Annotated in this window: 49 protein-coding genes and 1 tRNA gene; 39 read left to right on the top strand and 11 right to left on the bottom strand. The window is 71.1% G+C overall.

What is annotated here, in order from left to right:
* The first annotated feature begins 78 nt into the window (after window positions 1–78).
* Window positions 79–155: transfer RNA gene (locus VM95_RS25760), tRNA-Thr, on the top strand.
* A gap of 86 nt (window positions 156–241) precedes the next feature.
* On the opposite strand, the gene VM95_RS25755 is transcribed toward VM95_RS25760, so the two are convergent.
* The 3 genes from VM95_RS25755 to VM95_RS25745 form a co-directional block, all read right to left on the bottom strand.
* On the bottom strand, window positions 242–1,360 hold the full coding sequence (locus VM95_RS25755) for a tyrosine-type recombinase/integrase (RefSeq protein ID WP_052707571.1): 1,119 nt from the start codon (window positions 1,358–1,360) through the stop codon (window positions 242–244).
* Window positions 1,361–1,680: 320 nt separating this feature from the next.
* Window positions 1,681–2,202: a site-specific integrase gene (locus VM95_RS25750; protein ID WP_045700759.1), complete on the bottom strand. Its 522-nt coding sequence runs from the start codon at window positions 2,200–2,202 to the stop codon at window positions 1,681–1,683.
* A 140-nt stretch (window positions 2,203–2,342) separates the two neighbouring features.
* Window positions 2,343–2,960, bottom strand: coding sequence for a helix-turn-helix domain-containing protein (locus VM95_RS25745; protein WP_045700756.1), 618 nt, complete (start codon window positions 2,958–2,960; stop codon window positions 2,343–2,345).
* Window positions 2,961–3,239: 279 nt separating this feature from the next.
* Between VM95_RS25745 and VM95_RS25740 the strand changes: the two genes are divergently transcribed.
* The 3 genes from VM95_RS25740 to VM95_RS25730 all read left to right on the top strand — a co-directional run bounded on the left by VM95_RS25740 (window position 3,240) and on the right by VM95_RS25730 (window position 4,003).
* Window positions 3,240–3,410, top strand: a complete 171-nt coding sequence (locus tag VM95_RS25740; protein ID WP_244178943.1) for a helix-turn-helix transcriptional regulator — start codon at window positions 3,240–3,242, stop codon at window positions 3,408–3,410.
* On the top strand, window positions 3,407–3,637 hold the full coding sequence (locus VM95_RS25735) for a hypothetical protein (protein WP_045700754.1): 231 nt from the start codon (window positions 3,407–3,409) through the stop codon (window positions 3,635–3,637). Before VM95_RS25740 ends, VM95_RS25735 begins: the two co-directional genes overlap by 4 nt.
* A gap of 144 nt (window positions 3,638–3,781) precedes the next feature.
* Entirely contained in the window at window positions 3,782–4,003 is a 222-nt protein-coding gene (locus VM95_RS25730; RefSeq protein WP_045700752.1) for a hypothetical protein, read from the top strand.
* Between the two features lie 57 nt (window positions 4,004–4,060).
* On the opposite strand, the gene VM95_RS25725 is transcribed toward VM95_RS25730, so the two are convergent.
* The 4 genes from VM95_RS25725 to VM95_RS25710 all read right to left on the bottom strand — a co-directional run bounded on the left by VM95_RS25725 (window position 4,061) and on the right by VM95_RS25710 (window position 7,261).
* Complete coding sequence (locus VM95_RS25725; RefSeq protein WP_045700751.1) at window positions 4,061–4,321, bottom strand: hypothetical protein; 261 nt, start codon at window positions 4,319–4,321, stop codon at window positions 4,061–4,063.
* Between the two features lie 82 nt (window positions 4,322–4,403).
* On the bottom strand, window positions 4,404–4,937 hold the full coding sequence (locus VM95_RS25720) for a hypothetical protein (RefSeq protein WP_244178942.1): 534 nt from the start codon (window positions 4,935–4,937) through the stop codon (window positions 4,404–4,406).
* A gap of 195 nt (window positions 4,938–5,132) precedes the next feature.
* Window positions 5,133–6,167, bottom strand: a complete 1,035-nt coding sequence (locus tag VM95_RS25715) for a C40 family peptidase (RefSeq protein ID WP_045700746.1) — start codon at window positions 6,165–6,167, stop codon at window positions 5,133–5,135.
* A 650-nt stretch (window positions 6,168–6,817) separates the two neighbouring features.
* A complete protein-coding gene (locus VM95_RS25710) occupies window positions 6,818–7,261 on the bottom strand; it encodes a helix-turn-helix domain-containing protein (protein WP_045700744.1) in 444 nt (147 codons plus the stop codon).
* A gap of 308 nt (window positions 7,262–7,569) precedes the next feature.
* Here VM95_RS25710 and VM95_RS25705 point away from each other — a divergent pair, with 308 nt between their 5' ends.
* The 10 genes from VM95_RS25705 to VM95_RS25660 are packed head-to-tail and all read left to right on the top strand — an operon-like array spanning window position 7,570 to window position 18,187.
* Window positions 7,570–7,887: a hypothetical protein gene (locus VM95_RS25705; RefSeq protein ID WP_045700742.1), complete on the top strand. Its 318-nt coding sequence runs from the start codon at window positions 7,570–7,572 to the stop codon at window positions 7,885–7,887.
* A gap of 8 nt (window positions 7,888–7,895) precedes the next feature.
* Window positions 7,896–8,645: a DUF8175 domain-containg protein gene (locus VM95_RS25700; protein ID WP_045700740.1), complete on the top strand. Its 750-nt coding sequence runs from the start codon at window positions 7,896–7,898 to the stop codon at window positions 8,643–8,645.
* A 34-nt stretch (window positions 8,646–8,679) separates the two neighbouring features.
* Complete coding sequence (locus VM95_RS25695) at window positions 8,680–10,428, top strand: hypothetical protein (protein WP_045700738.1); 1,749 nt, start codon at window positions 8,680–8,682, stop codon at window positions 10,426–10,428.
* Complete coding sequence (locus tag VM95_RS25690) at window positions 10,425–11,963, top strand: SCO6880 family protein (protein ID WP_045700736.1); 1,539 nt, start codon at window positions 10,425–10,427, stop codon at window positions 11,961–11,963. The genes VM95_RS25695 and VM95_RS25690 overlap by 4 nt, the downstream gene beginning before the upstream one ends.
* Entirely contained in the window at window positions 11,963–13,456 is a 1,494-nt protein-coding gene (locus VM95_RS25685; protein ID WP_045700734.1) for a VirB4 family type IV secretion system protein, read from the top strand. The genes VM95_RS25690 and VM95_RS25685 overlap by 1 nt, the downstream gene beginning before the upstream one ends.
* Window position 13,457: 1 nt before the next feature.
* Window positions 13,458–15,269: a type IV secretory system conjugative DNA transfer family protein gene (locus tag VM95_RS25680; protein WP_045700731.1), complete on the top strand. Its 1,812-nt coding sequence runs from the start codon at window positions 13,458–13,460 to the stop codon at window positions 15,267–15,269.
* Window positions 15,266–16,051, top strand: a complete 786-nt coding sequence (locus VM95_RS25675) for a DnaB-like helicase N-terminal domain-containing protein (RefSeq protein ID WP_045700729.1) — start codon at window positions 15,266–15,268, stop codon at window positions 16,049–16,051. The genes VM95_RS25680 and VM95_RS25675 overlap by 4 nt, the downstream gene beginning before the upstream one ends.
* The gene (locus tag VM95_RS39100; RefSeq protein ID WP_052707570.1) at window positions 16,048–16,881 is read left to right on the top strand and encodes a hypothetical protein; all 834 of its coding nucleotides are present in this window, start codon (window positions 16,048–16,050) and stop codon (window positions 16,879–16,881) included. The genes VM95_RS25675 and VM95_RS39100 overlap by 4 nt, the downstream gene beginning before the upstream one ends.
* Window positions 16,878–17,924 carry a DnaB-like helicase N-terminal domain-containing protein gene (locus VM95_RS25665; RefSeq protein ID WP_045700727.1) on the top strand — a complete coding sequence of 349 codons (1,047 nt, stop codon included), beginning with the start codon at window positions 16,878–16,880 and terminating at the stop codon, window positions 17,922–17,924. Before VM95_RS39100 ends, VM95_RS25665 begins: the two co-directional genes overlap by 4 nt.
* A gap of 11 nt (window positions 17,925–17,935) precedes the next feature.
* Entirely contained in the window at window positions 17,936–18,187 is a 252-nt protein-coding gene (locus tag VM95_RS25660; RefSeq protein ID WP_167352959.1) for a hypothetical protein, read from the top strand.
* Between the two features lie 147 nt (window positions 18,188–18,334).
* Here the strand turns inward: VM95_RS25660 and VM95_RS25655 are convergent, their stop codons facing one another.
* Entirely contained in the window at window positions 18,335–18,565 is a 231-nt protein-coding gene (locus tag VM95_RS25655; protein ID WP_045700723.1) for a DUF397 domain-containing protein, read from the bottom strand.
* Complete coding sequence (locus VM95_RS40660; RefSeq protein WP_045700721.1) at window positions 18,562–19,422, bottom strand: helix-turn-helix domain-containing protein; 861 nt, start codon at window positions 19,420–19,422, stop codon at window positions 18,562–18,564. Before VM95_RS40660 ends, VM95_RS25655 begins: the two co-directional genes overlap by 4 nt.
* Before the next feature lie 220 nt (window positions 19,423–19,642).
* Here VM95_RS40660 and VM95_RS42770 point away from each other — a divergent pair, with 220 nt between their 5' ends.
* The 9 genes from VM95_RS42770 to VM95_RS25610 all read left to right on the top strand — a co-directional run bounded on the left by VM95_RS42770 (window position 19,643) and on the right by VM95_RS25610 (window position 26,780).
* On the top strand, window positions 19,643–20,098 hold the full coding sequence (locus tag VM95_RS42770) for an ATP-binding protein (protein WP_052707569.1): 456 nt from the start codon (window positions 19,643–19,645) through the stop codon (window positions 20,096–20,098).
* A 183-nt stretch (window positions 20,099–20,281) separates the two neighbouring features.
* The gene (locus VM95_RS25640; RefSeq protein WP_045700718.1) at window positions 20,282–20,716 is read left to right on the top strand and encodes an NUDIX hydrolase; all 435 of its coding nucleotides are present in this window, start codon (window positions 20,282–20,284) and stop codon (window positions 20,714–20,716) included.
* Window positions 20,717–20,748: 32 nt separating this feature from the next.
* The gene (locus VM95_RS25635) at window positions 20,749–22,635 is read left to right on the top strand and encodes a radical SAM/SPASM domain-containing protein (protein WP_063773566.1); all 1,887 of its coding nucleotides are present in this window, start codon (window positions 20,749–20,751) and stop codon (window positions 22,633–22,635) included.
* A complete protein-coding gene (locus VM95_RS25630; protein WP_157882207.1) occupies window positions 22,632–23,264 on the top strand; it encodes a hypothetical protein in 633 nt (210 codons plus the stop codon). The genes VM95_RS25635 and VM95_RS25630 overlap by 4 nt, the downstream gene beginning before the upstream one ends.
* A complete protein-coding gene (locus tag VM95_RS25625; RefSeq protein ID WP_244178941.1) occupies window positions 23,261–23,995 on the top strand; it encodes a hypothetical protein in 735 nt (244 codons plus the stop codon). Before VM95_RS25630 ends, VM95_RS25625 begins: the two co-directional genes overlap by 4 nt.
* Before the next feature lie 5 nt (window positions 23,996–24,000).
* Entirely contained in the window at window positions 24,001–24,633 is a 633-nt protein-coding gene (locus VM95_RS25620) for a nucleoside/nucleotide kinase family protein (protein WP_045700714.1), read from the top strand.
* A 12-nt stretch (window positions 24,634–24,645) separates the two neighbouring features.
* The gene (locus tag VM95_RS25615) at window positions 24,646–25,512 is read left to right on the top strand and encodes a protein kinase domain-containing protein (protein ID WP_045700712.1); all 867 of its coding nucleotides are present in this window, start codon (window positions 24,646–24,648) and stop codon (window positions 25,510–25,512) included.
* Between the two features lie 107 nt (window positions 25,513–25,619).
* Window positions 25,620–25,757, top strand: coding sequence for a hypothetical protein (locus tag VM95_RS43375; protein ID WP_167352958.1), 138 nt, complete (start codon window positions 25,620–25,622; stop codon window positions 25,755–25,757).
* 114 nt (window positions 25,758–25,871) lie between these two features.
* Window positions 25,872–26,780, top strand: coding sequence for an aKG-HExxH-type peptide beta-hydroxylase (locus VM95_RS25610; RefSeq protein WP_157882206.1), 909 nt, complete (start codon window positions 25,872–25,874; stop codon window positions 26,778–26,780).
* 69 nt (window positions 26,781–26,849) lie between these two features.
* Here VM95_RS25610 and VM95_RS25605 read toward each other — a convergent pair whose 3' ends face one another.
* Both VM95_RS25605 and VM95_RS25600 read right to left on the bottom strand, forming a co-directional pair.
* Window positions 26,850–27,689, bottom strand: coding sequence for an NAD(P)-dependent oxidoreductase (locus tag VM95_RS25605; RefSeq protein ID WP_045700707.1), 840 nt, complete (start codon window positions 27,687–27,689; stop codon window positions 26,850–26,852).
* The gene (locus VM95_RS25600) at window positions 27,686–29,050 is read right to left on the bottom strand and encodes an NsdA family TPR-like regulatory protein (RefSeq protein WP_045700705.1); all 1,365 of its coding nucleotides are present in this window, start codon (window positions 29,048–29,050) and stop codon (window positions 27,686–27,688) included. Before VM95_RS25600 ends, VM95_RS25605 begins: the two co-directional genes overlap by 4 nt.
* Before the next feature lie 385 nt (window positions 29,051–29,435).
* Between VM95_RS25600 and VM95_RS25595 the strand changes: the two genes are divergently transcribed.
* The 16 genes from VM95_RS25595 to VM95_RS25525 all read left to right on the top strand — a co-directional run bounded on the left by VM95_RS25595 (window position 29,436) and on the right by VM95_RS25525 (window position 48,740).
* Window positions 29,436–29,825: a roadblock/LC7 domain-containing protein gene (locus VM95_RS25595; protein WP_045700703.1), complete on the top strand. Its 390-nt coding sequence runs from the start codon at window positions 29,436–29,438 to the stop codon at window positions 29,823–29,825.
* Window positions 29,822–31,303, top strand: coding sequence for a Mur ligase domain-containing protein (locus VM95_RS25590; RefSeq protein ID WP_045700700.1), 1,482 nt, complete (start codon window positions 29,822–29,824; stop codon window positions 31,301–31,303). The genes VM95_RS25595 and VM95_RS25590 overlap by 4 nt, the downstream gene beginning before the upstream one ends.
* 48 nt (window positions 31,304–31,351) lie before the next feature.
* Window positions 31,352–31,873, top strand: a complete 522-nt coding sequence (locus VM95_RS39095; protein ID WP_052707568.1) for a helix-turn-helix transcriptional regulator — start codon at window positions 31,352–31,354, stop codon at window positions 31,871–31,873.
* 111 nt (window positions 31,874–31,984) lie between these two features.
* Window positions 31,985–33,874, top strand: coding sequence for a glycoside hydrolase family 15 protein (locus VM95_RS25580; protein WP_063773565.1), 1,890 nt, complete (start codon window positions 31,985–31,987; stop codon window positions 33,872–33,874).
* 11 nt (window positions 33,875–33,885) lie between these two features.
* The gene (locus VM95_RS25575; protein WP_167352957.1) at window positions 33,886–35,973 is read left to right on the top strand and encodes a tetratricopeptide repeat protein; all 2,088 of its coding nucleotides are present in this window, start codon (window positions 33,886–33,888) and stop codon (window positions 35,971–35,973) included.
* 234 nt (window positions 35,974–36,207) lie between these two features.
* Window positions 36,208–36,375, top strand: a complete 168-nt coding sequence (locus VM95_RS40655) for an FxLD family lanthipeptide (RefSeq protein ID WP_078860513.1) — start codon at window positions 36,208–36,210, stop codon at window positions 36,373–36,375.
* Window positions 36,376–36,510: 135 nt separating this feature from the next.
* Entirely contained in the window at window positions 36,511–39,558 is a 3,048-nt protein-coding gene (locus VM95_RS25570; RefSeq protein WP_341846030.1) for a lantibiotic dehydratase, read from the top strand.
* The gene (locus VM95_RS25565) at window positions 39,555–40,811 is read left to right on the top strand and encodes a lanthionine synthetase C family protein (RefSeq protein ID WP_045700695.1); all 1,257 of its coding nucleotides are present in this window, start codon (window positions 39,555–39,557) and stop codon (window positions 40,809–40,811) included. Before VM95_RS25570 ends, VM95_RS25565 begins: the two co-directional genes overlap by 4 nt.
* Window positions 40,812–40,825: 14 nt before the next feature.
* Window positions 40,826–42,907 carry a methyltransferase, FxLD system gene (gene fxlM / locus VM95_RS25560; RefSeq protein WP_045700693.1) on the top strand — a complete coding sequence of 694 codons (2,082 nt, stop codon included), beginning with the start codon at window positions 40,826–40,828 and terminating at the stop codon, window positions 42,905–42,907.
* 4 nt (window positions 42,908–42,911) lie between these two features.
* Complete coding sequence (locus VM95_RS25555; protein ID WP_063773564.1) at window positions 42,912–44,057, top strand: hypothetical protein; 1,146 nt, start codon at window positions 42,912–42,914, stop codon at window positions 44,055–44,057.
* 397 nt (window positions 44,058–44,454) lie between these two features.
* The gene (locus VM95_RS25550) at window positions 44,455–45,702 is read left to right on the top strand and encodes a ParB/RepB/Spo0J family partition protein (protein WP_045700691.1); all 1,248 of its coding nucleotides are present in this window, start codon (window positions 44,455–44,457) and stop codon (window positions 45,700–45,702) included.
* Complete coding sequence (locus VM95_RS39090; protein ID WP_157882205.1) at window positions 45,671–46,312, top strand: hypothetical protein; 642 nt, start codon at window positions 45,671–45,673, stop codon at window positions 46,310–46,312. Before VM95_RS25550 ends, VM95_RS39090 begins: the two co-directional genes overlap by 32 nt.
* Window positions 46,313–46,413: 101 nt before the next feature.
* Window positions 46,414–46,962, top strand: a complete 549-nt coding sequence (locus VM95_RS25540; protein ID WP_045700690.1) for a hypothetical protein — start codon at window positions 46,414–46,416, stop codon at window positions 46,960–46,962.
* Window positions 46,959–47,639: a hypothetical protein gene (locus VM95_RS25535; protein WP_045700688.1), complete on the top strand. Its 681-nt coding sequence runs from the start codon at window positions 46,959–46,961 to the stop codon at window positions 47,637–47,639. Before VM95_RS25540 ends, VM95_RS25535 begins: the two co-directional genes overlap by 4 nt.
* Window positions 47,640–47,832: 193 nt before the next feature.
* Window positions 47,833–48,036 carry an antitoxin VbhA family protein gene (locus tag VM95_RS25530; RefSeq protein ID WP_045700686.1) on the top strand — a complete coding sequence of 68 codons (204 nt, stop codon included), beginning with the start codon at window positions 47,833–47,835 and terminating at the stop codon, window positions 48,034–48,036.
* Entirely contained in the window at window positions 48,036–48,740 is a 705-nt protein-coding gene (locus tag VM95_RS25525; protein ID WP_063773563.1) for a Fic/DOC family protein, read from the top strand. Before VM95_RS25530 ends, VM95_RS25525 begins: the two co-directional genes overlap by 1 nt.
* The last annotated feature ends 251 nt before the right edge of the window (window positions 48,741–48,991 follow it).

Genomic DNA, 48,991 nt, shown 5'->3' with positions numbered 1-48,991 from the left:
GGATATCCCCCCACCCCGACACCCCGGCCCGGTAGACTGCCCCCGGTGCCGCCGTGATCCATCGCGGACGGCCACCGTGCCTCCTTAGCTCAGCTGGCCAGAGCACCGCTCTTGTAAAGCGGGGGTCGTCGGTTCGAACCCGACAGGGGGCTCCACAACTCGCATACATGGCAGGGAAGTTGAGGGCCGACCCCGGAAGGGTGTCGGCCCTCAACGGTTCCCGGCACACATTCAGCACACATCAGGCTGCGGCGGCCAGATCACCGGCCTCCAGGGCCGCCAGCTGCTCGGCCAGCTCCCGGGCCTTGCGCGCCGCCTTCTCGGCCTTCTTTCTGGCCTTCTCCAGCGCCTTGGTGCGCTGGGCGTCGAGCCGGTCGGAGACCTCGTCCAAGCGGTCTGGCCAGAGGTGACCGTACGTGTCCAAGGTCAGCGTCGCGGTCTTGTGTCCGAGCATCGTCTGGACCACCTTGACGTCGGCTCCACTGGCAATCGCCAGCGAGGCCGCAGTGTGCCGGAGTTTGTGCAGGGTAATTCCCAGCTCGCCAAGTCCAGCCGTTATGAGCGCGCCCTTAAAGTGCCTCCGCATGAAGTTTCGGATCATCAGGACGCCACCGCGCGGTGCGACGAAGAGGTATTCCTCCGGCTTTCTCCCGGCAATAAGCTTGGCCAGCTCGGAAATGAGAAACGCCGGGATTGGAACGGACCTTCGTTCGTGGTTCTTGGGGCTGTCCTCCAGGTACAGCTTCCCCTTATCCGATCCCCATGTTTGCGCAATCCTGACGCGCCTGGATTTCAGGTCGACATGCTTGATCTGAACCGCCGTCGCCTCACCCCAGCGAACTCCGGTGTAGGCCAAGAAGAGAATCAGGGCCCGGTATTCTCCGCAGGCTTCTGCAAGGGCTTCCACTTGCACGTCTGTTAGGTAGACGTGTTCGGCGGGCGTGTATCGGGGGAGCGGCACCCCGATGGCGGGGTTGTGCGCGATCTTCTTCGTCCGGACCGCATAGCCGAGGACGCCCTTGAGGACGACCCAGATTTTCCGGATGGTCGCCGCGCTCAGCGGGGAGCCGGAGGCGACCGAGTCCGACATGATGGTGCCCAGCCAGGTCACGATGTCTTCGTGCTGTACATCGGCGACTGCGGTGGTGCCCCAGCGGGGAATCACGTGGAGGTCGAGGACGCCCCGGTAGCGGCTGCGGGTCGACCGGCGGACGTCGACCTTGGAGGCGAACCAGCTCTCCGCGATCTCGGCCACCTTGGTGCGGCCGGCCTTCGGGTCCCGGTACGTTCCGAGGCCGAGGGTGCTCTCGATTTCGGTTCGCTTGGATTCGGCGTCGATCTTCCTGAGGAAGGTCAACATCCGAGGCTTCCCGCTCGGGTCGTACCAGCGAACTCGGAATCGCCCGGGAGGCTTACGCCCAGTCGGCTTTGCCTTCGCGACAGCCTCTTTGTAAGCGGCGTGGTTAATGCGGTCTTCTATCCATACGCGGGACATGAATCACCTGGATCTGCTTTGCAACGTTCATGGTCATATCCATTCCTTCTTTCTGCCCGTTTGGATACGCGACTTCTGCCGCATTTCGGGTGGCATGGTTTATCGATGGTCTGCACACTGCGCAGGAGGGGACGCCGGCGCGGTGTGACAGGGGGAGGGCCAGAGGTCGGGTGCTGTGCCGGAGATCAGGCCGGCCGAGGGAGCGGCCGGATGCCGAGCGCTGGGTTGCTGGGCACGTGGCCGTGGCGGACGGCGTGTTCAAGGGCCCGCTTGAGCGCGGCGAGGACGCTGTTGATCGTGGCGGCGCTGAGTTGGTCCTCTGCGCGCAGGGCCGACATCAGGCGCTCGACGTCCGCCCGCGTGATCGTGATGGCGAGCCTGCGTCCAAGGCGCGGCAGCACGTGCCTGTCGAGCGGTCGGCGGTTCGGGAACTTCGGCGCCCCAGGTCGGGAAGACCGCACGGGGAGGGAGGACCAGCGGTCGACGAGATCGCCAAGCGTCAGTGGAGCCCGGCCGCGGGCGATGTCGACGCGCACGGCTGCCGCGAGGTGTGCGGTCGGCAAGCTCAGGCTGTGGAACGTGCCCGCCTCGTCGCGCCAGCGCACGCGGTAGCGGGCGGGAGGGGTGCGGCCGGCCGTACGAGCGCGTGCGGCGGCCAGCAGGTAGTCCGCGTGCCTACCGCGGTCCTCGATCCGAGCGTGGAGCATGGTGTGCTGCCAATCGTTGATGAGTGCATGCCATAAGACTTCCTCTTCTCTGCCCGTACGGGTGCGGGACCGGTCGGTCGCGCAATCGGGTTCGCTGAACTGGCGCTGCGGCCGTGCCGAACGCCTGGTGATGCAGGGCCCTACTTCGAGCCGGAGTCGTCCGGGTTGAGCAGGGCAGCGAGTTCCTCCGGGCTTGCGCCCGACCGAACCGCAGCGTTGATCTTCGCCATGGTCGCCGCCATCTCCGAGTTGAAGGCTGCGGTCATCGCGGCGGCCCGGTCCTGGAGAACCGAGCTGGTGAAGTCGGCGAGGGCCTGTTGGCTGTCGCCAGCCGGCCTCCGTTGGATGGCTGTCGAGTAGAACTGCCTGGAGTCGCTTTGGGGCAGCGCCTTCTGTCCGCAGAACCACTCCATCAGCAACTCGCCATCGCTGACTGCCACTTCTGGAGTCAGCAGAACCGTCGTGCCGGGTTCGGCCTCTTCCGGAAGGCCCAGCAGATGCATCGGCGAGATGTCCAACGCCACTGCGAGGGCCACGACTTCGTCGATCGACAGCTCGCGCCGCCGAACGCCGTTCGCGTCACGCCGACCCGTCTCGATGTTGGCCAGGACGGGGGCCGTCAACTTCGTCGCGCCAGCATCGTGGCAGGCGGCTGCTAGTTGCTTCATGGTCCATCCGCGTCGATTCCGGGCCTCCTTCACCCGAAGCGCCACTGCGTCGCTCACCGACAGGGTCGGCGGGGCCGAGTCGCTCGACATCTGGCCTCCTTGCTTGTCGTATCGGCGACTCTACTCATCACCTCTCGATTGCGCAATCGACAACTTCGCAACGCCCTGCGGCTGTCGATTCGACAATCACCCCTCGGCAAGCGCAGGGCTCCTGGGTTTGATTGTCGAAACGACAACTTTGAATGTCGTATTGACAACTAGGCAGGCACTGCCTGATGCTCATCTCGGTTGTCCAAACGACAAGCAGAGTTGTCGAAATGACACATGGACGAGATGTGAGTGCTCATGAGTACGGACAGGTTGTGGACCTTGAAGGAGCTCGCGGAGTTCCTGGGCGTGCCGACGCAGACGATCTACCAGATGAACTGGAAGGGCACCGGGCCGCGGAGCTACAAGGTCGGGCGATGCAGGCGGTACGACCCGCACGACGTGCGGCAGTGGCTGGAAGGCCGCTCCTCCGACACGGGGAGCAAGCGATGAAGCGACAGCGCTGCACGACTCGCCGCCCGTGGTGGTCCGTGGACGACGCGGCGATCTACCTCGGCATCACGAGCACGGACCTGCGGGACCTGGCTGCTGTCGGCACCGGCCCCAGGTACACCGAGAGCACTGACGGCCTGCGGCGCTACCGGCCGTCCGACGTCAGGCTCTGGGCCTCGGCGGGCCTGGTGCGCGACAGCTGCGGATGGAACAGGGAAGTGCGATGACGCGACAGCGGCGGGTCAGTGTCCCCTCTCGCCGGCCGACCGGTCCGGAGGGATGCCCGCCCCCGCCTCATCCACCGTGACCAGATGTCGCTCCTCCCGACACCACGGAACCGAAACCGCCTCCACCGCCACAGGAGTTCACCAATGAACAACATCACCCACGACCGCTACGCCAAGCAGCCTCCCACCACCTGGATAGGCCGGCACTGGATGGCGACCACCAAGGACGGTTCCGGCCAGTACCTGCGCGGACTGATCATCGACGTGCGCCCGGGAGGCGTTCACGTCCAGTGGCCGCGTTCGGACGGCCGCTCCGAACGAGTCGAGTGGACCACCACCGACAAGGGAACGCTCGCCAGGGAATGAGCAGAGAGAAGGCCGGGGGCCTCACCGCGATCGGTGAGGCCCCCGGCCTTCTCTGCGCTAACGCGGACCGTTGGCGTAGGCATCGCCTGGGTAGAGCTCGGGCTCAGTCGGATCGATGCCCCACTGGGAGCACCGATCGACCGGCAGGATCATGAACGCGAGGCTCGGATCGCCGTGGAAGGCGAACCAACTGTGTCCCCACCGGACCGCGGCGCGTCGTGTCCGCTCTCGACGTACGATGCCGCGCTCAACGTCGTGCACCAGCCAGTCGCGGTGGCCGGCCGCCGCGCGGAGTAGCCGACGAAGCCGGATCAGCATGGGGTCCTCCCGGACGCGATCAGTTGCACGTCGGATCTTAGTTCCGCATCAAGCAACGATGCCCTGTGTGCTTTGGTGATGGTCAGGGCGCAGGGGCGAGCGAGGTCAACTGCACGCCGAGCTGGTGTTCTGGCTCGGCCTGCGGGACGCCATCAGCACCCAGGAACAGGTAGAAGTACTGCGTCGTCAACCGCCCCGACGTTGAGGTCCCGCCGGAGGTGGAGCCGCTCAGGGCCCCGGCAGCGTAGAAGTGCGGCAGCCACTTGGGGCCCACGATCGCTTCCACCCAGGCCCTCGCCTCCTGCGGGTCAACTGCCTGGCGAGTGCCGAGCTGCTTGTGCCGCGCGGCGACCGACAGTGTCAGCACAGCTCCCTCCCGTCCAGGGCGCTCCAGCAGTACGGCCTGGTCGATGATGTCCCCGACGATGCTGAGGACAGCATTCCGGTCGGTCACGGAGCGCACTGGTCCGAAACGGTGCGGCACCGTCCTTCCCTCTGCCCGCAACTGCTCCAGCACGGTTGTGGGCAGAACGGAGGCCAGGCCGCTATCGGCTGGCTCCGTAGAGAACAGGTCCTGGCGAAAGCGCCGCAGCTGTTCCTCCTGCTTTCGCAGCACAGTACGAATATCCACACACATGCCACCTACGGTACAAGCCGCCCTAAAACACATCGAACAACCCAAATGTCCCTCGACCGGTTTAGAGGGATCCGGAGCGTGCCTCCGGCCTGTGGGTCTTCTCCCGGGTCCTGCGCGCCGCGCAAGGCAGACGCACGACTGATGAGAAGGCGCGGAGCGCCAGGAGAAACCACATCAGGACGGCATGATTCGGCGGAAGGCAACCGCCTGCTTGTCCCAGTAGCCGCCGGTGAAGTTCGTGATCTGGATGTTCTTGCCCGTCCGCGGCGCGTCCAGGACGAGGTTCGACCCGAGGTACATCCCGACGTGACCGGGCGAGGTCGGCGTGCCGTCCGTCCCGGCGAGGAAGATCAGGTCGCCCGGCTTGAGCTGTGATGCGCCGTAGACCGGCGTGCCGTCGAAGACCTGCTCGAAGGTGGTCCTGTGGATGGTGATGCCGGCGGCCTCGTAGGCGCGCAGCATCAGGCCGGAGCAGTCGTAGCTCGGATCGCCGGTTCCGCCCCACTGATAGGGCATGCCCAGCTTCGAGATGCCGAACTTGATCGCGGTGACGACCTGGACGGGTGTTCCGGCGGGGAGGGAGAAGCCGGCCGGGAGACTGGTGGCCTCCGTCGTGGTCTGACCGTCGCCGTTGCCCTGGGAGCAGCCCGTGGCGTTCCCGCTGTAGGTGGCTACCAGCTGCCGGGCGGTGCCCTCCCACTTCGCATAGGCGTCGGGGAACGCGCTCGCTTGAACCCGCTGGGCGGCCACGGTGACCGGCAGGGTCTCCCAGCCCGGAACCTTCACCAGCGCGGCGTAGAACTTGGTCGAGGCGTAGACGGGGTCCAGGATCTGGGTAGGCGAGCCCCACCCCTGCGACGGGCGTTGCTGGAACAGCCCGAGCGAGTCCAGGTCACCGGAGTTGAGGTTCCGCAACGTCGACTCTTGCAGGGCGGTCGCGATTGCGACCACCGCTGCCTGCGGCTGGAGCTGGAGCTGGACTGAGACCTGGTAGATGATCTGGCCGTTGTTGATCTGCTCCGTGGTCAGTTGCTGTCCGTCCGCGGTGATCTGCCCGGGTGCCACCGGTTTGAAGCAGCCCAACCCGCTGTTCGCGGCGGCGGCGGTCGGGGTGGCGGCGGCGGCTCCTCCGCCGGCGAGCGCGATGCCAAGGACCACTCCGAAGGGCGCCAGGACGCCTGCCAGAGCCAGATGGGCTGCCTTCTTCACGTGCCACCTCTGCGGCCGTGCGCTGCTCCGCAGCGTCGGCCGATTCACATCAGCTAATCGGATTTGCTCGAACCATAGGCTGATGCAATGCAGCTAGGTCAACCAAAGTGAACGTGATCAATGCCACGTCTTAGCCAAAGTGAATATTTCACGGTGCACCTCGCCCTTGAGGGCTGGCGGGAGGGGTGGGGCTCGGGCTGCCGTGAGGGTGGCTGTGGTGCGTGCTGGAAGCGACTCAGGCGCCGGGGCGGCCGAAGAGGTGCTGGAGGGCGGCGGGCCTCAGATCCGGGAAGGCCAGGCGAAGGGCTGCCTCGGCGCACTCCTCTGCCCCGGCTGCGTGGAGCCGGATGTCCGCCATCGCGAGCGGGCGCAGCCTCGGCGGCGCTCCGGCTGATGTCGGCGGAGCGGCTGCCGCCGGCGACGGCCGGGACGGCCGCGACGCGGCGCCATGGTCCTGCTGTCGATTGCCGCAGAGCTGCGACGCGCACATGAAGATGCCTCCCTCCTCGGGAGGCAGTCCTTGGAGCGGGCGACGGCAGTCGGCCGGTCACTCCTCCCGGCTCGCAGAACTGTATGCGACTGGACACCGGGAGTGTGCTCGCTGTGTGAAGTTGTGATGATCAGGTGATCGGGGTCGCGTGTGGGGCTCGTCACTCGGGCGCGGCGCCAGAGTCGGGCAAACCCTCCATTGTCCGGGCGGATTGGATCATGGTGGCGATGGCCGCCATGCTGCGCTCCGAGAGGCCGTCCATGTCGAGCACCATCTGCCGGATCGACGGGCTGCGCAGCGCGCTCGCGAGACGAAGCTGTTCGTCGGTCCGCTTCGCCGTCTCCTCCTCGTAGAAGTAGAGCGGTGAGACGCCGAAGAAGTCGGCAATTGCCGTGAGGCGGCTGTGTGTTGGGTCGGTCCGCTTGCCCTTGCGCAGCTGCCACAGATAGGTCGCTCCGAGGACCTGGTGGCCCGCCGTCTCGTTGATCGCTTGGGCGACTTCGGGGTTGGTGTAGGGGCCTCGGTCGGCGGGGTGGACCGTCGCGAACAAGTGCTCCAGGCGGCTCGCAATCGAGCCGGCCCCGGCGGATTCTTCGACTGCCATGACGCGCGTAGCACTCCTTGCTGCTGACTGGTCTCATCGTTGCGCACAGTGACGCCGATTAGCCACCGTAAACAGAGAGTGGTCGGGTGAGGCTAGTCACATTCACTTTGGTTGACGCGCCGGGCTTGCGGGCGTTTATCGTTTGCTCACGGCCGAAATTAGCCAGAGTGAATAGCACTGACCTCACGTGCTGAACCCAGGTGAAGGCCGCTTCATCCGCCTCCCCATGCCCGACAGCAGGGGCGGCCCCTTCTGGCCAGGACAGATCCTGCGGGATCGCTGGCACATCTGCCTTCCGGGAGCCCGGTATGTCCCTCACCCTGCAAGCCGTTCACCACCTTGCAGACGTCCACTACCTCGCGGATATCCAGAATCCCGCGCCGGCCGACCCGACCAACGGCAGCAAGGGCGCGAACCTGTTGCTCAGCTACGCGAAGTGGGGCGCGCTGATCGCGTGCGCCGTCGCCGCCGTGGTCTCCGGGGGCCTGATGGGCATAGGTCACCTCTCCAACCGGCCCGATTCCGCAGAGAAGGGGAAGCGCTCCCTGGTCTGGTCCCTGGGCGGAGTCATCGTGACCGCTTGCGCGATCCCGGTGGTTAACACCGTGTTCGGCGCTGCGGCCTAGGACGCACCATGAACCAGTTCCTCGACCACCGCCCCCGCCGCCGGATTCTGCCGCTGCTCCTCCTCGGTGTCGCTGGCCTGCTCGCCTGCGTTGCCATCGGGGTCGCCATCGAGTCCGGCAGTGAGCCCCGAGGGCCCAAGGTGTTCACGCCGCCGGCCGCCATCCCCGGACCTGGTTCGGTCACCGGCGTGGACTCCACGGGGTCGCCCGCTCCCGGGCTGACCGGCCCGCTCCAGCTCGTGCGCGGAGAGCGCCTCGTCAACGGGGTGCAGTTGGGCTTCCCTCATTCCACGGTAGGTGCTGTTTCGGCGGCGGTCGAGTACTGGCGTCAGCTCGGCTCCACCCTTGAACCCGACCGCGCCGCAGCCGTCGCCCGCCTCGTCGCCGTCGATTCCTGGTCCTCCGCCGCGGACGACCTCGCCAAGGGCCCGGTCGCCACCCGCAAGGGGCTCGGTCTGCCGCAGAGCGGCCAGTTGCAGCCCGGAGTCTCCGTCGTCCTGTCGCCCATCGAGTACCAGGTGCGTTCGGTCGGCCCCGACAACGTCCAGGTCCTGCTGCTGTCCACCTACACCACCAGCGTGCCCGGCACCGGGATGCACACGCGCATGGGCGTCTACCCGCTCGACCTCACCTGGTCGGCGAACGACTGGCGCATACCCGCCCCCTCGGGCAACTCCACCACCGACTACACCAGCCTCGTCGCCGAGCCGGGCAGCCCCCAAGCCTCGGCGAAGGGCTGGCAGGAATTGAAGCGATAACCATGGTCACCAGCACCACCACCTGGGGGCTCGCATGGCCTGCGGCCTGACCAGTCCCCTCGACTGCATCCCTGGGCCTAGCGACACCATTCTCGGCGGGCTCGCTGGCGACGCCGCCGGCAAGGTGGCGAGCAGCGCATGGGATTCGATCTGCAAGTCCTTCGCTGACTCCGCGACCGATCTGCTCAAGACCTTCGCGACCGCCTTCGTCAAGATTCCGGGTCCAGACCTCGCCAGCAACGGAGTCAGGAGCGTCTACGCGATATCTCTCGGCGTCGCTGCCCTCGTCGCCTGCCTGCTGGTCGTCTTCCAGGTCATCCGTACGGTGGTCACCCATGACGGCCGCCCGCTGGCCACGGCCGCTGTGGGCGTCGGTAAGGCGGCGCTGGCGTTTCTTCTCACGCTGATCGTCGCTTCCACCGCGTTGGCGGCGAGCGACGAACTGACGAAGTACATCGTCGACAACTCACTCGGCGGAGAACAGGCCCTCACCGACAAGATCGGCAAGCTCGTCTCCTACACGCCGGGGACGGGGGCCTCGCTCCTGCTGATCATCTCCATCATCGGCATCCTGCTGACGCTCGTGCTCTGGTTCGAGATGCTGCTGCGCAACGCCGCGATCGTCGCGTTGATCGCCACCTCGCCGATCTCGGCGGTCGGCCAGGTGTCCGACTCCACCAAGAGCTGGTGGTCCAAGCTCGTCTCCTCCACCATCCAGCTGATCATCCTCAAGCCGGTCATCGCGCTGGTCTTCGCCTTGGGCTTCAACGTCGCGGGCGACTCGAAGGACCTCCAGACGACCCTGTCGGGGATGCTCCTCCTGCTGCTCGCCGCCCTGGCATGGCCGGCCATCGCACGCTTCTTCAGCTTCGCCTCGGTTCAGGTCGGCGGCGGTGCCGGACTCGCCGCTCTGCTCGGCTTCGCCGGTGGCCGACTGAGCAGTAGCAGTGCGGGCGGTCCGCCGACCGGCGCCTCCCCGGACTCCTTCGGGCAGGAGAGCGCCGGCCGCACGATGAACAGCTTCGCCAGCAAGGGCGGAGGTGCCGGTGCCGGTGGCGGCGCGGCAGGCGCAGGCGGTGCGGCCGGTGGTGCAGCAGGCGGCGCCGGAGGCGCTGCGGCCGGTGGAGCCGGTGCCGCAGCGGGCCCGGTCGGGATGATCGCCGTCGCGGCGGTCAAGGCGGCCCAGCAGGCGGTCAACTCCTTGGCCGGTGGCATGGAGCAGATGGCCGCCCACGCCGGGGTGCAGGGCGCGAACCCGTACGCGGCGCAGCCCGCCGGGTACGTCAACCGCCACGCCAGTACACCGTTGCCCACCGCGGGCGGTCTGCTGCCCGACCAGCCGGAGCCGGACTGGTCGGACCAGCAGGAGCCGCAGGTCGACGCGGCTGGGCCGACCAGCGCGCAACCCGATCACCAGCAGGCGCTCCACGACAGCACCCCGGACCTGCCGGTCGCCGGTGCTCCGCGCAGTGACCCGCCCACCATCGAGATGCCCCCGGTGCCCTCCGGCCCGAGTGCAGGCACGGACTCCCCTGCGGGGCCCGAGACCTCCGCGCAGGTCCCGGCCGCTCCGAGCCGCTCCGCCTCCAGCGCCGCACCGCTCCAGGCCAGCCAACCCGCAGCAAGCCCGGGGCCCAAGTCGGCTCAGGGGCCGACCGCGCCCGCACCGGCCCCGGCAGACCGACCCGGTACATCCCGCACCCAGGCCACTCCGGTCGAGCGCCCCGCCCCACCCGCCAAGACCACCCGTCCTGATCACTCCGAAGGAGGCGGCAAGCCATGAGCACCGAGACCGCTACCCGTACCTACTTCGGGTGGCAGCAGGAGAAGGTCAACTTCCTGTTCGGCCTCTCGGGACAACGGGCGGCGATGGTCGGCACCGGTGTCCTCGGACTGATCTGGCCCTTCGCAATCTCCTACATCCGGGCCGGACTTGTGACATGGCCCGTGTCGTTTGTCCTCTTCCTACTCGCGTTCGTCCGGATCGCCGGCCGTACGGTCGATGAATGGGCGGTCGCCTTCATGTCCTTCGAAATCCTCCGCTTCCGCGGGCAGAATCGTTTCCTCTCCGGCGCCTTCGCACCCCGCGTATCCGAGACGGACGAACCTCGGCTGGACCTGCCCGGCATCCTCGCCCCGTTGGCGATCCTCGAAGCAGACGGGGGCAGCGGCGCCCCGATCGCGGTGATCCACCACCGTCTCGATCGCACCTACACGGCGGTCGCCCGGGTGCGCGTTCCCGGCATCGGCCTTGCCGATTCCAGCAGGCGTGACCAGCGGGTGGCCAACTGGGGCTCGCTGCTCCAGTCCCAGTGCACCGAGGGCAACGCGATCATCCGGATTCAGGCGCTCCAGCGGATCGTCCCGGAGTCCGGCGCCGCGCTCCAGCGCTGGCACGCCGACCACGTCGCCGCCGAGGCGCCCGCCGTCGCGGTCGACGTCACCAAGTCGCTGCTCTCCACCGCCACGCTGGCGACCAGCCAGCGGGAGGCGTACCTCGCGATCACGATGTCCGCCGCCCGTGCCGCCAGCCCCATCAAGGCGGCGGGCGGCGGCGACGCCGGAGCCGCCGCCGTCCTGGTCCGCAACCTTCGGGCCATGACGTCCTCGATCGCCTCCGCAGACCTCCAGGTCGAGAGCTGGCTCAACCCCCGCGAACTGGCCGAGGTCATGAGGACCGCCTTCGACCCGGACTCCGGCCGGATGCTCGCAGAGCGCCGTGCCGCAGCCACCTCCGCCGCCCTCCGAGGCGACCAGGCCCCCTTCGCGGCGGGAGTCAGCCCGACAGCGGCCGGCCCGTCCGCCGCCCACGCCTGGCGCGGCCGGTACGAGCACGACGGCGCCGTCTCGGTCACCTACGCCGTCCACAGCTGGCCGAAGAACAAGGTATACGCCACCGCCCTCGCCCCCCTGCTGGGCGAAGGAAAGTACCGAAGGACCCTGAACCTCCACTTCGAGCCCCGCAGCCCGCGCGCCGCCGAGCGCGAGATCATGCAGGAGCGCACCGCCCGCGAGGTCGCCGTCAACATGCGGCACAAGACCGGCCAGATCGTCCCGGAAGCGGAGAAGCAGGCACTGCGCCGCGCGGAGGCCCAGGACCAGGAGCGCGCCGCCGGCCACGGCATGGTCCGTTACACCGCCTACTGCACCGTTACCGTCACCGACCCCGCGGACCTTGAGGACGCCTGCAGCGAGCTCCTGGCCGACGCCAACAGCGGCAGCATCGAACTCCAGCGCATGTGGATGGCCCAGGACGTGGGCTTCGCGATCGGCGCGCTGCCGGTCGGCATGGGCCTGCCCAAGAAGAGGGCGGCCTGATGTTCCGTCGCCGATCCACCACCGACCTCCCCGTCCTCGACCTCACCGACGTGCTGGGCCGCCCGGTGCCGGTGCAGCCGAAGTCCGCGTCCCGGAAGGCGCCGAAGGTGCGCCGGGAACCGGTCGCGCCCCGGCGCGGCTACGCCCGCCCGTTCGCCGGGCGAGCACCGCGGATGCCCGAGGTCCCGGTCTACAGGGGTAGCACCGGGCAGGTCCAGGGGCTGTATCCCTGGCTGTACGGGGCCTCCATGCCTCCGGCCGGCGCCTACATCGGCGTCGACTGCCTCTCCGGCGGCGCCTTCTCCTGCCATCCGATCGAGTGGCTGCATCGCGGGTTGATCACAAATCCCAATTTGCTGATCACTGGAGTCCCCGGCACCGGCAAGAGCGCGACCATCAAGTCCTTGGTGACCCGCCTGGCCGCCTACGGCGTCCGGTCGTTCATCCTCGGGGACATCAAGAACGAGTACGCCTCCCTGGCGCGCGCGTTCGGCGTCGAGCCGGTCGAACTCGGCCCCGGGCTGCGGAACCGGCTCAACCCGCTGGACAGCGGACCGCTCGGCACCAACCTGCCGTCCGACCCGGAGGAGCTGCGCGAGCGCCTGGACGAAGTCCACCGTCGCCGGATCACGCTGCTCTCCTCCCTGCTGGTCATGCGCCTCGGCCGCAACCTCACACCGACCGAGGAAGCCGCGCTCTCCCTCGCCATCAAGCACGCCTCCGGCCAGGCCACCGGCGCCAGCCACCTGACCGACCCGACGATCCCTCAGGTTTGGGCCCTGCTGCGCGACCCGCTGCCCGAGATGGCCCAGGACCTGCGCGTCCGCGACACCGACGTCACCGAACTGCGGGAGATGATCCGCCCGGCCGCCGACGCCCTCGGCAACATGGTCAGAGGCTCCTTGTCGGGCCTGTTCGACGGACCCACCACGGTCCGGCCCGACTTCGGCGCGCCGATCCAGACCGTCGACCTGTCCCGGATCGACGGCCGCGGCGACGAGACCGTGGCCATGACCCTTGCCTGTGTCAGCAGTTGGGGCCAAGCCGCGATCGACGAACCCGGCGGACCCGTGCGCCTGATCGTGCGCGACGAGCTGTGGCGCGCGATGCGCGTGCCCGCCATGATCCGCAAGCTCGACTCCGACCTCCGGCTCTCCCGCGCCCAGGGCACCATCCAGGTCCTCAGCACGCACAGATTGAGCGACTTCGAGGCGGTCGGCGCCCAGGGCAGCGAAGAGGTCAGCATCGCCCGCAACCTCATCTCCAGCTGCGACGTACGGATCTGCCTGCGCCAGGACACCGCACCCCTGGCCATGACCCGCGACGTGATCGGCTTGACCGACACCGAGTGCGCGCACATCGCCTCTTGGAGCGGTGAACAGATCGGTCGCGCGATCTGGAAGATCGGCAGGAACTCCAGCCACGTTGTGCAAACGATCTTGAGTCCGGCCGAGCGGCAGCTGTACTACACCAACGAGCGGATGGCTGTGTGAGATGGCCTCCGCCTCCAACTCCACCGTCGCCCGGCGACCGGTGCTGGACGGCCCCGCGGACTACTTGATCGTCCTGCTGATCATCGTGGTGGTCACAGTCACCGTGGGAACGTGGGCCACCGGTCAGGTCGCCGGACTGATCACTCATGCCGCCTGGCCGGCGGTCCCCTTCGGCGACGCGTTCAGCGTCGCCAAGCAGCTGCCGCACCACCTGGACGACCCGAGAGCGGCCTGGCCCGGGCAGGTCCGTCGTGACCTGCCCGGCCCGGCCGGCTTCGCCGTCGCCGCCACGATCGTCGCCAGCACGATGGTCACCGCTGGCGCCTTCGCCCTGCGCCGTCTCCGGCGGAGCCGTTCTGTGCGCGGCTTCGCCTCCGTCTCCCAGCTGTCGAAGACCCTGTCCGCCGCCGCGGTGGTCAAGCGCGGGCCCATCGTCCGGCCCTCGCTCAACGGCCACCGGATCACCGCAGCCGACGTCGCAGTGCAGCTCGGCCGCACCCTGGCCGGCATGCTGCTCTGGGTCTGCATCGAGAACTCCGTGCTGATGCTGGCCGCCCCGCGCCAGGGCAAGACCAGCCAGGTGATCATCCCCTGGATTCGTGCGTGGCGCGGTCCCATGCTCATCACCAGCGTCCGATCCGACGTCCTCGACGCGACTGCGCTGATCCGACGCGGCCTCGGCCCGACCCTGGCGATGCTGCCGACCGGCATGGTCGAGTGGCCCGACCAGGTGCAGTGGTCGCCCACCAGCGGCTGCGAGGACTTCGGCAAGGCCATGCAGAGAGCCGACCTCATGGTCAAGATCGGCAAGAGCGAGACCACCGACTCCAGCGGCGCGGGCTTCTTCGGCGCCACCGCAACCTCCCTGCTCGCCGGTTGGCTGCACGCCGCAGCCATCACCGGCCGCAGCATGGAGGACGTCCTGCGCTGGGGCTTCAACGCCCACCTCGAAGAACCGATCAAGCTGCTCGCCGAGTCCCGCCGCGCGGAACCCGGAGTCGCCGAGATGCTCGACGGCCTCTACCGCAACCCCGGTGACACCCGGGCGAACCTCTTCGCCACCGTACAGACCGCGCTGACGCCCCTCTTCTCGCCGCTGGCCCGCGCCACCTTCGTGCCCAAGGCCGGCCAGGGCATCGACATCGAGGACTGGCTGCGCAGCAACGGCACCATCTACCTGCTGGTCGACAAGGAAGACGCGACCGCGCTCGCCCCCCTGATCTCCGCCTTCGTCTCCGAGGTCTTCGGCACCGCCAAGCGCCTCGCCGACCGCTCTCCCGGCGGCAGGCTCGACCCGCCGATGGGAGCGCTGCTGGACGAGGTCGCCAACGTCACGCCGCTGCCGAACCTGCCCGACCTGATGTCCTTCGCGGGCGGCTCAGGCATCTACGTCGTCGCCGTCCTCCAGAACATGGCCCAGGCCCGCAAGGTCTGGGGCCGCGAAGGGGCCGAGATGCTCTGGGGAAGCTCCACCGTCAAGATCGCTCTCGGCGGCCTCGGCGGCGACGAACTCGAAGAGTTCTCGAAGCTGGCCGGGATCTTCCGCGAGTCCCTGACGACCTACCAGAGCGGCGCGCAGGGCACCACGATGCAGACCACCCTCCAGGACCGCAAGACCGTCACGCCGGACGAGATCCGCACCCTCGACGAGGAGAAGCGCGAAGCCCTGGTCATCCACGCCACCACCCCCATCACCAAGGTCCGCATGCAGCGCCACTACGAAGGCCCCGACCGAAAGTTGTACCAAGAGAGCATCGAGTGGTCGCGACGCTACCGCGCCGGCGAACTCGACCCCGTTGAGGCCGCCGCGTGACCCCCCGACCCGCGTGGAGCGGGCACCACGCCGAACCGCGGACCGACGCCGACCGGCGCTGGCTCGCCCGCTTCGACCGACGCCACCACCACGGCCTGCTCCGCCGCTCCGAGCTTCCGGCCGAGTCCACCCTGCGGTGGAGCGGACCGGTGCGCGGAATCGACGGCGCCCTCTACCACCCCGGAGAAGACCACTCCGGCACACCGGTGATCACCGTATGGAGCCCCGGCTACCAGGAAACCGTCCCCGCGCACTGGCCGACCGACGACTGGGCCGACCACCGCGCGGACACCGCCGGCCGGTTCCTCCCGCTGAGCAGTTGGCGGCCTACCCGGGCAGACCACGAGGACCTGGTGCTGGCCTACCTCGTGCAGCGCCCCCGTGAACTCGCCGACCTTGGCGGCTGGGTACCCGTGGACACGTTCACCACCCATGTGCGCTACGGCATCTACGAGGCGATGCTCGCGCTGCACGCGGACAACGAGACGGTGACCCCCGCGACCATCGAAGACCACGTTCACCGCAGCACCGACGCGCTGTCCCCCCGACTGGCGCAGCTGGTCGCGGAGTCCATGGACACCGTCTCCTACCTGCGTCGGCTCATGCTCACCCCGAGCACGTCGATCGAGTCGCTCGACGCCGCCGTGTACCTCGTGATGACCGACTGGAGAGCGGCATCGGCCGCCAGCTCCGCGCACGCCGGGAAGCAGCCCACCGGGTACCCGGCCGCCAGCTCCGAACGCACCCGAATCCTGCCCGCCCAGCTCCAGGACCAGACATGACCGAGCCCGCGATCACGCCGATCGGCAGGGTCAAACACCGGCCGCGCACCCGCATCCGACGCCACCGAGGGCGCCGCGCCGACACGACGCCGACCACCGGCGCCCACCCGGCCGGCTCCGACGCGAAGCCCCGTACCCGGCTGGTCGAGTGGCACACCATGACCGGCCCCGAGCGCATCGCGGCCTGGGGCGACCTGTGCGACTGGGTTACCTGGCTCCACGACCGCTACGAGCTGGCCGTCGAGTCCAGGCTGCCACGCTGCTGGGCCGAGCACCCCGGTCTGATCGAAGAGCTGTGGGCGCTCAAGGTCTGGCGGGAGGAGATCTACGGCGCCGCCCCGGATCAGCAGGTCGGCCAGGCCGCTCGCTACTGGCACACCGAACTGCGCACGGTGGTCGCCAACGCGACCGCCGTCTACGCCACCGCATGCCGAACAGGCCACCGTGGCATGGAGTTCCCGGCCGCCGAGGACCGGCAGCTCCAGAAGCGCTGGACCGACGCCGACCCGTGGGCCGGCATCCCTAGCCGCCTGCTGGCCGCCCACGTCGACACCGCCGAAGCCGGCAGCCCGGACCGCCTTACCGCAGCCCAGATGGACGACGCCCGGGCCCGCGGCCTCGCCAAGCCGATCAGCCCGGGCATCCCCGAGTACGTGCGGTTCGCCGACGCCTGGTGGGCCGTCGACATCGACGGCGCCTGGCTGCGCATCGTCAACGAGGAACTGCTGGAACGACTCGAAGACGCCGCCGCCCGGATGGCCGCCGCGGACGACGCCGCCCGCCGCTACAGGGAAGCCACCACCGCTACGAAGTCGAGGACAACCCGATGACCCACCCCGACCTCGTACTCCGCGCTGAGCAAGCCGTGATCGGCGCAGCCCTGCGCGACCGCCAGCGGCTGGACGACATCGCCTACCTCACCCCCGACCGGATGGCCCACCCCACCCACCGCGCGCTGCTGGCTGCGCTGATCGATTCGCGCACCAACGCCCCGGCGGCGACGGCCGACCGACTGCCGGAGCTGATCGCCCAACGTACGGCCATCAGCGGTGTCAACGCCGACTACCTGCGGCGCCTCGCCGACGCCGCACCGCAGACCCGTAACATCGCCAGCTACGCCCGCATGGTCCAAGAAGCCGCCGTCCGCCGGGACCTCGCCCTTCACGTCGACCGACTCCGGCCGACCGCCCCGGGCTTGCGCGGTCCGGACCCGGTGCTCGATCGCCTCGCCCAGGCGATGCGGCGCACGGAGCAGACGGCCCCGGTGGCCAGGATCAACGAGCCGGCACCCGAACCGTACGAGCCCCGGGCGAGGACGTCCGGAGAGCAAGAAGTCCGGGTCGACGTACGCCTTGAGCGCCAGGACGCCGTGCTTGCAGAGCTTCTCCAGCACCCGGAGCAGGTCCGGGAGGTCAGCAGCTGGCTGTACCCCGAGGTGTTCGAGGAAGGCCCCCGGCGCGAGGTCTACGAGGCGATCGTGGTCGTGGCGGAGCGGGGCGAACCGGTCGACCAGCTGACCGTCGAGTGGGAGGTCTACCAGCAGGACACCCAGGCGTACGAGGTGACGGTGGAGGTGAGCGTCGAGCAGCATGAGGAGCGCCCCGACTACCTCGCCCGCCTCGCCGCCACCGCGGTCGTCGTCGGTGCCGCCATCGAGCTGTCGGGGGAGATGCTGGCGGAGGACATCCGGACGAAGCTCGCCACGGACTTCGCCACCGCCGACGTCACCGCCCGCACTCCCGGGGTAGAGCCCAAGGTGGACCTCGCCGTCAAGGCCGTCACCTCGATCGCCCAGGTAGAGCCGGCACCGCTTCTGCAACCGCCACCGGTCCAGCAGCAGGCGCCCAGCATCCAGCCGAACATCCGGGCGTGAGGGGGACCAAGGTGACCAACTCCGACGCGAGCATGATGGCCGACCTCAGCCACGCCGTCATGGACGCAGCCCTCGCGGACGGCGACGCCCGCTTCCTCAGCGAGACGATCAGAGACTTCGCCCGCTACCGGGAGTCCTGGTGGATCTTCGACCGGGCCGGCTGGTGGGAGGTCACCAGAGCGGACGTTGCCGCCGGGCTGGACCTCATGGAGGCGAACATGCGGCTCGCCGATCGAGCCGTTCGCCGTAGCAGCGGGGCATGACGGCGTTCGCCACCGTCGACGCCGAGAACCAACTCCTCGCCGGCCGCGGACTCACCCTGGTGTTATCGGAGGGCAGCACGACGAGAAGCGACGTCGACAGCCGAGAGCGGCCCGAAATTTTCGCATCCGGGCCGCCCTCAAAGATGGTCAGGCCCTGCGCAGTTTGCCACGCATGATGCCGTCGACGAAGGCGTCGTACTCGGCGTCGTCGAAGATGTGCGGCGGCTTGTGCTGGTTCTTGGAGTCGCGAATCGCCACGATGGCGCTGTCGAGGAAGGCGACCTCTACGCAGTTGGTTCCGCCGCTGCTGGCGGTCTGCCACTCGGCTCTGGCGAGTTGCTCTTCGAGCCAGGCAGGGTCGAGGTCGTTCTTGTTCATGGCGCGAGTTCCTTGGCGATCGTCTTGAGTAGGGAGAGGGATGCCTTCTGACCGAGGGCATCGGACTTCAGGTGGCTGCTGGTGGTGCGGTAGACCTCGACCGACTCCGGATCGGTGAGGTGGAGCCGCGCGCGGGTGGCCTCTATGGTGACCGTGTCGTTGCCGGTGGCGAACGACATCAGCATGAAAGGTCCGTCCATGCCTGCGTGCGCGCCTGCGCTCAGCGGCAGGACTTGGATGGTCGTGTTCGGGTCGCTCTTGAGAAGGTCGATGAGGTGCTCGACCTGGGCCTGGGCGACGGCGCGGCCGCCGACTTCCTGGCGGAGAAGCCCTTCGGGAATCACGGACCATATCCGCAGGGCTGGTTTGCGCTTGGCCATGGCCTGGCGGTGCTCCGTGCGCATGGCGAGGAAGCGCTCGATGTCGTCGGCGGTGGTCCAGGCCCGGCTGCCTTCGACGATCGCCCGCTCGTAGGACGGGATCTGGAGCAGGCCATGTAGGGCGCCGGAGTTCCAGTGGAACAGGTCGAGCGCTTCCTCGATCTCGGTCAAGTAGTCACTGAGGGGGTCCTCGACGACGCCCTGGTAGCGCTGGTGCCAGTCCGGCTCACCGGCGCGTCGGACCAGCTCACGCCACTGCTCGCGCCGGGCTTCGTCGTTGATCTGCAGGATCTCGAAGAAGTGGGGGAGTACCTGGAGCTTGACTCCTTGTGTCCCATTTTCGATCTTGCTGACGGTCGACAACGCCTTGTAGCCGAGGTGCTGGGCGGCCTCTTCCAGGCTCCATCCCAGCGCCTCGCGGGCACGTCGGATCTCTGTCCCCAGGCGCCTTCGGCGCGGGGTCGGCTCGACGGGCATCGCACCTCCTGACTCCGGAACCGCAGCTTTCTCAGGGAAAGCGTAGTCCCCGTGCCAGTAGGTGCATATGACAGATAGCCAGAAGGAAAGGTTTTCCTCTCCGGAGACCTTGCCCTTCCGCCACGGCCAGTCCATCATCGAAACCCGGCCGAGCGCAGAGTACCTCGATGAGTACGGAGCGCAACGGTCAGCCCTGTATCCGAAGCCATCCGGAGGGCCCATGTCTGTCGCGACTGTCGACCAGCTCGGGGAGCTGCGCCTGGTCCTTCCCGCACTGCGGCCCGAAGCGATGGGGCGCGTGCGCCAGATCGTGCGGGCCCAGCTGTGGATCTGGCGCAAGAGCGAGTTCGCAGACGTGGCGGAGCTGGGGGTGACTGAACTGCTGACCAACGTCCTCCTGCACACGGGAGGCGGGGGCGAGCTGGTGGTGCGGGAGACCGCGGACGGCATCCGCGTCGCTGTCACCGACTTCGACGGCCGGCTGCCGGTGGCCGGGGAGCCGGGGCGGGACGCGACCGGCGGGCGGGGGCTCCTCCTGCTCGCCCGGCTCGTGGGCGAGCTGGAGACCGAACTCCTGCCGCGCGGCAAGCAGATCCGGTTCAGCCTCCATTGCGCCGCCCGCGAGGGCGACGGCACCCCTGAGGACTCGCTGGCGATGGCCGTGGCATCCGGCTGATCATCCCATCGCACAACGATCCGAGCGCCCTTGGCATCGGTCGGGAGGATGTGAGGTGACGATCTATCAGGGGGCCTAGACTCGTGGGCTTTCCGGCCCGTCTCGTCGGCCGGGCCGAGGGGCTGGAGCCGTGCTCCCGCGAGCCCCCAGACGATCATTCCCGACCACGTGGAGGTTGTTCCGATGCCCGAGAAGATCATCAAGGAGAAGGTGCTCGTCTACATCGTGCGCGACGGGCGGCTGCTGGTGTTCCGGCACACCGACTACTCCTACGAGGAGGTCGGCATCCAGGTTCCCGCCGGCAGCATCCGCCCCGGGGAGACCCCGGAGGCCGCCGCCCTGCGCGAGGCCCGGGAGGAGACCGGCCTGAACGACTTCAAGATCGTGCGCAAGCTCGGCGAGACCGAGTACGACATCAGCCCGTACCGGCTGGAGATCCAGCACCGGCACGTCTTCCACCTGGAGCTCACCGAGCCCACCCCGGAGCGGTGGATGAGCCAGGAGGACCACGACGGCGAGCAGGAGCCCACTCGCTTCGAGTGCTTCTGGATTCCGCTGGAGGCCGCGCACGTCCTCCAGTCCGGCCAGGGCGCCCTGCTGGGACGCCTGTTCGACTAACACCCCGGTCACGGCAGCAAGGGAGGCAGCCGATGCACCGCACCACCGAACAGCACCACCCGATCGACCGGCTCTACCGGAGCCTTCAACCCGAAGACACCAGCACCGCGGTGTCGGTGATCGTCAAGCTGCGCGGGGAGACCTGCGACATCGACTGCCCCCACTGCTACGAGAAGCGCAAGGAGGTGCCCGGCGGAGCTCGGATCAGCGCCGACCAGATCGGCCAGCTGGCCCGGCTCTTCCGGGGCCGCCCCCTCGCCGTCGAGCTCCACGGCGGGGAGCCGCTGACCGCCGGCCGCGGGGCCGTCGCCGAGGTCCTGCGCGAACTCGCCGCCCAGCCGCAGGTCGTGCGGGTGTCGATGCAGACCAACGGCGTCCAGCTCGACGCGGCCTGGCTCGACCTGTTCGACGAACTCTGCCCGCAGTTGCAGATCGGTGTCTCCCTAGACGGCGACGCCCAGGGCAACGCCTGGCGCATCGGCTACGACGGTCAGCCCGTCTACCCGCGCGTCGCGGCGGCCCTGGAGCTGCTGGCCGAGCGGGGCCGCAAGGTCGGCGTCATCACCACCGTGACCCCGGCCGTGCTGGGCCGGGCCGAGCAGGTCCTCGACCACCTCGCCGCCTTCGCGGCGGTCAACGCGGTCAGCTTCGTGCCCTGCTTCGACACCGCCATCCGCCGCTCCACTACCGTGCTGGCCCGTCGCGTCCCGGCCAGCCGCCTGCTCCAGCAGGCCGCCCTCGCTGCGGAGGGCGGGCCGGCGTGGGCGATCCACCCGGACGAGTACGCCGAGTTCGTGCTGGCCGCCACCGCCCACTGGATCGGCGCCGGGCACTTCACCCGGATCAAGCTGGAGCCGGCCGTCTCCACGATCCGGCGCCTGCGCGGCTTAGGAAGCGGCTTCTGCCACTTCTCCGACCTCAAGTGCGACCACGTCTTCACCCTCTACCCCGACAACCGGTTCGGCTCCTGCGACGAACTCCCTTGGCCCCAGGGCCGCCTGGGCCAGCTCGACGAGATCACCGGCCAGGACGAGGTGGCCCGCCGCCAGCAGGGCAACCTGCTGCTGAACCAGGGCAAGGCACTGATGGCCAAGTGCGCGGGCTGCGACTACCGCAGCACCTGCGGCGGCGGCTGCATTGCCACCCGCTGGCGCCAGGACCCCGCCGTGGACGGCGACGCCTACTGCGACTACCGGATGCGCATGGTCGACGGCATCGCCGCCCTGCTGGCCCAGCCCGCCCACCCCGAGGGCGCCTGGTGCCAGACACTTCGCTGGCACCCCCGCAGCCCGAACAGCATGCGCGACGTGAACGCCTTCATCGCCCGCTGGGACGACCCCGCCGCCACCCGCGCCGAGGTGCGGCTGCACGCCAGCGAGCACGGCAACATCAACACCGTCGGCCTGCCCGGCGTCCACGAGGCCGACGACCTCGACCCCCACCACCCGAACTGGCGCGAGGCGATCGAACCGCGCGTCTGGCCGCTGGTCGGCGTCCTCACCACCGGCTGGGGCCTGATCACCTACGACAGCTGCCAGGGCCACCCGTACGGCGGCCTGGACCTGGACCCGGCCGAACTGCGGGTCGGCCTGCTTCCGCGCGACCGCGCCGAGTACGCCCGTACCGCAGCGGCCCTGTGCCGCGCGGCCACCGCCGTCGCCTCCGTGCTGCCCGGCGGCATCGAGGTCCGCGTCGCCCGCTCCGAGCTGACCTGCGAGACCTCCGGCACCACTGTCCCGGTCCTCGACCTCAGCCTCCACCCGCACCGCCGCCAGGACTGGGACGCCTACTTCGCCGACCTCGACGCCGCCGCCCGTGCCCTGGCCACGGTGCTGGCGGCCGAGCGCCCGGTGGGTACGGCGTGCGCCTGCCCGCCGCCGGCCCCGGCCGATGCCGCGTCCACGGCGGTGGCGGGATGAGGCCCCGCGACGAGGTGACCGTCCACCAGCTCCTGGGGCGGATCTCCTACTTCCACGTGCTGTTCATCGAGCCCGCCCTCGCCTCGGCCCCGGCCGCCGCAGGCGGCGAGCTGTGCTGCAACCACCGCACCCCGTCCGGGCCCGCGCGGCCGGACGCGGGCGGGCTGCTGGCCCACGGCGCGTGGGCGGTCCTCGACGAGGTCGCCGCCACCCTCGGCACGTGGGCCGGGCGGTGCCCGTCGCACGGGCCCGCGTGCTGTGCGACGTGCCGCGTCGCGGGCTCGGCCGCCGCCGTCGCCGACGCGTGGCTGGCCACCGAGCACCGCGCCTACCAGAGGCCCGAACCCCACGGCCCGATGCGGCAGGCGTGCCGGGAGGCCGCCGCCGCCCGGCTGACCCGCGTCTTCGTCCACCAACACCACGCCCCTTGCCCCGCGGCCCAGGTCGGAGAGACGGCCGGTGCCTGGCTGCTGCCCGGCACCGGCGAGCTGCCGCTGACCGGCGAACTCCTCGCCCTGTGGCGCGACCCGCTGTCCGGGGGCGGCAGCCCGGTCGTCAGCTGGCTCAACCACTGCACCGACCTCGACGACATCCGCCGCGTCCTCGACACCAGGAGGCCCACCCCGTGACGATCCACATCGCCGAGACCACCGGTGTCGGCAGCATCGAGAACTTCCTCGGCTCCAGCGAGCGGCTCCAGCTCGCCGCCCTGATGCACGACGTCCTGACCGCCGCCGACGCCGACCGCTTCGGCGACGAGCGCCGCACCTCCATCCACGAGATCCCCGGCCACAGCCACGAGCAGGCGATGGCCGTCTACGAGCCCGCCGGACGCGTCGAGATCCCCGGCATCCCCGCCGAGGCGGAGAAGATCCTCCAGAACGCCTTCGACCGCGCCCGCCCGGCCCTGGCCCGGATCATGCCCTCCATCACCGTGTGCCGTCCGTGGACGTACGTCGAGTACGGCGAAGGCCAGCACATCACCAGTCACCTCGACGGCATCGCTCCCGACCCGCTCGCCTGGCCACGCCAGATCGCCGGCATCAGCGTCGTCATCGCCCAGGCCGACGCCGGAGGCGATTTCTATGTCGAGACCGCCTCCAGCGACCGGCTCTGGTACCGCCAGGCCCCCGAACCCGAGGCGAACGGCTACGCCGAGGGCATGTGGCTGGCCCATGACGGCGCCGACCACTCCGCCGCCTGGTTCCAGCAGATGCCCCGCACTCGCTGGTCTGTCGATCCCGCGCCGGGCACCGCGCTGCTGTACGGCTCCCAGCTCGCCCACGGCACCCTGCCGGTCACCGCCGGGCGGTGCGCGAAGTTCATCAGCTGGCTCGCCGCCGAGGACCCGAGGAGCTGACCGCCGTGCTCGTGGCCCTGGAAGGCTTACCCGGCGCCGGCAAGAGCACCCTGCGAGACCGGCTCCTCGCCGACGCCCGCACCGGCGGCGTCCCGCTCGACCACACTGGCCAGTTCTCCTGGCTCTCCCTGGCCGCCACCCGCACTCTGGTGCGCCTGCGGGCCGGACACAGCTCCGACGATCCCGAGGAAGCCGTCGAAGCAGCCTGCTGGGACCTCGCACTCCACGCCCGCTTCAACCTCACCCCGGCGCTCGCCCGCGGCCCGGTCATCGCCGACCGGCTCAGCCTGTCCACCGCCTGCCTGCTCGCCCTGGTCCACCGGCGCCCGGTCGCCGAGTACGTCGAGCGCCTCGCCGAGCAACAGCGGGCCCGCCCGCAGCTGACCGTCCTGCTGACCACCGAGCCCGGCCTGTGCCAGGCCCGCATCGCGGGCCGCGAGAGCGCCCCGCGCTTCACCGACCGCCCCGAGGCCGCCGCCCGCCTCACCGACCTCTACCCGCAGGCCGCCACCGCCTGGACCCGTTGCACCGGCCTGGAGGTCTGGCAGCGGCCCTGCACCACCAAGGCCGACCTCGACCAGCTGGCCGCCGACTGCCTCGCCCACCTGAACGGCTCCAACCGCCCGTCCGCGATCTGAGGAATCGAGCTGATGAACCTCCACCCCCTCCACCCCGCCGCCTGGGTCATCGACCAACTCCGCGCGGACGGATGGCAGGTGAGCGACCTGCTCGCCTTCACCCGCGCCAGCACCCTGGTCACCGCCCACCGCACCGGAGGCCAGCCTGTCGTGCTGAAGGCCGGCTTCGGCTCCAACCACGTCCTGGCCGAACTCCCCACCGACCAGCGGCCCGCCGCGTACGGCTTCTACTGGTACGCGCAGATGACCGACGCCGAACGCGCCCTGGCCCGCGAGGACTTCCGCCACGAGGCCGACCTCACCCGGGCCGCCTCCGGCGCCGACCACGTTGTCCCCCTGCTCGACCACGGCCACGGCGAGCGGTTCGACTGGTACACCATGCCCCTGTGCGACGGCGGCAACTTCCGCACCTTCATGGCCTCGGGCAAGGACACCGACGAGGGCCTGAACATCCTCGCCGACGTCGCCGAGGGCCTGCTCGCGCTGCACCAGCGCGGCATCGTCCACCGCGACGTCTACCAGGAGAACATCCTCATCCACGGCGGCCGCGGCCTGATCACCGACCTCGGCGCCGCCCGCCGCCTGTCCGTCGCGCGCGGCCCCGAGCACCGCGGACCCGAAGTCCACTGGCCGCCCGAGTACCTCACCGGCTACCACCAGGCTGGCCCGGCCGCCGACGTGTTCAGCCTCGCCGTCCTGATCTACCGCTACCTGTGCGCAGACATCCCCCGCCTCGGCGGCCACGCCAACCTCGCCCTCATCCCCGCCGCGCTGCGGACCCTGGTCGTCGCCGCACTCTCCGACCAGGGCAGCGACCGCCCCGCCATGAGCGACCTCGCCGCCGCGCTCCGCACCGCCGCCCGCACCGCCTCGCACTGACCGGGAGGCCACCGTGACCCGGGCGCGATCACCGCCCGGTGCCCGAGCACGCACCACCGCAACGGGCACGCACAACCATCCGATTCGCTCAGAAGGAGAAGGACCCCATGGACAACGACCGCATCTCCGAGTTCCTGGCCGACGTCGAGGGCCTGCGCGGCGAGGACGAGACCGTCCGCGCCACCGCCCACACCTCCAGCGTCTCCGCCGAGGGCTGGCTGACCGCCGAGGGCGACGTCGCCTGAACACCCCTGACCGCCCGGCGCGCTGAACGCCGGCGGTAACCAACCTGGGGCCGGACCCGACCGCGGCGGGCCCGGCCCCAGGCCACCCCTTCCGCCCTGGACAGGAGCCCGCACGTGGACAACCCCGGCCTCTTCGACTTCCCGCCGACCAGCCGCCTGCACGACGAGCGCACCGCCAAGATCCACACGATCCTCAGCCCCGGGGCCCCGCCCCGGCCCACGGGCCTGGGCCCCGCTGCCGACTACTGCCTGGCCCACCACGCCCTCGAAGGTGCCGAAGCCGCCGCCCGCTCCGGGGAGCGGGCCGCCTTCGACTGGTACACCGCCAACCCGCACGCCGACGCCACCGCCGGCTCCACCCCCACCGTGCTCGGCCCGCGCGTCGTCGTCGCCCCCGACCCCGCCGGCCTGCCCCGTTCCCCGATCTCGGAGACCCCGTACTACGTGCTCGGCCCCGGCACCGAACACGCCGCGCCCGGCCTGCGGACGCTGGTGGCCGACGCGTTCACCACCGCCGACCAGACCGGCTTCGGCCCCCTGCTGGCCGCGCACGCCGTCGTGGTCGTCCTGCTGCGGGCCAAGCAACTCGGCCAGACCCTGATCAGCTGGACCATCACCCGCCTACCCGGCACGGTGTTCCTCGACCACACCGGCGACCCCGCCGTGCTGGCCCGCGACCTCATCCACGAGGCCGGCCACAACTGGCTCAACGACGCCCTCGCCGCCGCCGGGTGCACGTTCGACGACCAGGCCGTCTTTCACTCCCCCTGGAGGGAGAGCATGCGGCCCGCGTTCGGCTTCCTCCACGCCTGCTGGGCCTTCCCCCTCACCATGCTCTACACCGCCCGCGTCCTGGAGCACACCGAAGGTGACGTGCGCGCCTTCCTGACCGCCTACCTCGACCAGCAGCGCGACCTCCTCGCCGCCAGCGCCGCCGACCACCCGCGCGCCCTCGAACTCATCCACGACGAGGACCTGCGCGAGCGCCTGGCCGCCGTCCACCGCCAGGCGCTCACCCTGTGACCGCCGACCGCCCCACCTCCCCGGGCCCGACGTTGCTCGTTCGTAGCGAGCTCGTTTGTGGATCGAACGTCAGTCGGTCGATCGGAGAGCGTCGAGCACGTCTTCAACCGTGAGATCGCTACGGTCTTTCAGGCTGTCCCACCTCATCAGGGTGCTGGCAGCTGCGTGCGCGAGGTCGGCGGGCAGGCCGGCGTCCGTCAGAGTCCGGGCCACATCCTGCATCTCTGGCACCCACCGCCAGGCTCGGGGGGCGACGGTGCGGAGGTAGTCCCGATCGGCCAGGAACGGGCCGGCCATCGTGTTGCCTTCGTCGATCAACTCAGCTGTCACTCCGTGGAGATCGGCGAGTGCGTGTGCGACGCCTACCAGGCTCCTGACGGCTTTCTGGTAGCTGGCGAACGCCAGCTTGAGCGCTGAGGCCGCACCGGCGTCCCGGTCGAGGCAGCGGACAGTGACCAACGTGTTGTCGAAGATCTCGGCCACCTGCCTGGCCGCTGCCGGGTCGCCGGCAAGGTACAGACGTGCGGTAGTCGAACCGGCTGGGGGCGGGCCGATAATGGAGCCGTCGAGGAAGGTCGCACCTGCTCGGGAGACGGTACGGGCGATGTTCGTGGCCCGGGTGGGGCTGATCGCATTCGCGTCCACGAAGATGCCCGCGAACGGTACGGCCGCCACGTCAGCCGCGATGTCTTCGGCGGCGGCCGGTGGGCAGATCGAGATCACGATCTCGCTCTGCCCGAGCGCGGTGCGCAGGTCATCGACGGGGAGCAGGCCCGCGTCATCGGCACGGCGCCGACTGCTCTCGCTGCGGCCTTTCGGGAGCCACAGCACCCTGTGCCCGGCGGTGACGGCCTGGGCGGCAACGGCGGCACCCATCTGTCCCGGGTGCAGAACCGTGATGGTGCTCAACCGCGTCCCCCAGCTGGTAGTTCGTTGCGGGCCCTTCGATGCTGCATGATCCCATCCTGGAGGGACAACCCGATCGCCGAGGTACCGGCCGGACTCGCAGCCAGTCGGCGCGCGAACTGACCGAGTCGTCGGCTGACGCTCTCTGTGGGTCGCCTGCTCGCGACGGCGATCACCGCGTCGATCTGGTGGGCTGCTCCCTCTATCTCGTCACCCGCCAGCTCTGCGAGGGCCAGGTCCATGCGGGCAAGAGACAGCTCGCCCAGCCGCTGATTCTCCGGCGGGGCGGACTCGTAGAGTGCGACGGCCTCTTCGGCCAGGGCCGCTGCCTCCCTGTTGTTCGCGTCGCCGCCGAGCCACAGGCGAGTGGTGGCGGCGTAGAACCGTTGCTTGGCCAATGGGAAGGCGAGCATCCCGCCAGGGATGTCGTCATCGGCCGCTTGCTCCCGATACTCGTCGGCCCGGCGCAGGGCTGCCACTGCGTCGTGCTCCTGACCGAGGCGGGCGTGCGCCCTTGCGGCGATGCTGGCGAGACGGATGTGGGCGGTTCCGTTTTCCGGGACGTACTGTTCGCCTGATTTCACCAGGCGAATCGCGTCGTGCGGGCGCTCCTCCCAGTAGCAGATCAGCGCTTGGGTGCCCCTGATCCACGATCGCAGTCCGTTGTGGCCGGCCTGTTCGGCGCAGACGAACGCGGTCCGGGCCTGGGTTTCCGCTTCGCGGTAGGCGCCGAGGTCGAAGCTCGCGTTGGCGAGGATTCCGCAGAGCACCGAGGCCGCCAGGTAGAGGTCGCTGGTGTACGCCGGAGGCTGTCGGCCTTCCAGAAGCTCGAAGCATCGGTCCCGAAGTGAGAGGACTTCCTCGAAGAGTGGGACGACCGGCCGGTTGGGGTAGGTGGAGACGATCCTGCGGATGTCGGCCGACAGCTGTTCGAGGCTGTGCGGGCCGACGTTGCTCTGTTCCGCATAGGCGGCGAAGGAAGCCGATTCGCTGGCGGCTGTCATCAGCAGGTCCCGGGTGTGAGCGTCCGAGCTGGCGCCCGGCTCTATGCATTGTGCGGCAGGGAGACGCGAACTGCGCTCCCCCGCGGCGCGGGCAGGCCCGAACAGCTCCCGGGCACTGCGCTGGAACAGGTGCTCCAAGACCCGCGCTGTCAGCGGCCTGGGCCCGCTGCCGTGCTGTCCGCGCGTCCATCTGGAGAACTGACGCTCTCCAATGGTGACCTTCGCCAGCGCGGGGTTGTGTTCGAGGCGCGCTACCTCGGCAGCAGCGGTTTGCAGCTGCTTGAGGAAGACGAGGTACTCACCCAGCCCGCGCTGCTGCACCAGGACCTGGAACAGGGAGATCTCTTGGTCTGACGCCATGACAACTCCGTTACGGCGATCGATGGAACGGCCTCAGGTCAACGATCTCCGATCCCAGCCCGAGGCGGGAGGGGCAGCGGCGAAATGTCGGCACTCATGTCGGCTCATGTCCACCTGTGTCGGCTCGTGTCAGCGTTTGGTTACTAGCCGAAGTCGGTCGGACACGAGCAGGATTCCCCCTGTCGCGCCAGACGAGCGCCGTCCGCCTGGGTGATCCAAGCGGTGGACGAGCACCCGAGTCGGAGCGGCAGGCCGGCCGCCGTAGCAGCGGCTACGGCCCGGGGCAGGTCGGCGCGCTGGCCATAGGGGCATCACGCGCAACTCAGAGACGACAGCCCCGACTTCTCGGCCATCTCCCCGCACGACCTGGCGAAGGAGCAACACCGTGAGTTCACCCCACCCGCAGTTCCTGAAGGAGCTGGTCACCGACACCACCGGTGCCGTTGCCGCCATCCACGTCAGCTCCGAGGGCCTCGTCGTGGGCACCTCTCCCGGGCTCGACCGCGACGATGCGGACAAGTGGGCCGCCGTGATGGCGGCGCTGAGTGCCGTGAGCACCAACGGGGTTGACATCGTCGGCAGCGTCACCTCCATCAGGTACCCCTGGGGGCACAGCATCATCGAGGACCGGCTCGGCCGAAACCTCACGCTGGTCGGCGCGCCCGACAAGTCGATGCTCGCCGTGGTCGGCACCGAGGCCACGGACCTGGGCGAACTCTTGGACCGGATGATCCGCCTTGCGGAGCAGGGCCTCCTCGCTCTGGTGGCGGCGTGAAAGCGGCACCGGCCGGGCGCGCCGCCCGGGGCTTCCGATGTCCCCGCCCGCTTCCCGACGTCCTGATCGCCCCGCACGTCGTCGACCCGCACAGCCCCGGCATGGCCGGGCTCGCGTCCTACCTGGCCCGGCGCGGTGCACGCGTGACCGTCGCGCCGCAGCAGGACGGCCGCGAAGACGAGCTGCTCCAGCGCCTCGCCCGCGCCGGCGCCGTGCTGCAGCCCGTGGTGCCGGGCGTGACGACGGCGCTGCTCTGGGGCGGACACGGCGCAGCGGTGCACGAGATCCTCGATCGTGCAACCGGCCAGGGCCTGCCGAGCATGGGCTACTCGCGCGCGCTGGAGCTGCTGGGCGGCACCGCGCCCACCGTCGTGGCCGTCGTGGGCAGCCACTCCACCACCATGGCCGCCGCCGCCCTGACCTGCGCCCTGACCGCCCGCGACCCGGGCTGGATCCTGACCGCCGCCCCGCACGGCGACGCACCCGGCTACGACGGCAGCGGCGACGTCCTGGTGGTGGACCTCTGCCCCGACACCGCTCTCCACGAGGCCGCCCCGCCGGGCTGGCGCCACCGCACCCTAGGCTCGGGCCTGCACCCGGCGGTCACGCTGGTCACCGCCGTGGACACAGCACCGCCGATGTTCGCGACCCGCGAGGACGCGTTGGACGACATCGAGGCCCTGGCCCGCAGCAGCGAGAGCGTGGTGGTGTGGGCCGGGCAGCCCGGCTGCGACGAACTGCTGGAGCGCCTGCGCCGAGCCCCAGGCCCGCGGGTCGTGACGGTGGGCCGGGGCCAGGGCATGGACGTGCAGATCCTCCGTCTCCTCTGGAGCGGGGAGGACCACCACCTCACCATCCAGGCCGGCGGCGAACGGGTCTCGCTCACCGTGCCCATCGCGGGCACCACGTCCGCCCTCGGCGTCGCGGCGGCGTTCGCGGCCGGATGGGCCCTCGGGGTGTCCGGCTCCGACCTCGTCGACGGGCTCGGGGCGTTCACCGGGGCCGAAAGGTCGCTGACCCGGCTGGGCACGGTCGGCCGCGTCACCGTGATGGAGTCCCGCGCACAGCACCCGGAGGAGATCGCCGCCGACCTCCAGGGGGCGCGGATGCTTACCGAAGGTGCGGTGATCGCGGTGTTCGAGCCGGTCGGTCACCTGCGCACCGGCGCGCTGGCCGAGCGGATCACCGCGGCCCTGGCCGCCGCCGACCACACGGTGCTGCTGCCCGTCCTGTCCACCCCGGCCCGCCCCCAGCTCCACCTTGACGGCATCGCCGCGCTCGCCAGCGCCAGCGACGGTGTCGGCGGTCAGGACGGCGGCGCGCTCGTGATCCCCGAGCCCGGACCCTGCGAGATGGGCGCCGAGGAGGTGGCAGCCTCCCTCGCCCGCGCCGACGACGTGATCCTCACCATCGGCAGCGAGGGCGCCCGCCGCAGCGGCCCGAGGCTGCTGGCCGCCCTTGACCGGGCCGCCCAGTAGCAGCACACCCCACCCTGCCCTCACCTGATCGTGCCAAGGAGCTTCGTCATGCCCGTTTCCCTTCCTGACCGGCCGGACCTGTCCGAGGCCGACGTCCTGCTGCTGCGCCAGGTCGCCGGTGGTCACCTGATCGACCCGATCAGCCGCGCCACGGGCCTCGCCGCCAAGGCGGTCAACCCCGCCGTCGAGGCGCTGACGGCCCGGCTCGGCACGCCGTACCGCCACCGCGCCGCCGCTCTCGGCGCGGCCTGGGGATGGGTGCGCCCTGAGGACGTGCCCGTGTCCCACCCGACCGGCGAGGCGCTGCTTCCTCGCCACAAGCAGGTGCTCGCCGGCCTGGTCGCCGGTGAGGACCCGAGGGCGACCGCGAAGCGCCTCGGCCTGGCCGAGAGCAGCGTCCGCACCTACCTCCAGACCATCATGCGCATCCTGGGCGTCCGCACCCGGCAGCAGGCAACGGCCCTCGCCGTCCTCACCGACATCGTGCCGCTGAGCGCCCTGGGCAACGGCTGGCCGGACACCTGGCTCTCCGCGACCACCAGCCCGCCCGCGCAGCAGCAGGCGAGTTGATGCCCGACACCCGGCCGTAGCCGCGCAGCCGCCCCACCCGCCCCGAGGCCGCCGGGAACGCCCGTCCCACGAGGCGCCCCGCCATCCTCTCCACCCAGCGTCAGGACCACCATGTCCCTGCCCATGTCCGCCCCGCCGATCGAGGACCATGCCCTGATCGGCAACGGCCGCACTGCCGCCCTCGTCACCCGCGACGCGATGCTCACCTGGTTGTGCTGGCCCCGGTTCGACTCCACCGCCGTGTTCAGCGCGCTGCTCGGCGACGACGAGCACGGCTTCTGGCGCGTCGCCCCCGCCCGCGACAGCGATGGTGCGCCGACGCTCAGGACCCGGCGGCGCTACGCGGGCAACTCCGCGGTGCTGGAGCAGGAGTGGAGCACCCCGTTGGGCTCGGCCCGCGTCACGCTCTTCATGCCGGCACCCGACGCGACGGGTTACGCCCCGGCCCGGATCGTGTGGGTGGTGGAGGGCCTGACCGGCAAGGTGGACTTCGCCTCCGAGTTCCACCCGCGCCCCGGCTACGGGAGCCTCAGCCCGGTCTTCCACCGTGTGGAGCACAGCGGGCAGGCCCGGCTCGTGGCCACTAGCGGGCACGACTCCTTCTGCCTCGACGGGCCGCTCCACAGCGTCGGCCAGCAGGGCCCCTGCCGGGCCGACTTCACGGTGGCAGCCGGCCAGAAGACGGTGCTCGCCCTGTCGTGGCAGCCCGCCGACCTGCCGTTGCCCGCGCCCACCGACAGCCTGGCCGAACTCGCGGACGCCCTGCGCTTCTGGGAGTCCTGGGCGTCCGCGTGCACCTACCAGGGGCCGCACCGGGCCGTGGTCCTGCGGGCCCTGGTGACCCTCAAGTTGATGTGCTCCGCGGACGGGGGGATGGTCGCGGCCCCCACCACGTCGCTGCCCGAGGCGCTCGGCGGCGAGCGCAACTGGGACTACCGCTTCGCCTGGCTGCGCGACTGGTCGCTGGCGGTCAAGACGCTGGTCAGGTGCGGGTTCCTGGACGAGGCCAGGACCTTCCGCGATTGGCTGCTGGCCCACGTCGACCCCGTCGACCCGGGCGTGCTCTACGGCATCGGTGGTGAGACCGGCGTGGAGGAGTACGTCCTGGACCACCTGCCCGGCTACGAGGGCTCGCGTCCGGTCCGGGTGGGCAACGGCGCCGCCGGCCAGCTCCAGCTCGACGTTCCCGGCGAGGTGGCCGACGCCCTGCTGGCCGCCGAGGACGCCGGGCTCGCCCCCGACCCGGACGCCGACCGGTGGCTACTCCTCCAGGCCGACGTGCTGGAGCAGCGGTGGCGCGACCCGGACGAGGGAATCTGGGAGGTGCGCGGGCCGCGCCGGCACTTCACCCACTCCAAGATCCTCGCCTGGGTCTTCTTCGACCGGCTCGTCACGCTGCTGGAGCGCCGGACTCCTGTCGATTCGGAGAGGCTGGAGCACCTGCGCGCGGTGCGCGAGGAGATCCACGCCGACGTGTGCGCGCGGGGCCTGGACCCACAGCGCGGGGCGTTCACCCAGTACTACGGCGGCGAGGACCTGGACGCCTCCCTCCTGCTGATCCCCGCGCTCGGGTTCCTGCCCGGCGACGACAAGCGAGTGATCGCCACGGTGGAGGCCGTCCAGCGCGAACAAGCCACCCCCGATGGCCTAGTCCACCGCTACCCGACCCACGCGGCGAGCGGTGCGAACGTCGACGGCCTGGCCGGGCGCGAGGGCGCCTTCCTGCCCTGCGCGTTCTGGCTCGCCGACGCGCTCCACGCGATCGGCTACCGGGACGCAGCATCCGAGCTGCTCGACCGCCTTCTGGTGCTGCGCAACGACGTCGGGCTTCTCGCCGAGGAGTACGACCCGGTGAGCGAACGCCAGTTGGGGAACTACCCGCAGGCGTTCAGCATGCTCGCGCTCGTCGATTCCTGCCTCGCCCAGCAGCACCAGGCGGTTGCTCTACCCACCCAGCCCAGGCCCGCACCGGCCGTGCTCACCGCTGTGGAGGCACAGTGACTCACGGCTCGGTGAGCAACACCATCGGCGGCTCCGCCCAGCTCCACACCGCCGTGCAGGCGCGTGACATCCACACCATCCACTTCCACCCCGAGCGCCGGGCCTGGCCCACTCCGCGGCAACTGCTCGCGGTGCCCGCGGTCTTCACCGACCGCTCGGACGCGCTCGCCTTCCTCGACGCGGCGCTGGCCGACCCGCCGCCGACCACCGCGCCAGTCGCGGTGATCAGCGGCCCGGACGGAATCGGGAAGCGAACCGTCGCCGCCCGCTGGGGCCACCGGGCCGCCGAACGGTTCCCGGACGGCCAGCTGGTCGCCCGGCTGCGCGCCGGCCGTCCGGCCACGGTCGGCGAGGTGACCCGAGCCCTGCTCCGGGCGCTCGGTCTCGGCAACGGCGAGGTGCTGCCGTGGCACACCGAGGAGCTGCTGGCGCTGTGGCGGTCGGTGACCGCCACCCGGCGGCTGCTGGTGGTGCTGGAGGACACCGAAGCGGCCGAGCAGGTCCTCCCGCTCGTGCCCGCCAGCCCTCAGTGCGCGGTCGTCGTCACCTGCTCGGCGCCCCTTCCCGCCCTCGCCGCCCACGGCGCACGCCACCACCGCCTGGAGGCGCTCTCACCCGAGCACTCCCTCCTGCTGCTCGGCCGGATCGTCGGCGAACAGCGCGTCCACGCCGAGCCGCAGGCCGCCGCCGCGATGGTCCTGGCCTGCGGCGGCAACCCGCTCGCGGTCGGCCTCGCCGCCGGGGAGGCCGTGCTCGACCCGGCCCGGCCGCTCAGCGATCACCCGGTGCTCACGGCACCCACAACCACGGAGGCCGTCACGATGACGACCGCGCTCGTCTACGACTCGCTGCCCGAACCCGAGTCCCGGCTGCTGCGGCTCCTGGCCCTGCTGCCCGCACCCGACTTCGACGTGCTCACGGCCGCCGCAGCGACCGCGACCCCGGTCGTCCAAACCGGACAGCTGCTCCAAGACCTCACCGCCCGTCACCTGTTGGAACACACCGGCCGATGTACCGGCCGCGGCGAGGTGTACCGGTTCCGGCCCGCCCTGCACGACAGCTTCCGGACCACCGCAGTCGGCGCCGACTCGAACAAGATCCGGGTCCTGGTCGTCCAGCGCTACCTGGACGTCCTGACCGCCACCGCGCACGCCACCGTCCAGCAGCTCACCCCGCACCACCGCGTGCTGCCCCGCCAGCACCGCCACCTGCCCAGCGAACCGATCCGCTTCGACGGCGAGCACAGCGCGCTGGCCTGGCTGGAGGCCATCGCACCCGCCATCCAGCCCGCCCTCGACGCCGCCCGCGAACTCGGCGAGCACCAGGCGCTCGTCACCCTGGTCCACGACCTGTGGCCGCTCTTCCACCGCCTGCGACGCCTCGACCTCAGCGTGGCCGCCCACAAGCAGGGCCTGTGGTCCGCCAAGCTCTGGGGCGACCACATGGCGATCCGCGAGATGACCACCACCCTGGCCCTCGCCCTGAAAGGGACCGGCAGCCTCGCCGACGCCCAACAGCGCTACCAGGAGGCCCTCGACCTGGCCGCCGCCGACGAGGACCTCAGCGGGATCGCCCAGTGCACGATGGGCATCGGCTCGTGCCTGTGGGCCGGCGGACACTACGCCGACGCGAAGCCCCACCTCAGCGAGGCCGCCCGCCTCTACGACGACCTCGAAGACCTCCGTGGTGCCGCGCTGGCGGACATCCTGCTCGGCTCGGCCGCCGCCCGCCAGGGCCAGCCCGACGACGGCGTGGCCCCGCTCTCGGAAGCCCGCGCGAGTCTGGCCCTGCTCAATCCGCCCGACCCGCTCAACGCCGCCCGGGCCCTGGCCTTCCTCGGCGAAGCCCACTCCCTCGCCGGACGGCACGACCTCGCCGTCACCGCCCTCACCCAGGCCCGGGAGACCTTCGAGGGGATCGGCCACGCCCACTGGTGCGCCCACGCCACGGAGTTCCTCGGCCAGGACGCCGAACGCGCGGGGGCGAAGGAGGCAGCGCTCGCCTGGTACAGCGCCAGCCTCGACCAGTACACCGCGCTGGCCAGCCTGAGGGACATGGATCGCCTCGACGCCCGGATCACCCAGGCGAACCTCCCGTGACCGCCCCCGGCCGAACCGGCACGAGCCACGCCGGCGACGACCGCTCCCCGGTCCGTCCCGCGCCCGGTCACCGCGACCGGCCGTAGCGCCCCGCGCGCACGGCTGACCGCCCGCCGCCCGTGGACATGCCGGCCACGGGCGGCGAGGTCGCCCCACCATCTCCTGGTGATGCGAGGCGCACGTCCGCGCCCCGACGCCAGGTCCCGCAAGGGAAGTTCGAACAGGAGGTATCACATGGCCCGTCAGATCAAGGCCGAGACCCCGGCCGCCCCGGTGGCGGCCACCGACGAGTTCGACCTCGACGTGACCATCGTCGAGCGGACCGACGCCGCCAGCCTGGAGGTCCTCACGGACGACGGCTGCGGCGCGACGTGCGGTGCCTGCACCACCGGCTTCCACTGATCCACCCGGTGCCGCCGGAAGGACAGCCGTCCTTCCGGCGGCACCACCGCCCCGCCAGCGTCCCGACAACTCCCGAGGTCCCCGATGCGCCGCTCCGCCCGTTCGGCCCCTTACCGCGCTGCAGACGTGGCACTGGTGCGCGCTGTCGCCCGTCCCGCTCTGCTGGTTCCCGCCTGGCCGGACCTCACCACCACCAGCCCCGAGCCAGCCGTCCAACAGGCCGGGTGGCTGCGCGAGGTGTGGGCCGACGAGGACACCGCCGAGGCGCTCGCGCTGGCAAGCCCTGCCCTGGCCCGCCAGGTCCGACAGCTGCTCTCCGGTGAGCAGCGGCCGCGGGAGGTGCGGCGCGCCGCCCTGTCCACCGCCCGCTACCTGCTGCGCGCTCTTGGGAGGCCGACCCCGTTCGGGCACTTCGCCGGCGTCCAGGCGGCGACCTTCGCTCCCGTCGCCGACCTGCGCTGGGGCGACGGCCACCAGGTTGTCGCGCGGGCCTCGTCCGCCTGGCTCGCCCATGTGATCGGCCAGTTGGAGCGCATACCTGCGCTGCTCTCCCGGCTGGAGGTGGCGGCGAACGACACCGGCCACGTTCGCGGTGACCGGCTGGTGATCCCGCACCGGCCGCTGGAGCGGCCCGGGGGCGGTACGGGCGCGGCGGAGGTGAGCCTGCGCCACACCCGCCCGGTCGCCTTCGCCCTCGATGTCGCCCGCCGCCCGGTCCCGTTCGGGGTGGTGACCGGCAAGCTCCGTGCGGAGTTTCCCGGAGCGGCCACGGCGAGGATCGAGGGCGTGCTGGCCGAGCTGGTCGCCCACGGCGCGCTGATCACCAGCCTCCGGGCCCCGGCCACCGAGCCGGACCCGCTCGCTCACCTGCTGGCCGCGCTGGAGAAGGCCGGCGCCGACCAAGTCCCGGAAGCCGCCGAGGTCCTCGCCGACCTGCGCGCCGCCGACCGTGCGATCGCCGCCCACACCCGGTCGCCGAGCCGTGCCGCCCGTGCGGAGATCACCCGGGCGATGGCCGCCACCGACCGGCCCGGCGCGCGGGACCGGCCGGGGCTGGCCGTGGACGTGCGCCTGGACGCCGACCTCGTCCTGCCCCAGGCCGTGGCCGACGAGGCCGCGAAGGCCGCCGGGCTGCTCACCCGCCTCAGCGCCCTCCCCTTCGGGTCGGCGGCGTGGCGTTCCTACCACCAGCGGTTCTACGAGCGGTTCGGCCGGGGCGCACTGGTACCGCTGCTGGACGTGGTCGCGGACAGCGGGATCGGCTGGCCGGACGGCTACCCGGGCGCCCGGGTAGCCGAGCCGCCGCGTTTCGGCGAGCGCGATGAAATCCTGGCCGCCCTCGCCCAGCGGGCGGCGCTCGACGGGCACCGCGAAGTTGTCCTCGGCGAGCAGCTGCTGGACGCGCTCGACCTCGGCCCCGCCGAGGGGCCGCGCCTGCCCCCGCACCTGGAAGTCGTCTTCGGCCTCCACGCCGCCAGCCGACAGGCCCTGGACCGGGGCGAGTTCTGGCTGGAGGTCGTCTCCGTCGCCCGCGCCGCCGGTGTCTCGACCGGACGCTTCCTCCACCTCCTCGACCCGCAGCACCGGGCGGCCTTCACCAGCGTGCTGACGAACCTGCCGACCATGGACGACCAGGCGGTCACCGCGCAGCTGTCCTGCCCGCCGCTGGACCCGGCGACCGGGCACGTGGCCCGCAGTGCGGCGACCGGGCAGCTGGTCGTCAGCCTCGCCGAGCACCGCCCGGGCACCGAGGGCGTTGTGCGGCTGGAGGATCTGGCGGTCGGCTGCGACGGGCGCCGGATGTACCTGGCCGCGCCCGCGCTCGGGGTGCGGATCGAGGCGAACGCCACCCACGCCCTGAACCTGCGCACCCACACGGCGCCGATGGCCCGGCTGATCTGTGAACTCTCCCGTGCCCAGGGCGCGCAGGTCACCGCCTTCTCCTGGGGCGCGCTGTCCAGCCTGCCGTTTCGGCCCCGGCTGCGGCACGGGCGCATCATCCTCTCGCCGGCCGCCTGGCGGCTGTCCGCCTCCGAGCTTCCGCCCGCGCGGGAGCCGTGGGAGCGGTGGGAGGCGGCTCTGCTCGACCTGCTGGAGCGGCGCCGTGCACCGCGGCGGGTGCTGCTGGCCGCCGACAGCCAGGGCCTGCCTCTCGACCTGGACCACCCCGGCCACCGTGTCCTGCTGCGCTCCCACCTCGCCTCCGCGCCGCACGCCGTCCTCGTGGAGACACCGGCCCCGACCGACCTGGGCTGGGCGGGAGGCCGGGCCCACGAGGTCGCCGTCCCGGTCACCGCCACCCAGACGCCGCCCTGGCCTGTGCTGCCCAGGCCCACCACCGCGCGGCTCCTGCCGCGCGGCCACGGCGACGCCCCCGGCACCTCCCGCCTCCTGCTCGCCTCGCTGTACGGCGACCTCGACCGCCAGGACGTCATCCTCACCCAGTACCTGCCCGACCTCCTGGACCAACTCGGTGACCCCGACTGGTGGTTCGTGCGCTTCCGCGACCCAGGCCAGCACCTGCGGCTGCGCATCACCCTGCCCCACCCCGACGCGTTCGGGCACGCCGCCACGGTGATCAGCACCTGGACCGCCGGACTCCACCGGGCCGGGCTGCTGTCCGCAGTCGTCTACCCCACCTCCTACACGGAGCACGGCCGCTGGGGCGAGGGCCCCGCCTGGGCCGCCGCCGAGCGCGTCTTCCGCTCTGACTCCGCCGCCGCCCTCGCCCAGCTGTCCCAGCCAGCGCGGCCCGGGAGGCTGGCGCTGCTGACCGCCCACGCCGTCGCCATCGCCTCAGGTTTCACCGGCTCGCCCTGCGCCGGGCTGCGCTGGCTCATCCGCAACGTCCCCGCCATGCCCCCCGCGACCATCGCCCGGCCCCTCTTCCGCGAGGCTGTCCGCCTCGCCGACCCCGCAGACGGCTTCGCGGCGCTGCGCGAACAGCCCGGCGGCGCCGCGATCGTGGACGCCTGGGCCGAGCGCCACCAGGCCCTCGACGCCTACCGCCGCTTCTTCCCCGGACCGCACACCCAGGGTGTCTCGCCGGATGACGTCCTCGGCTCGCTGCTGCACTGCTCCTACGGCCGCGCCCACCGCATCGACTTCGACGACGAGGCCCAAGTCCTGTACCTGGCCCGCGCCGCCGCGTTCGCCCGCCTCTCCCGGGACGGTGACCTGTGAACCCGCACCCCGCCCTCCACCTGTCCGACCGGATCGCCGACCTCCTCGCCGACCCCAACCGCGTCCCCGAGAGCTGGGCTTCGCGTCCGCAGTGGCGCCAGTCCCTGGCAACTGGTGCCCCCGGCGTCGCCCTGCTCCACATCGAGCGCGCCGCCGCCGGGCGGGGCCCGTGGGACCGTGCGCGGGCATGGCTGGAGGTGGCGGCCGACAACCAGATCACCAGCGGCCCCGACAGCCACCTCTACTACGGCGCCCCCGCCCTGGCGCACGTCCTCGGCTGCGCCGCCCAGACCCGGCCCGGCTCCTACCGGCGCGCCCTCGACCACCTCGGCCAGGCCGTCGCCGCCGACGCGCAGCGCCGCTGCGAGGCGGCGCTCGCCCGGATCGACGCCGCCGAACTCCCGGCCCTGGCCGAGTTCGACACGATCCGCGGGCTGGCCGGCATCGGCTCCGTCCTGCTGCACCGCGCCCCGCGCGGCGAGGCGATCCGCACCGTGCTCACCTACCTGGTCCGCCTCACCGACGACGTCAAGCACCACGGCCGGGTCCTGCCCGGCTGGTGGACCCCTAGCGGCCCCTCCGGCGAACCGGACGACCGGATCCCGGACGGGCACGCCAACAACGGGCTCGCGCACGGGATCGCAGGTCCCCTCGCCCTCCTCGCCCTGGCCTTGCGCCACGGCGTCGAGGTCGACGGCCAACGGTCCGCAATCAGCACGATCCTGGCCTGGCTGGAGCGCTGGCGCGAGCGCCACGCCTGGCCGTACTGGGTCACCCCCGCCCACCTGACCGGCGCCGTCCGCGGACCGCTGGCCCCGCAGCGGCCGAGCTGGTGCTACGGCACCGCCGGCATCGCCCGCGCCCAGCAGCTCGCCGCCCTCGCCCTCGGCGACCAGCGCCTACGGCACGACGCCGAGGACGCCCTCGCCACCGCCCTGCTGGACCCGCCGTCGCTGGCGGCGACCACCGACCTGTCCGCCTGCCACGGCTACGCCGGGCTCGCCCACATCGCCCACCGAGCCGCCGCCGACGCCCTTCCGCGCACCGCGGCCCGGCTGCGCTCCGCCGCCGCCCTGCTCCTGGACACCACCCACCCGCCGCGCACCGACCCCGACGCCCAGGCCCGGCGGCTCCTCGCCCAGACCGGACCCGCCTTCCTGGACGGCGCCGCCGGCACCGCCCTCGCGCTGCTCGCCCCCGCCACCCACGCCGCACCGGCGACCCGCTGGGACGCCTGCCTCCTGACCGCCTGACCGAGGACCGACCGATGACCACCAGCTGGATTCAGCACGACCTCACCTTCGCCGACCCCGCCACCGTCGAACCCATCGCCGCCCACCACCTCACCCCCGCCCTCGACTTCGCCGAGAAGTCCGGCACGCTGGAGGGCTGGTGGTACATGCGCAAGCACGGGCTGCGGCTGCGCTACCTCGCCGACGCCCCCGCCCCCGTCGTCACCTCGCTCCTGGACACCCTCACCGAGGAAGGACTCCTCACCCGCTGGGCGAGCGTCATCTACGAACCCGAGACCGCGGCGTTCGGCGGCGACGAGGCCATGGAGACCGCCCACCGGCTCTTCCACACCGACAGCCGGCACCTGATGACCCGCGCCGCCCAGCCCGACCGGCCCGCCCTCGGCCGCACCGAGACCGTCGTCGTCCTCGCCTCCGCCATGCTCCGCGCCGCCGGCCTCGACTGGTACGAGCAGGGCGACGTCTGGAGCAGGGTCGCCGACCTACGCCCCGACCCGCCCGCCCTCGCGCCCGAGCGGGTGACCACCCTGACCGCCGCGATGCGCAGGCTGATGACCCTCGACACCCGCCAGCTCACCCGCCCCGGCGAACCACTCGCCGCGCACACCGCCTGGGTCGACGCCTTCGAGAAGGCCGGACAGGACCTCGTCCGCCTGCACCGCGACGGCCGCCTCACCCGCGGACTACGCGCCGTCCTCGCCCACCACACGCTCTTCCACGCCAACCGCGCCGGCGTCCCCATCGAGCACCAATCCGCCACCGCAGCAAGGGCGGTGGCCGCAGTCTTCCACTCCGGCGAGGACCCCGCGCCCTCGCAGCCAACCATCCGCACAACCACTAGGGTCGCCCACGTGACTACTCTCAGCGACAGCACCACCCCGGCCGCCGAGCAGCTGCGCGACGCTCTCACCGAGCGCCTGCTCGCCGGCAAGCACATCACCAGCACCCCGGTCGAGAACGCCTTCCGCGCCGTCGCCCGCGAGCACTTCCTGCCCGGCTTCCCGCTCGACGTCGCCTACGCCGACAACCCGACCTACACCAAGACCGACGGCTCCGGCACCCAGATCAGCGCCGCCTCCCAGCCCACCATCGTCGCCATGATGCTGGAACAGCTCGACGCCCAGCCCGGCGAGAAAATCTTCGAGGCCGGAGCCGGGACCGGCGTCAACGCCGCCTACATGGGCCACATCGTCGGACCGGACGGACACGTGGTCGCCGTCGACGTGGACGACGACCTCGTCGACGGCGCCCGCAAGCACCTCGCCGACGCCGGGGCCGACAACGTCACCGTCGTCCTCGGCGACGGCGCCCTCGGCCACCCCGAAGGCGCACCGTTCGACCGGATCATCGCCACCGTGAGCGCCAGCGAGATGCCCACCGCCTGGCCCCAGCAGGTCAAGCCGACCGGCCGGATCGTCCTGCCGCTGCGGTTGCGCGGAACCGCCAGCAGGGTCATCGCCTTCGAACGCGGCGAGGACTGCTGGGTCTCCGTCAACGACCAGCTCGCCGTCTTCATGCCGCTGCGCGGCAGCATGGACGACGAACGCCGCACGGTCACCCTCACCGGCCAGGGCGACGTCACCCTCCAGGTCCACAAGGACCAGGCCGACGCGGTCGACGCCTCCAAGCTGCTCGGGGTCCTCGACACCCGGCGCCACGAGCGCTGGAGCGGCGTGACCATCCCGGCCGGCACCACCTACGAGTACCACGACCTCTGGCTGGCCCTCACCCTCCCCAAGTCGATCATGCGGATGAGCGTGGCCAAGACCGCCCAGGAGCGCGGCGTCACCCCCATGCTCCCCTGGGGCGCCATGGCCACCGTCCACGACAGCTCCCTCGCCTACCTCACCCTGCGCGCCGGCGAACCCGGCAACGACGGCCGCAAGGTGTACGAGACCGGCGTCGTCGGCCATGGCCCCTACGGCGCTGCCCTCGCCGACCTCGTCTGCGAGGAACTCCGCACCTGGAACGAGCACTTCCGCGACCGCACCCTCCGCTTCGAACTCCCCGACGCCGCCGGAGCTCCCGCCGACCCGGCCGCCGGGCGCTTCGTCCTGGACCGCCCCCACCACCCGATCACCGTCATCTGGGAGTAGCCCCGTGCACCCGACCGGACCCACAGCCCAGCGCTTCCCGCTGGTCGCCCGCGTCCGGCCCGCGTGCCTGCCCCTCGAAGCCCGTGTCGGCCGGCTCCAGCAGCTGGCCGACACGGCCTCCCGGCAGACCGACCCGGGCCTGGCCTCCACCGTCTTCAACCAGGCAGCCCTCCTGGCCTCCGACGTCGGCCTCCCCGACTACGCCCGTGAGCTGTGCCACCGCCACGCTGCCCTCTACCTCACCCGCGGCCCGCTCCCCGCGACGAGCGCCATCCGCGGCCTCGAACCCATCGTCAACGTCGCCCGCCTTCACATCCGCGCCGGACACCACCAGCACGGCCACCAGCTCCTCCTCGATCTCTACCGCGCCGTGACTGCCGGAACCGAGGCCGTACTGGACGGCATCGTGGTGCCCGCCCAGCTGACCGAGGCCGACGAACAGCGCGCCGAGGTCCGGGCGTGGCTGTGGCGCGTGGTCCTCGCGGACGGCACCCGAGCCCTTACGTCCGCTGGCCGCTGGGACGAGGCCCTGCGACACATCGAGGGGCACCGCGGCATCGGTCGGCGCATCTTCGACGGCCGCCAGGTCGCGGTCCTCGCCCGAGCCACCGCCAACGACCTTCCCGGCGCCCGCGCCCTGCTGGAGGACACCGAGCCGGGTGAAGCATGGGAGAACGCGGTCACGGCGACGCTCACCGCCTTGTGCCGCCCTGGTGACCGGCGTGCCGCAGAGATGGCGATCAACCGCTATCTCGCGCTCCAGCAGGCAGACGGCCTCACGGTGTTCACCACCCGCCTCGCCCTGACCGCACTCGACGCCGCCGACCCGGACACGTCTGCCGCCCGAAGCCTGATCGCGAAGGTGTCCGGCCAGGCGAATGAAACCGGCGACGGCTACGTGCTGCGCGACCTGCTTGGGCACTCGGTTGTCCGCGAGCGCCTCGTTCCCGACGTTGCAGGCGAGTACGAACGGATGCTCGCCTCTTGTGCACTCGGCTCCGCTGCCCTGTCCGAACCTTTCCGCAGCCGCATGGAGGGCGCCCTGTCGGGTGCCGAGGAAGTGCTCGAAGGGGCCCCACACGACCCGCGGGAGCCGGGGGCTGACCCGTTGCATGTGAGTAGCGGACCAGGTGCGCGAGGGGCCCGGTGAGGCGTTAGTTGCGCTGGGTGGTTTTCCGGTTGTACTCGACGTTGCAGAGGGCCCCGTCCCCCTTCCGCGGCCCAGTATCCGGAGCCGGCCGCCCGCCTCAAGGGCGCTTCGCGTGGCTTCGCCACCGGCCTGCGGCCGGCCCTTGACCCGGACGGCCTCTTTGCCCCGGACCCCAGGCAGCTATCAGGGGGACGGGGGAGGTGTGTACGGGCTGGTCAGCTGTGCCGCCGTACCTTCCGCGCGACCCGCAAACGATCATGAATCCACCTCGGCCGAAGTGGCCCGAAGCCATCAAGTCTGGTTGACCAAAAACCCTCATTGGGGTATTATTGTTCTTGTTGGGAGGGGATGGCACCCCCGCCCAACGGGCAGAGACCAGGTACCTGTTGGAGGATTTGTGACCACCGTAATCGCCCCCGCTGAGCTGCTGGACGACGAGAGCTGCGCGCCGGAGCTGATCGAGCCGGCGGACGCAATCGAGGTCGACTCCGACGACGAGGCCACCGACCCGGGGGAAGCCCCGGCGAAGATCCTCCTCGAAGGAATCGACCCCGCCGAGCTGATCTTCACGCGCAACGTCCGCAAGGCCGAGCTGACGCCCGACTTCGTCGGCTCGATCAAGGAACACGGCCTGCTCCAGCCGATCATCGCGACCCCCTACGAGGGCGGGGTCGCGATCATCCTGGGCAACCGGCGCGCGAAGGGCTCGATCGAGGCCAACCGGACCGTCGACGTCATCGTGCGCAACGACCTGAGCGCCGAGGAAGCGCGGATCATCGCGCAGCTCGTCGAGAACATGCACCGCGAGGACATGCGCGAAAGCGAGATCGCCGACGCCTACGCACAACTGTCCATCGAACTCGGCCTCGACGCCGACCAGATCGCCGCGCGAGTCGCTCAGGACCCGAAGAAGGTCAGGGCCTCGATCGCTCTGTCAGCGATGCCGGAGACCGCCCGGAGCGCCGTGGACGAGGGAGCGCTCACGCTGGAGGACGCCGAGCTGATCGCCGAGTTCGAGGGCGACCCGAAGGCGTACAAGCGGTTGCTCGACACAATCGAGCGGGGTGGCAAGCTCAGCTGGGCCATCAAGAACGAGCGTGCCAAGGCCGTGAAGGCCGTGCAGCGTCGGGAGACCACGCAGGCGCTCAAGGCTGCTGGCGTCCGGATGGTCGGCGAGCCGTACGGATTCGGTTGGGGCGGGTCGAAGGAGGTCGGCCTGGAGGATCTTGCCGACGCTGACGGGGTGGTGCTGACGCCGGAGAACCACAAGAGCTGTGGCGGACACGCGGCCTTCTTCAACGAGAACGTACAGGGCGACATCAAGGCCAGGTGGCTGTGCCGTGACCCGCACCAGTACGGGCACACGGTGCTGCTGCGGAGCTACTCGTTCCGCAGCCCGGCCGAGGAGGAAGCGAAGGCGGCGGCGGAGCAGGCCAACCGTGAGCGAAAGGAGGCGCTCGCCATCGCTCAGGAAGTGCGGCACGAGTACATCCAGCAGCTTTGCCGGTCCAAGAAGGTGCCGAAGGGGATGACCCGGAAGGTGCTCGCGATGCGGCGATCATCCTGGTCGACGTCGACGAGTGGGCGATGTGCCGAAGGGGATGACCCGGAAGGTGCTCGCGATGCTGTATTCGCTGGGGGCTGACCAGCATGACCCCGAGGTGCTGGCCTTCCTCCAGGCGCCAGGTGACGACGACCGCACCGCCCGGTTCGGACGCTTCATCGGACGGACGGCCGAGGCACGACTGCCCCTGGTGATGCTCGCCATCGTGGCGGTGCGCGCGGAACGCGAGGTTCGCCAGGCCGTTTCCGGGTGGGGGAAGGCGGCGGTGGCCGTGGCGTGGTTCGAACTCCTCATGGCCTACGGCTACGAGCTGAACGAGCCCGAGATCGACCTGTTGGCCGTACTCCGGGCGAGGATCGCCGAGGCCGCCGCCAAGGCTGCTGCCGAGGCCGTCGCCGAGGAGGACGAGGAGCTGGAAGGCGAGGAGGGCGGGGACGGGCCGGAGCTGGCGGCCGTCGCCGAGGAGGACGAGGAGCTGGAAGGCGAGGAGGGCGGGGACGGGCCGGAGCTGGCGGCCGTCGCCGAGGAGGACGAGGACGAGGAGCTGGAAGACCCGCTGGACCGCTACCTCGCAGTTGTGACGGAGAACGAGTCCGAAGATGCGGACAGCGACGGCACGGATGACCAGGTCGAAGAGGCCGACGACTGGGAAGCCCGCTACCCGGAGATCAACGAACCGATCGCTGCCTGACCACGGGGGGGGTGACGCCCTCCCCGCCACGCCGGGGGTGTCCGATGGCACCGGACACCCCCGGCCCTCGGAGACCACACCACCAAGGCCGGAGGCCCCGCATGCTGTACCTCGCTACCACCGACGACCCGCCGCCCATCGTCCGAACCGATCTTGCCGTGCACCTCGCCGGTCGCCACGAGGCGCACGCCGTACTGATCGCCCGAACGATCCTGATGACCATGCCCTCCGCCCGAATCCGCCTGGCCCACCCGCAGCCCGCCTACGAGGCGTACAAGGCGTGGTCGCGCGCTGCCGCTCAGGCCGCCGCCCTGTTCGCGGGGGTACGGTCCGGCGTCGTTCCGGAGCCCGAGGGCCTGATTTCCGGGCACCTGCGTTTCGACGCCCCGGTCCGCCCGCCAGTCGTGGAGGCGCTGCCCGCGAAGCTCAGCCCCACTCGCGCGCCGCAGCTGCGCGTCAGCATCGGCGGGCTCCTGACGATCGTCACCGACATGGACGCCGTCACCAGCCAGCTCAACCTCTGGACCACGGCCTACCGGCACGCCGCGCGCCGGTGGGGCAACCTCCCCGACATCGAGGAGCTGGCCGCCGGGAAGGTGCCGATCTTCGAGGACGCCGAGGCTCCCGCGCTCACCCGGGCGGCGGCATGAACAGCGCCCGGCCGGTCGGCCCGCAGTACGTCACCCTGGTCACCGAAGGCGGCTACCGGATGCACGCCACCATCACCCTGGACTGGGAACACGGGGCCGCCCTGTACCGCGTCGCGGAGCTGGGCGGCACCATCACCGTGGGGTGGCAGCCGGGGCACTACTACCTGGGTTGCTGCTCCGGCGCCGCCATCGAGATCACGTATGGCAAGCCGACGCCGAGCCCGTTCACCCAGCACTTTGAGGATGCGCCGACCGTCTACGGAGTCCAGTTGGCCGAACGAGCGGTCTTCCACCCCGAGTCGATGAGCCCGACCAGTCACAGGTGGTTGGTCGTCCGGCGGGAGATCGGCGGCCACTACAGTCCCAGCGCCCCGGAAGGCACCCAGCGTAGGACCGCCGCCATCGTCTACGCGATCACACGGCACATGCTCTCCCGCCCGTGGGCCGCCGAGCTGCGCCGGGCCCACGACGAGCAGCACGCACCCGCCCGCCATCGCCACCACCAGGACGCCGTCAGGAAGTTGGAGGGTGAGGTGGCCCAGCTCCAGGAGCAGTTGACCCGGGAGCGGGAACGGGCAGCGGCCCAGGCCGTCGTGATCGAGAAGGCCGAAACCGGCGAGGGCCGCGTGACAGCGCTGCCTCAGCCGGTGGCGGAGGCCCAGCCGATCGCCGCCTGACCCGGCCGCCCGGACCGGCGGCCGGCACCGAGGGGGAGGGGCATCGAGCCCCTTCCCCCTCGCGCGCGCCCGCCGGCCGGGGCCGGCCGTCTGCCGCGCCCGTCCCGAGCGCCGGTGTGCCGGTCAGCGCCGGGCACGTACGCTGATGAGAACCACCCGCGCCCGCCCCGCGCGGAGACGAGGAGCAGCACCGATGCACGACCCCGACACCCCGGAGAGCCGCCGCCGCGCGTTGTCCTCCGCACTGGGCTCGGTCCAGGCGGAGGGACTCACCCCCACGGCGGACTACGACGCCGACGCGGAGGAGTACGCCGCCGGAACGATCTCCGCCGACGAACTGGTGGCCCGCGCGGAGGCCCGCCACCGCGCCCCGGGCACCGAGCAGCCGGCCCCCTGATGGCCGACCCGTACGCCGACCCGGACAGCGGCGTTCTGCGAAATAGGCTCGGCATCACCGACCCCCAGGCCCTCGCCGCCGCCGAGGCCGACATCACCGCCGCCCGCCTCACTCGCCTCGCCGAGAAGCCGATCCCCGGCACCTACGACCTGGCGCACCTCCAGGCGTTCCACCGGGAGGTTTTCGGCAGCATCTACCCATGGGCTGGCCAGATCCGCAGCATCGAGATCGCCAAGGACAACACCCGGTTCTGCCTCGTCCGCATGATCCCCGACTTCGCGAACGACACCTTCGGCCGTCTCGCCCGCCGCCAGAACCACCTCCGCGGCCTCGACCGCGACAGCTTCCTCACCGGCCTGGCCGACCTCTACGGTGACGTCAACGCCTTGCATCCGTTCAGGGAGGGCAACGGGCGGACGCAGAGGGCCTTCCTGGGACAGCTCGCAGCCGAGGCCGGGCACCCGATCGACTGGACCCGCCTCGACCCCGACCGCAACACGCTCGCGTCCATCGCCAGCTTCAACGGCAACTCCGGCCCGTTGCGGTCGATGCTCTCGGACCTCACCGTCGACCAGCCGGCACCAAGGACCCGAGCAGCAACCGCGAGCAGCGCGACCGTCAGGGCAACTCCGACTCCGACGCCGACACCAGTGATCCAGCCACCAGCCGTCCAGCCGTCCAACCAGCCGACCATCCGGCGCTGACCCCGGAAACGAGGGCGGCCGGTGGACACCCCCGCGGAAGCGGGTTGGCACGGTCCACCGGCCAGAGACCACAGCACCCCCGCGAACGGGTGGAGCATGCGGACTACCAGGGTAGAGCACCGGCCGAAGCGCCCGGGTGCTCGACGGCGAACCGGGCGGGATTCGGTCGCGCCTTCGGCGCGGCTGCTTTTTCTGGTCCGGGCGCCCCGCTGCGCGGTTCCCCCGGCCCCCCTTCGCGGCCCAGTATCCGG

The organism is Streptomyces rubellomurinus (assembly GCF_000961885.1).
Taxonomy (GTDB): Bacteria; Actinomycetota; Actinomycetes; order Streptomycetales; family Streptomycetaceae; genus Kitasatospora; species Kitasatospora rubellomurina.
This window is presented reverse-complemented; position numbering and strand designations above follow the sequence as displayed.

Bases quoted from the DNA above. Each gene is read 5' to 3' on its own strand.
- VM95_RS25755 (WP_052707571.1), bottom strand. From the start codon at position 1,360: ATGTTGACCTTCCTCAGGAAGATCGACGCCGAATCCAAGCGAACCGAA.
- VM95_RS25750 (WP_045700759.1), bottom strand. From the start codon at position 2,202: ATGCTCCACGCTCGGATCGAGGACCGCGGTAGGCACGCGGACTACCTG.
- VM95_RS25745 (WP_045700756.1), bottom strand. From the start codon at position 2,960: ATGTCGAGCGACTCGGCCCCGCCGACCCTGTCGGTGAGCGACGCAGTG.
- VM95_RS25735 (WP_045700754.1), top strand. From the start codon at position 3,407: ATGAAGCGACAGCGCTGCACGACTCGCCGCCCGTGGTGGTCCGTGGAC.
- VM95_RS25730 (WP_045700752.1), top strand. From the start codon at position 3,782: ATGAACAACATCACCCACGACCGCTACGCCAAGCAGCCTCCCACCACC.
- VM95_RS25725 (WP_045700751.1), bottom strand. From the start codon at position 4,321: ATGCTGATCCGGCTTCGTCGGCTACTCCGCGCGGCGGCCGGCCACCGC.
- VM95_RS25710 (WP_045700744.1), bottom strand. From the start codon at position 7,261: ATGGCAGTCGAAGAATCCGCCGGGGCCGGCTCGATTGCGAGCCGCCTG.
- VM95_RS25705 (WP_045700742.1), top strand. From the start codon at position 7,570: ATGTCCCTCACCCTGCAAGCCGTTCACCACCTTGCAGACGTCCACTAC.
- VM95_RS25700 (WP_045700740.1), top strand. From the start codon at position 7,896: ATGAACCAGTTCCTCGACCACCGCCCCCGCCGCCGGATTCTGCCGCTG.
- VM95_RS25695 (WP_045700738.1), top strand. From the start codon at position 8,680: ATGGCCTGCGGCCTGACCAGTCCCCTCGACTGCATCCCTGGGCCTAGC.
- VM95_RS25690 (WP_045700736.1), top strand. From the start codon at position 10,425: ATGAGCACCGAGACCGCTACCCGTACCTACTTCGGGTGGCAGCAGGAG.
- VM95_RS25685 (WP_045700734.1), top strand. From the start codon at position 11,963: ATGTTCCGTCGCCGATCCACCACCGACCTCCCCGTCCTCGACCTCACC.
- VM95_RS25680 (WP_045700731.1), top strand. From the start codon at position 13,458: ATGGCCTCCGCCTCCAACTCCACCGTCGCCCGGCGACCGGTGCTGGAC.
- VM95_RS39100 (WP_052707570.1), top strand. From the start codon at position 16,048: ATGACCGAGCCCGCGATCACGCCGATCGGCAGGGTCAAACACCGGCCG.
- VM95_RS25665 (WP_045700727.1), top strand. From the start codon at position 16,878: ATGACCCACCCCGACCTCGTACTCCGCGCTGAGCAAGCCGTGATCGGC.
- VM95_RS25655 (WP_045700723.1), bottom strand. From the start codon at position 18,565: ATGAACAAGAACGACCTCGACCCTGCCTGGCTCGAAGAGCAACTCGCC.
- VM95_RS40660 (WP_045700721.1), bottom strand. From the start codon at position 19,422: ATGCCCGTCGAGCCGACCCCGCGCCGAAGGCGCCTGGGGACAGAGATC.
- VM95_RS42770 (WP_052707569.1), top strand. From the start codon at position 19,643: ATGTCTGTCGCGACTGTCGACCAGCTCGGGGAGCTGCGCCTGGTCCTT.
- VM95_RS25640 (WP_045700718.1), top strand. From the start codon at position 20,282: ATGCCCGAGAAGATCATCAAGGAGAAGGTGCTCGTCTACATCGTGCGC.
- VM95_RS25635 (WP_063773566.1), top strand. From the start codon at position 20,749: ATGCACCGCACCACCGAACAGCACCACCCGATCGACCGGCTCTACCGG.
- VM95_RS25630 (WP_157882207.1), top strand. From the start codon at position 22,632: ATGAGGCCCCGCGACGAGGTGACCGTCCACCAGCTCCTGGGGCGGATC.
- VM95_RS25615 (WP_045700712.1), top strand. From the start codon at position 24,646: ATGAACCTCCACCCCCTCCACCCCGCCGCCTGGGTCATCGACCAACTC.
- VM95_RS43375 (WP_167352958.1), top strand. From the start codon at position 25,620: ATGGACAACGACCGCATCTCCGAGTTCCTGGCCGACGTCGAGGGCCTG.
- VM95_RS25600 (WP_045700705.1), bottom strand. From the start codon at position 29,050: ATGGCGTCAGACCAAGAGATCTCCCTGTTCCAGGTCCTGGTGCAGCAG.
- VM95_RS39095 (WP_052707568.1), top strand. From the start codon at position 31,352: ATGCCCGTTTCCCTTCCTGACCGGCCGGACCTGTCCGAGGCCGACGTC.
- VM95_RS25580 (WP_063773565.1), top strand. From the start codon at position 31,985: ATGTCCCTGCCCATGTCCGCCCCGCCGATCGAGGACCATGCCCTGATC.
- VM95_RS40655 (WP_078860513.1), top strand. From the start codon at position 36,208: ATGGCCCGTCAGATCAAGGCCGAGACCCCGGCCGCCCCGGTGGCGGCC.
- fxlM (WP_045700693.1), top strand. From the start codon at position 40,826: ATGACCACCAGCTGGATTCAGCACGACCTCACCTTCGCCGACCCCGCC.
- VM95_RS25540 (WP_045700690.1), top strand. From the start codon at position 46,414: ATGCTGTACCTCGCTACCACCGACGACCCGCCGCCCATCGTCCGAACC.
- VM95_RS25535 (WP_045700688.1), top strand. From the start codon at position 46,959: ATGAACAGCGCCCGGCCGGTCGGCCCGCAGTACGTCACCCTGGTCACC.
- VM95_RS25530 (WP_045700686.1), top strand. From the start codon at position 47,833: ATGCACGACCCCGACACCCCGGAGAGCCGCCGCCGCGCGTTGTCCTCC.
- VM95_RS25525 (WP_063773563.1), top strand. From the start codon at position 48,036: ATGGCCGACCCGTACGCCGACCCGGACAGCGGCGTTCTGCGAAATAGG.